This is a genomic window from Romboutsia ilealis (assembly GCF_900015215.1).
Classification (GTDB): domain Bacteria; phylum Bacillota; class Clostridia; order Peptostreptococcales; family Peptostreptococcaceae; genus Romboutsia; species Romboutsia ilealis.
In genome coordinates, this window is record NZ_LN555523.1 from 519,043 (window position 1) to 576,713 (window position 57,671).

General features: G+C 26.8%; 66 protein-coding genes, 1 tRNA gene and 2 pseudogenes (2 of these 69 only partly in view). 62 read left to right on the forward strand and 7 right to left on the reverse strand.

The window, feature by feature from the left end; translation table 11 throughout:
- The 15 genes from CRIB_RS02390 to CRIB_RS02460 all read left to right on the forward strand — a co-directional run.
- Positions 1–206, forward strand: partial view of a YabP/YqfC family sporulation protein gene (locus tag CRIB_RS02390; RefSeq protein ID WP_180702957.1) — the 3' portion only. Its footprint begins 31 nt before the window's first position; only the last 206 of its 237 coding nucleotides appear in the window; the start codon falls outside the window, past its left edge; it ends in the stop codon at positions 204–206.
- A 12-nt stretch (positions 207–218) separates the two neighbouring features.
- The gene (gene yqfD, locus CRIB_RS02395) at positions 219–1,511 is read left to right on the forward strand and encodes a sporulation protein YqfD (protein ID WP_180702958.1); all 1,293 of its coding nucleotides are present in this window, start codon (positions 219–221) and stop codon (positions 1,509–1,511) included.
- A gap of 33 nt (positions 1,512–1,544) precedes the next feature.
- The gene (locus CRIB_RS02400) at positions 1,545–2,546 is read left to right on the forward strand and encodes a PhoH family protein (protein ID WP_180702959.1); all 1,002 of its coding nucleotides are present in this window, start codon (positions 1,545–1,547) and stop codon (positions 2,544–2,546) included.
- 23 nt (positions 2,547–2,569) lie between these two features.
- Positions 2,570–3,028: an rRNA maturation RNase YbeY gene (ybeY, locus tag CRIB_RS02405; protein ID WP_180702960.1), complete on the forward strand. Its 459-nt coding sequence runs from the start codon at positions 2,570–2,572 to the stop codon at positions 3,026–3,028.
- Positions 3,029–3,033: 5 nt separating this feature from the next.
- A complete protein-coding gene (locus CRIB_RS02410; RefSeq protein ID WP_180702961.1) occupies positions 3,034–3,750 on the forward strand; it encodes a diacylglycerol kinase in 717 nt (238 codons plus the stop codon).
- A gap of 719 nt (positions 3,751–4,469) precedes the next feature.
- The gene (gene era, locus CRIB_RS02415; protein WP_180702962.1) at positions 4,470–5,360 is read left to right on the forward strand and encodes a GTPase Era; all 891 of its coding nucleotides are present in this window, start codon (positions 4,470–4,472) and stop codon (positions 5,358–5,360) included.
- An 11-nt stretch (positions 5,361–5,371) separates the two neighbouring features.
- The gene (gene mgtE, locus CRIB_RS02420; protein ID WP_180702963.1) at positions 5,372–6,751 is read left to right on the forward strand and encodes a magnesium transporter; all 1,380 of its coding nucleotides are present in this window, start codon (positions 5,372–5,374) and stop codon (positions 6,749–6,751) included.
- A gap of 72 nt (positions 6,752–6,823) precedes the next feature.
- Positions 6,824–6,979: a YqzL family protein gene (locus tag CRIB_RS02425; RefSeq protein ID WP_180702964.1), complete on the forward strand. Its 156-nt coding sequence runs from the start codon at positions 6,824–6,826 to the stop codon at positions 6,977–6,979.
- The gene (gene recO, locus CRIB_RS02430) at positions 6,945–7,718 is read left to right on the forward strand and encodes a DNA repair protein RecO (protein WP_180702965.1); all 774 of its coding nucleotides are present in this window, start codon (positions 6,945–6,947) and stop codon (positions 7,716–7,718) included. The genes CRIB_RS02425 and recO overlap by 35 nt, the downstream gene beginning before the upstream one ends.
- Positions 7,711–8,310, forward strand: a complete 600-nt coding sequence (locus tag CRIB_RS02435) for a DUF4342 domain-containing protein (RefSeq protein ID WP_180702966.1) — start codon at positions 7,711–7,713, stop codon at positions 8,308–8,310. The genes recO and CRIB_RS02435 overlap by 8 nt, the downstream gene beginning before the upstream one ends.
- Positions 8,311–8,439: 129 nt before the next feature.
- On the forward strand, positions 8,440–9,318 hold the full coding sequence (glyQ, locus tag CRIB_RS02440) for a glycine--tRNA ligase subunit alpha (RefSeq protein ID WP_180702967.1): 879 nt from the start codon (positions 8,440–8,442) through the stop codon (positions 9,316–9,318).
- A complete protein-coding gene (glyS, locus tag CRIB_RS02445; protein WP_180702968.1) occupies positions 9,318–11,384 on the forward strand; it encodes a glycine--tRNA ligase subunit beta in 2,067 nt (688 codons plus the stop codon). Before glyQ ends, glyS begins: the two co-directional genes overlap by 1 nt.
- Positions 11,385–11,863: 479 nt before the next feature.
- Complete coding sequence (locus CRIB_RS02450; RefSeq protein ID WP_180702969.1) at positions 11,864–12,502, forward strand: helix-turn-helix transcriptional regulator; 639 nt, start codon at positions 11,864–11,866, stop codon at positions 12,500–12,502.
- A gap of 10 nt (positions 12,503–12,512) precedes the next feature.
- Entirely contained in the window at positions 12,513–13,349 is an 837-nt protein-coding gene (locus CRIB_RS02455) for a pyruvate, water dikinase regulatory protein (RefSeq protein WP_180702970.1), read from the forward strand.
- Positions 13,350–13,712: 363 nt separating this feature from the next.
- Entirely contained in the window at positions 13,713–13,961 is a 249-nt protein-coding gene (locus CRIB_RS02460) for a zinc ribbon domain-containing protein (protein ID WP_180702971.1), read from the forward strand.
- 20 nt (positions 13,962–13,981) lie between these two features.
- Here CRIB_RS02460 and CRIB_RS02465 read toward each other — a convergent pair whose 3' ends face one another.
- Complete coding sequence (locus CRIB_RS02465; RefSeq protein ID WP_180702972.1) at positions 13,982–16,147, reverse strand: DNA topoisomerase; 2,166 nt, start codon at positions 16,145–16,147, stop codon at positions 13,982–13,984.
- Between the two features lie 79 nt (positions 16,148–16,226).
- Positions 16,227–16,853, reverse strand: coding sequence for a hypothetical protein (locus CRIB_RS02470; RefSeq protein WP_180702973.1), 627 nt, complete (start codon positions 16,851–16,853; stop codon positions 16,227–16,229).
- Positions 16,854–17,195: 342 nt separating this feature from the next.
- Here CRIB_RS02470 and CRIB_RS02475 point away from each other — a divergent pair, with 342 nt between their 5' ends.
- Positions 17,196–17,603 carry a hypothetical protein gene (locus CRIB_RS02475; RefSeq protein WP_180702974.1) on the forward strand — a complete coding sequence of 136 codons (408 nt, stop codon included), beginning with the start codon at positions 17,196–17,198 and terminating at the stop codon, positions 17,601–17,603.
- 123 nt (positions 17,604–17,726) lie between these two features.
- Here CRIB_RS02475 and CRIB_RS02480 read toward each other — a convergent pair.
- Positions 17,727–17,969: pseudogene (locus CRIB_RS02480) on the reverse strand (manganese catalase family protein); the annotation flags it as partial.
- 572 nt (positions 17,970–18,541) lie between these two features.
- On the opposite strand from CRIB_RS02480, the gene CRIB_RS02485 reads away from it, so the two are divergent.
- The 7 genes from CRIB_RS02485 (at position 18,542) to CRIB_RS02515 (ending at position 22,019) form a co-directional block, all read left to right on the forward strand.
- Positions 18,542–18,850 carry a hypothetical protein gene (locus CRIB_RS02485; protein WP_180702976.1) on the forward strand — a complete coding sequence of 103 codons (309 nt, stop codon included), beginning with the start codon at positions 18,542–18,544 and terminating at the stop codon, positions 18,848–18,850.
- 25 nt (positions 18,851–18,875) lie between these two features.
- Positions 18,876–19,031: a hypothetical protein gene (locus CRIB_RS02490; RefSeq protein ID WP_180702977.1), complete on the forward strand. Its 156-nt coding sequence runs from the start codon at positions 18,876–18,878 to the stop codon at positions 19,029–19,031.
- Positions 19,006–19,491, forward strand: a complete 486-nt coding sequence (locus CRIB_RS02495) for a hypothetical protein (protein ID WP_180702978.1) — start codon at positions 19,006–19,008, stop codon at positions 19,489–19,491. The genes CRIB_RS02490 and CRIB_RS02495 overlap by 26 nt, the downstream gene beginning before the upstream one ends.
- A gap of 600 nt (positions 19,492–20,091) precedes the next feature.
- Positions 20,092–20,289, forward strand: coding sequence for a helix-turn-helix domain-containing protein (locus CRIB_RS02500; protein WP_180702979.1), 198 nt, complete (start codon positions 20,092–20,094; stop codon positions 20,287–20,289).
- A 101-nt stretch (positions 20,290–20,390) separates the two neighbouring features.
- Positions 20,391–20,624, forward strand: coding sequence for a hypothetical protein (locus CRIB_RS02505; RefSeq protein ID WP_180702980.1), 234 nt, complete (start codon positions 20,391–20,393; stop codon positions 20,622–20,624).
- 122 nt (positions 20,625–20,746) lie between these two features.
- Positions 20,747–20,917 carry a ribbon-helix-helix domain-containing protein gene (locus tag CRIB_RS02510; RefSeq protein WP_180702981.1) on the forward strand — a complete coding sequence of 57 codons (171 nt, stop codon included), beginning with the start codon at positions 20,747–20,749 and terminating at the stop codon, positions 20,915–20,917.
- Between the two features lies 1 nt (position 20,918).
- Positions 20,919–22,019, forward strand: a complete 1,101-nt coding sequence (locus CRIB_RS02515) for a type I restriction endonuclease (RefSeq protein ID WP_180702982.1) — start codon at positions 20,919–20,921, stop codon at positions 22,017–22,019.
- Positions 22,020–22,222: 203 nt separating this feature from the next.
- Here CRIB_RS02515 and CRIB_RS12695 read toward each other — a convergent pair whose 3' ends face one another.
- A complete protein-coding gene (locus CRIB_RS12695; RefSeq protein WP_279386149.1) occupies positions 22,223–22,348 on the reverse strand; it encodes a hypothetical protein in 126 nt (41 codons plus the stop codon).
- Between the two features lie 380 nt (positions 22,349–22,728).
- Between CRIB_RS12695 and CRIB_RS02520 the strand changes: the two genes are divergently transcribed.
- From CRIB_RS02520 to CRIB_RS02675, 32 genes are all read left to right on the forward strand, one after another.
- Positions 22,729–22,872 (forward strand): plasmid mobilization protein, encoded by a 144-nt coding sequence (locus CRIB_RS02520; protein WP_180702983.1) that lies wholly within the window; start codon positions 22,729–22,731, stop codon positions 22,870–22,872.
- A 22-nt stretch (positions 22,873–22,894) separates the two neighbouring features.
- The gene (locus tag CRIB_RS02525; RefSeq protein ID WP_180702984.1) at positions 22,895–23,713 is read left to right on the forward strand and encodes a hypothetical protein; all 819 of its coding nucleotides are present in this window, start codon (positions 22,895–22,897) and stop codon (positions 23,711–23,713) included.
- A gap of 21 nt (positions 23,714–23,734) precedes the next feature.
- The gene (locus CRIB_RS02530) at positions 23,735–25,468 is read left to right on the forward strand and encodes a DEAD/DEAH box helicase family protein (RefSeq protein WP_180702985.1); all 1,734 of its coding nucleotides are present in this window, start codon (positions 23,735–23,737) and stop codon (positions 25,466–25,468) included.
- 1,114 nt (positions 25,469–26,582) lie between these two features.
- Positions 26,583–26,657, forward strand: a tRNA-Thr gene (locus tag CRIB_RS02535).
- A gap of 19 nt (positions 26,658–26,676) precedes the next feature.
- Positions 26,677–27,144: an HNH endonuclease gene (locus CRIB_RS02540; RefSeq protein ID WP_180702986.1), complete on the forward strand. Its 468-nt coding sequence runs from the start codon at positions 26,677–26,679 to the stop codon at positions 27,142–27,144.
- A 123-nt stretch (positions 27,145–27,267) separates the two neighbouring features.
- Entirely contained in the window at positions 27,268–27,705 is a 438-nt protein-coding gene (locus CRIB_RS02545) for a hypothetical protein (RefSeq protein WP_180702987.1), read from the forward strand.
- A gap of 76 nt (positions 27,706–27,781) precedes the next feature.
- Entirely contained in the window at positions 27,782–28,618 is an 837-nt protein-coding gene (locus CRIB_RS02550; RefSeq protein WP_180702988.1) for an NUMOD3 domain-containing DNA-binding protein, read from the forward strand.
- 41 nt (positions 28,619–28,659) lie between these two features.
- Complete coding sequence (locus tag CRIB_RS02555) at positions 28,660–30,342, forward strand: terminase large subunit (protein ID WP_180702989.1); 1,683 nt, start codon at positions 28,660–28,662, stop codon at positions 30,340–30,342.
- Positions 30,343–30,440: 98 nt separating this feature from the next.
- The gene (locus CRIB_RS02560; protein WP_180702990.1) at positions 30,441–31,715 is read left to right on the forward strand and encodes a phage portal protein; all 1,275 of its coding nucleotides are present in this window, start codon (positions 30,441–30,443) and stop codon (positions 31,713–31,715) included.
- A 41-nt stretch (positions 31,716–31,756) separates the two neighbouring features.
- Positions 31,757–32,809: a phage major capsid protein gene (locus tag CRIB_RS02565; RefSeq protein WP_180702991.1), complete on the forward strand. Its 1,053-nt coding sequence runs from the start codon at positions 31,757–31,759 to the stop codon at positions 32,807–32,809.
- Between the two features lie 71 nt (positions 32,810–32,880).
- Positions 32,881–33,069, forward strand: coding sequence for a hypothetical protein (locus CRIB_RS02570; protein WP_180702992.1), 189 nt, complete (start codon positions 32,881–32,883; stop codon positions 33,067–33,069).
- Positions 33,062–33,355 (forward strand): head-tail connector protein, encoded by a 294-nt coding sequence (locus CRIB_RS02575; RefSeq protein WP_180702993.1) that lies wholly within the window; start codon positions 33,062–33,064, stop codon positions 33,353–33,355. The genes CRIB_RS02570 and CRIB_RS02575 overlap by 8 nt, the downstream gene beginning before the upstream one ends.
- A gap of 7 nt (positions 33,356–33,362) precedes the next feature.
- A complete protein-coding gene (locus CRIB_RS02580; protein ID WP_180702994.1) occupies positions 33,363–33,680 on the forward strand; it encodes a phage head closure protein in 318 nt (105 codons plus the stop codon).
- Between the two features lie 5 nt (positions 33,681–33,685).
- Positions 33,686–34,066 carry an HK97-gp10 family putative phage morphogenesis protein gene (locus CRIB_RS02585; RefSeq protein ID WP_180702995.1) on the forward strand — a complete coding sequence of 127 codons (381 nt, stop codon included), beginning with the start codon at positions 33,686–33,688 and terminating at the stop codon, positions 34,064–34,066.
- A 1-nt stretch (position 34,067) separates the two neighbouring features.
- Entirely contained in the window at positions 34,068–34,397 is a 330-nt protein-coding gene (locus tag CRIB_RS02590; RefSeq protein WP_180702996.1) for a hypothetical protein, read from the forward strand.
- Between the two features lie 42 nt (positions 34,398–34,439).
- A complete protein-coding gene (locus CRIB_RS02595; protein ID WP_180702997.1) occupies positions 34,440–35,036 on the forward strand; it encodes a major tail protein in 597 nt (198 codons plus the stop codon).
- A gap of 143 nt (positions 35,037–35,179) precedes the next feature.
- The gene (locus CRIB_RS02600) at positions 35,180–35,491 is read left to right on the forward strand and encodes a tail assembly chaperone (RefSeq protein WP_180702998.1); all 312 of its coding nucleotides are present in this window, start codon (positions 35,180–35,182) and stop codon (positions 35,489–35,491) included.
- A 38-nt stretch (positions 35,492–35,529) separates the two neighbouring features.
- On the forward strand, positions 35,530–35,694 hold the full coding sequence (locus tag CRIB_RS02605; RefSeq protein ID WP_180702999.1) for a hypothetical protein: 165 nt from the start codon (positions 35,530–35,532) through the stop codon (positions 35,692–35,694).
- 86 nt (positions 35,695–35,780) lie between these two features.
- A complete protein-coding gene (locus tag CRIB_RS02610; protein WP_180703000.1) occupies positions 35,781–38,597 on the forward strand; it encodes a phage tail tape measure protein in 2,817 nt (938 codons plus the stop codon).
- Positions 38,598–39,152: 555 nt separating this feature from the next.
- Positions 39,153–39,461 (forward strand): hypothetical protein, encoded by a 309-nt coding sequence (locus CRIB_RS02615; RefSeq protein ID WP_180703001.1) that lies wholly within the window; start codon positions 39,153–39,155, stop codon positions 39,459–39,461.
- The gene (locus tag CRIB_RS02620) at positions 39,445–39,801 is read left to right on the forward strand and encodes a hypothetical protein (protein ID WP_180703002.1); all 357 of its coding nucleotides are present in this window, start codon (positions 39,445–39,447) and stop codon (positions 39,799–39,801) included. The genes CRIB_RS02615 and CRIB_RS02620 overlap by 17 nt, the downstream gene beginning before the upstream one ends.
- Before the next feature lie 31 nt (positions 39,802–39,832).
- Complete coding sequence (locus tag CRIB_RS02625; RefSeq protein ID WP_180703003.1) at positions 39,833–40,009, forward strand: hypothetical protein; 177 nt, start codon at positions 39,833–39,835, stop codon at positions 40,007–40,009.
- 15 nt (positions 40,010–40,024) lie between these two features.
- Positions 40,025–40,519, forward strand: a complete 495-nt coding sequence (locus CRIB_RS02630) for a hypothetical protein (protein ID WP_180703004.1) — start codon at positions 40,025–40,027, stop codon at positions 40,517–40,519.
- 306 nt (positions 40,520–40,825) lie between these two features.
- Positions 40,826–41,089: a hypothetical protein gene (locus CRIB_RS02635; RefSeq protein WP_180703005.1), complete on the forward strand. Its 264-nt coding sequence runs from the start codon at positions 40,826–40,828 to the stop codon at positions 41,087–41,089.
- Between the two features lie 116 nt (positions 41,090–41,205).
- Positions 41,206–42,231 carry an IS1595 family transposase gene (locus tag CRIB_RS02640; RefSeq protein ID WP_180703006.1) on the forward strand — a complete coding sequence of 342 codons (1,026 nt, stop codon included), beginning with the start codon at positions 41,206–41,208 and terminating at the stop codon, positions 42,229–42,231.
- Positions 42,232–42,361: 130 nt separating this feature from the next.
- On the forward strand, positions 42,362–42,850 hold the full coding sequence (locus CRIB_RS02645; RefSeq protein ID WP_180703007.1) for a hypothetical protein: 489 nt from the start codon (positions 42,362–42,364) through the stop codon (positions 42,848–42,850).
- A 200-nt stretch (positions 42,851–43,050) separates the two neighbouring features.
- The gene (locus CRIB_RS02650; protein WP_180703008.1) at positions 43,051–43,686 is read left to right on the forward strand and encodes a hypothetical protein; all 636 of its coding nucleotides are present in this window, start codon (positions 43,051–43,053) and stop codon (positions 43,684–43,686) included.
- Between the two features lie 66 nt (positions 43,687–43,752).
- Positions 43,753–44,646, forward strand: a complete 894-nt coding sequence (locus CRIB_RS02655; protein WP_180703009.1) for a ParM/StbA family protein — start codon at positions 43,753–43,755, stop codon at positions 44,644–44,646.
- A 2-nt stretch (positions 44,647–44,648) separates the two neighbouring features.
- On the forward strand, positions 44,649–44,978 hold the full coding sequence (locus CRIB_RS02660; RefSeq protein ID WP_180703010.1) for a hypothetical protein: 330 nt from the start codon (positions 44,649–44,651) through the stop codon (positions 44,976–44,978).
- Positions 44,979–45,449: 471 nt separating this feature from the next.
- Positions 45,450–48,533 carry an RNA dependent RNA polymerase gene (locus CRIB_RS02665; RefSeq protein ID WP_180703011.1) on the forward strand — a complete coding sequence of 1,028 codons (3,084 nt, stop codon included), beginning with the start codon at positions 45,450–45,452 and terminating at the stop codon, positions 48,531–48,533.
- Positions 48,534–48,780: 247 nt separating this feature from the next.
- Positions 48,781–48,942, forward strand: coding sequence for a hypothetical protein (locus tag CRIB_RS02670; RefSeq protein WP_180703012.1), 162 nt, complete (start codon positions 48,781–48,783; stop codon positions 48,940–48,942).
- Positions 48,917–50,359 carry a recombinase family protein gene (locus tag CRIB_RS02675; RefSeq protein ID WP_180703013.1) on the forward strand — a complete coding sequence of 481 codons (1,443 nt, stop codon included), beginning with the start codon at positions 48,917–48,919 and terminating at the stop codon, positions 50,357–50,359. Before CRIB_RS02670 ends, CRIB_RS02675 begins: the two co-directional genes overlap by 26 nt.
- A 65-nt stretch (positions 50,360–50,424) precedes the next feature.
- Here CRIB_RS02675 and CRIB_RS02680 read toward each other — a convergent pair.
- From CRIB_RS02680 to CRIB_RS02690, 3 genes and pseudogenes are all read right to left on the reverse strand, one after another.
- Positions 50,425–50,754: pseudogene (locus tag CRIB_RS02680) on the reverse strand (manganese catalase family protein); the annotation flags it as partial.
- Between the two features lie 30 nt (positions 50,755–50,784).
- Positions 50,785–51,051 carry a spore coat protein CotJB gene (locus tag CRIB_RS02685; protein WP_180703014.1) on the reverse strand — a complete coding sequence of 89 codons (267 nt, stop codon included), beginning with the start codon at positions 51,049–51,051 and terminating at the stop codon, positions 50,785–50,787.
- The gene (locus tag CRIB_RS02690; RefSeq protein WP_180703015.1) at positions 51,051–51,260 is read right to left on the reverse strand and encodes a spore coat associated protein CotJA; all 210 of its coding nucleotides are present in this window, start codon (positions 51,258–51,260) and stop codon (positions 51,051–51,053) included. The genes CRIB_RS02685 and CRIB_RS02690 overlap by 1 nt, the downstream gene beginning before the upstream one ends.
- Before the next feature lie 217 nt (positions 51,261–51,477).
- On the opposite strand from CRIB_RS02690, the gene CRIB_RS02695 reads away from it, so the two are divergent.
- The 7 genes from CRIB_RS02695 to CRIB_RS02725 all read left to right on the forward strand — a co-directional run.
- Entirely contained in the window at positions 51,478–52,341 is an 864-nt protein-coding gene (locus CRIB_RS02695; RefSeq protein ID WP_180703016.1) for a tRNA 2-thiocytidine biosynthesis TtcA family protein, read from the forward strand.
- A gap of 117 nt (positions 52,342–52,458) precedes the next feature.
- Positions 52,459–53,484 carry an exonuclease domain-containing protein gene (locus CRIB_RS02700; RefSeq protein ID WP_243633558.1) on the forward strand — a complete coding sequence of 342 codons (1,026 nt, stop codon included), beginning with the start codon at positions 52,459–52,461 and terminating at the stop codon, positions 53,482–53,484.
- A gap of 142 nt (positions 53,485–53,626) precedes the next feature.
- On the forward strand, positions 53,627–54,799 hold the full coding sequence (locus CRIB_RS02705) for an MORN repeat-containing protein (RefSeq protein WP_180703018.1): 1,173 nt from the start codon (positions 53,627–53,629) through the stop codon (positions 54,797–54,799).
- A gap of 30 nt (positions 54,800–54,829) precedes the next feature.
- A complete protein-coding gene (locus tag CRIB_RS02710) occupies positions 54,830–55,777 on the forward strand; it encodes a S8 family peptidase (protein WP_180703019.1) in 948 nt (315 codons plus the stop codon).
- Positions 55,778–55,956: 179 nt separating this feature from the next.
- Positions 55,957–56,643 (forward strand): cell division ATP-binding protein FtsE, encoded by a 687-nt coding sequence (gene ftsE, locus CRIB_RS02715; RefSeq protein WP_180703020.1) that lies wholly within the window; start codon positions 55,957–55,959, stop codon positions 56,641–56,643.
- A complete protein-coding gene (gene ftsX, locus CRIB_RS02720) occupies positions 56,627–57,523 on the forward strand; it encodes a permease-like cell division protein FtsX (RefSeq protein ID WP_180703021.1) in 897 nt (298 codons plus the stop codon). The genes ftsE and ftsX overlap by 17 nt, the downstream gene beginning before the upstream one ends.
- Before the next feature lie 18 nt (positions 57,524–57,541).
- Positions 57,542–57,671: the start of a murein hydrolase activator EnvC family protein gene (locus tag CRIB_RS02725; protein WP_207204146.1), read on the forward strand. Its footprint extends 923 nt past the window's final position; 130 of the gene's 1,053 nt are visible here — the first part of the coding sequence; the start codon lies at positions 57,542–57,544; its stop codon lies off the right edge, out of view.

The following is a 57,671-nucleotide window of genomic DNA, read 5'->3' on the forward strand; positions in this document are numbered from 1 at the left end:
ATCAACCAACTGTAACAACTATAGGGAATACATTTGTAAGTATAGAAAATTATTTATCAATACTAGAGTATGAAAATGATTTAATAAGAGTAAAGACAAAAGCTAAAACAATAAAAATATTAGGAGATAAGCTTTTATTAAAGTACATTACAGAAAATGAAATTGGTATAAAAGGAGTTATATACAGTATTGAGTATGTAGATTAGGGGGATGTACAAGTGATAAGTTATATAAGAGGATACTATGTTATAACTGTAGAGGGTGTTGCAGTAGAGAAATTTTTAAATCATCTAATGAGAAATGGTATAAAAGTATATAATGTAAAGAGAATAAGTAATACAAAGATTGAGTTTAATTTAGACAGAGAAGATATTAAATCATTTAAAAATGTATATAGAGGTAGTAACTTCCAAGTTAAAATAAAACAAAGCACAGGGCTACCATTTGTATTAAGAAGAATATATAAGAATAAAGGAATGTGGATATGTGGATTCATATCTTTATTCTTACTTCTTATGACATCTCAATTCGTAACAGACATATATATACAAGTTCCCGAAGGAATAAAAAAAGAAGAGATTAGAAAAGAGTTATATCAAATAGGATTAAAACCTGGAGTATATAAAAAAAGTATAGATAGAAAAGAGATAAGGGACCATATCATGTTAAAATTTGATGAAGTGGCATATTTATCTATAAATGTTAAGGGAACTAATATATTTGTAACAGTAACTAAAAAAGCAGAAACATTAGAATCTGTAGAAGAGTCAAATTATTGTAATATAATTGCTAAAAAAGATGGTATAATAGAAAGTGTAATAGAAAGAAGTGGAAATTCTGTAATTCAAAAAGGCGATATAGTTAGAAAGGGAGACGTTTTAATAAAGGGCTCTAATAACAAATCAATTCCAGAAGTATGGGCTACTACATTTTATGAAGCTTCTAATAGTGCAAGTTATGAAGAAGTAGTAAAAGAAAAGACGGGAAATACAAAAAATGTATATACTTTAAGTTTTTATGACAATGACTATGCGATAAGAAGAAATATTAAGTACAAAGATTATATTATTGAAAATAAAGAATATAAACTATCTTTAGGAAATTACACATTTCCATTAACAATAAAGGTAAGTACTTTTTATGAAACTGAAGATAAAAAAGTAGAAAAAGATAAAGAACAAGTAATGGCGGAATTAAAAGAAAAAACTTTAAAAGAATTAGATTATACTATTCCAGCATCTGCACGAATAGTAGACTCTAAACATAATTATAAAGTTAATAATAACATGCTAGAATATACGATAACTGTACAAACATCGGAAAATATAGCAGATGTATACTCTCTTAGTAAAGCAGAAGCTGAGAACATGATTAGAGAGCAAAATACTCAAAAAGAAGGCGAAGAAGCAGTACCATCTAATCCGGAAAAAAGACCTATAAATGATATCAGAAATGAATTTGAAGGTACTAACAATGAAGAAGAGGATAATAAGGATAAAAATGAAAATTGATAATTATTATTTTAACTAAGGAGGAATATAAAATTGATAGTACAAAAGAATTTCATAATTAAGGAAGAAACATTTGAAAGAGAGTTATTTGGCAATTTTGATGAAAATATTAAATTAATAGAGGAAGCATTAAAGATTGATGTTATTTTAAGAGAAGGTAATATAGTTTTAATGGGAGAAGAAAAAAATGTTAATAAAGCATTAAAACTTATGACAGAACTGCATCAAAGTGTATCAAATGGTAAAAATCTAGATAAACAAAGTATTTCTTACTCATTATCTTTATTACTTGAAGGGAATGAAGATAAATTAAAGGAATTAGAAGATACAATTGTTTTAACTCAAAAGGGAAAAGCAGTTCAGCCTAAAACTTTAGGTCAAAAAGAATACATAAACTTGATAAAAAATAATGATATAACTTTTGGTGTAGGTCCAGCTGGTACAGGTAAAACATATTTAGCAGTAGCTATGGCGGTAAAAGCATTTAAAAGAGATGAGGTTAGTAGAATAATACTTACAAGACCAGCTGTTGAAGCAGGGGAAAATCTAGGTTTTTTACCAGGTGATTTAAAAGATAAAGTAGATCCTTATTTAAGACCATTATATGATGCGTTATTTGACATGCTAGGTGCAGATAAGTTTAATAAATATCTAGAAAGAGGACTAATAGAGGTAGCACCACTTGCATTTATGAGAGGAAGAACTTTAGATAATGCATTTATTATATTAGATGAAGCTCAAAATACGACTAGAGAGCAAATGAAGATGTTTTTAACTAGATTAGGATTTGGATCTAAGGCAGTAGTAACTGGAGATTTAACTCAAACTGACTTACCTGATAATAAAAGAAGTGGTTTACTTCATGCTAGAGATGTACTAAAAGGTGTAGAAGGTATAGGAAGTATAACTTTAACTGAAAGAGATGTTGTTAGACATGCTTTAGTTCAAAGAATTATAGTAGCTTATGATAAGTATGATAAAAAGCAAGAAGAAATAAAAAATAAGAGACAAGAAAAAAATACTAAGAAAAAATAAACAAAGGAAAAAAGGTGAGACAAATGGAACTTATAATAGATGATAGACAAGATAAACTAAATGTGACTGAAGAATTAATAGAAAAAATAAAAGATATAATAATTGAATGTTTAGATTATGAAGGGTATGATGATGATTATGAAGTAAGCTTATCTTTTGTAGATAATAAAGAAATACATGAGTTAAATAAACAGTTTAGAGGTATAGATAGACCTACAGATGTATTATCATTTCCTATGTTAAGTGATGATTTTGATATAGAATTAGAAGAAGAATCATTAGGTGATATAGTAATATCTTTAGAAAGAGCATTTGAGCAAAGTAAAGAATATAATCATAGCTTTGAGAGAGAAGTTTGTTTTTTAGTTTGTCATAGCACATTCCATCTTTTAGGATATGATCATGACACAGAAGAAAATACAAAACAGATGAGAGAAAAGGAAGAATATATACTAAATAAGCTAAACATAACGAGGGAGTAGGCTTTATGAAAAAAACTAAAACTCGTCAAGGTATAATTAAAGCCTTTAATGCGGCTATAGAAGGTATAATATATACTTTTAAATTTGAAAGGAATATGAAAATACATTACTTCTTAGCTGTAATGGTATTAACAGCAAGTTTATTTTTAGGTTTGGATAGATTTGAAATGATACTATTGGTATTTGCAATAAGTTTAGTTGTAATAGCTGAAATGTTTAATACTGCTATAGAAAAAACCATAGACATGATAACAGATGAGTATCATATTTTAGCTAAAATAGCTAAAGATGTTGCGGCAGGTGGAGTTTTAATAGCGGCTTTAAATTCTGCAGTAGTAGGATATTTGTTATTTTATAATAAGTTAACAGATTTATCTAATTCTGTACTAAATAGTATTAGACAATCTCAAATACATTTAACATTAATTTGTATTATTTTAGTTTTGATAGCAGTAGTAGTTGTAAAAGCTCTTACAGCGACAGGAACACCTTTAAAGGGTGGAATGCCAAGTGGGCATACTGCACTTGCATTTGCTATAGCAACAGCTATAACTTTTTTTGGAGAAAAAGTAGTAGCTTCAACTTTAGCATATTTAATGGCAGTGTTAGTTGCACAAAGTAGGATAGAGGGTAATATACATACCTTTTGGGAAACTGTTGCAGGTGGATTATTAGGAACGTTAATAACGATATTAGTATTCCAGATTCAATTATTAGTGTAATGGTTATATTAATACAAAATATAAATTATTTTATTCTTAATATTTAATGAGATAAAAAAGAAGCCTTCACGACTTCTTTTTTTATGCTATAATGTAAGATACTAAATAAAATAATAATTATATTAATAGATATGTTCTAATTCTATATTATAAAATAATTTTATATTATGGTACTTTTGAATAATACAAAATAATAATTTTATTTAATGAAATATTTTAATTAAAACATACAAAAATATTTACTGATATTTTTTTATAATATAAGTTTATGTGTATAAAATAAATTAATTTATAAAAATAGGCGAAAGTAAACAAGAAATAAAAATGTGTATAAATAATTATTTCAATTATCTAAATATATGATAAAAAACGTCTGCGTTTTATATTTTAAATTTAGTATAGAAATTGTAGTTTTGATTAAATATGATTACAGAATGAATGATATTTATAGTAACTGAATATGATTAGATAAGAGTTTTATTTAAAACTATTTCAAAGTATATCAGGACAATAGATGGAAAAATTTAAATTAAGCTCTACGTATCATTAAAAAATAAGTATATAGATAATGATAGAAGTTTGATTAAATATAAGAATAATCGGATATTCAGAAGATAAAATAATAAAAATAACTATAAGAGATTTAGTTAAATATTATTTATAGAGTATCGAATTCCATAAAAATAAATAACAAAAGATAATGATAGGAGAAATACAACATGTTTAAATCAGGATTTGTTAGTATAGTAGGAAGACCGAATGTAGGAAAATCTACTTTAATGAACAATGTAGTTGGGGAAAAAATAGCTATAATGAGTGACAAACCTCAGACTACAAGAAATACAATACAAGCAGTATATACAGATGAAGAGGCTCAAGTAGTATTTTTAGATACGCCTGGAATACATAAGCCAAAAAATAAATTAGGTGAATTTATGGTTAAGTCTGCAACAGATGCATTTAAAAATGTAGACTTAGTATTATTTGTTGTAGACGAATCTAAAAAAATAGGACCTGGAGACAGAAAAATTATAGATGACTTAAAGAATGTAAAAACTCCAGTTGTTTTAGTTTTAAATAAAATTGATCAATTAAACGAAGAAGAATTATTTGATTTAATGAAAATGTATAATGCTGAAGGTATATTTGAGCAAATAGTACCAATATCAGCATTAAAGGGAAGAAATATAAATGAACTTTTAAAAGTTATAAAAAAACATTTAGAAGAAGGACCTCAATACTTCCCAGATTATATGATAACAGACCAACCGGAAAGAGTCTTAGTATCAGAGCTTATAAGAGAAAAGGTATTACATTATGTACATGATGAAGTACCTCATGGAGTAGCTGTTGAAATAGAAAGAATGAAATCAAGACAAGATAAAGAAATAGTTGATATATCAGCTGTAATATATTGTGAAAGAGATTCACATAAAGGTATAATAATAGGTAAAAATGGTAGAAAATTAAAAGGTATAGGAAAATCAGCTAGAGCTGATATAGAATTACTTTTAGGATCTCAAGCAAATCTTCAATTATGGGTAAAAGTAAAAGAAAATTGGAGAAACTTACAAAATTATGTAAGTAATTTTGGATATACTGAAAAATAAAGGTGAATTATATGGATAGGAAACAGGATGCTTCCAAAGATTTATTAAGTGAAGTAACAATATTAATTGAAAATAACAAAATACTAGAACTTAGAGAATTACTTGAAGAATATCATATAATAGATATATTCGATATAATGGAAAATCTAGAAGAAAATGATAAAATAAAATTATTTGAAGTACTTCCTTTAGATATGGCAGCTTCTATATTAGAAGAAAGCGATGTTGAGTTTTTTAGTAATATATTATCAAAATTAGATACAGAACATAAAAAAAATATATTAGAATTAATGTCTCTTGATGATATGGCAGATATATTAAGTCAGTTAGAGGAAGATGAACGAGAAGATATAATGGAGCTTTTAAGTCAAAAAGATGCAGATGATGTAAAAGAACTATTAATATATGAGGAAGAATCAACTGGCGGAATAATGACAACTGGATATGTACAGATTAATGAATACATGACGGTTAAAGAAGCAATATCTCATATGAGAGAATATGCAGAAGATGCAGAGACTATATATTATGTATATGTAGTTGACAATGAAGAAAGATTAGTAGGAGTCTTATCGCTAAGAGAATTAATAGTTGCTAGAGAGAGTAATATAGTAAAAGACTTAATGAGTGAGAATATAATATCTGTCTTTGTAGATGAAGATAGAGAGGAAGCAGTTAGACTAGTTTCAAAATATAATTTAATAGCAATACCTGTTATAGATAGAGAACACAAATTAAAAGGTATAATTACAGTCGATGATATAATAGATGTAATGGAAGAAGAAGCAACAGAAGACATGTATAAGTTTGCAGGAACTTCAGAACAAGAAAGAGATATAGCACAAAATATAAATAAAACACCAACAGAGCAAATATTTTCATCTGTAAGGGCAAGAATACCATGGTTAATAATTACGTTATTAGCAGGTCTTTTATCAAGTGCGATACTTTCAAATTTAGACTTTATAATGAATCCTAAATATGCATCTTTAGTATTTTTTATACCTGTAGTATTAGGTATGGGAGGCAATATAGGAACTCAGTCATCGGCCCTTGCTGTAATGAGCTTATCTAATAAGGATCTAGATTTTAATAACGTTATAAGAGAAGCCATAGTAGGAATTATTACAGGTATAATATGTAGTTTAATAGTTAGTATTATAGTATTTATATTTATAAAAGATATAAATATAGTATTAGTTGTAACTGTATCGTTATTTATAAATATGATTGTTGGGGCTATGATAGGTGGATTTATGCCTATATTATTTAAAAAATTAGATGCAGACCCATCTATTATATCAGCTCCAGTTATAGCTACAGTGCTTGATATAACTGGAATAACAATATATTTAGTAACGACAACTATAATATTGTCAAAAATTGCCTAATAACTTAATGTATTATTTACCCTCTTCTTACTAAGAATATAACTATAACCGTAAGAAGGGGGTTTTTTAAAAATGAACAATTTATGTTGGGAAGTTTTTAAAAAGACGGGTAGTATAGAAGCATATCTATATTTAAGTGACTGTAAAAACTTGCATGAAGAAACTGATGGATTAAGGGAGATAGATAACACCGATGATAATACTGAACACCCAGGGGATAGTACTTAAAGCAGTAAAGTACAAAGAAAATGATGTTATATTAACTTTATTTACGCGTAAGTTAGGAAAAGTATCTGCAATAGCTAAAGGAGCAAAACGAAATAAAAGTGCATTGCTTTCGTCAGCTCAACTTTTCTCTTATGCAAATTATACATTAAAAAGAAAAGGAAATATGTATATAGTAAATCAAAGTGATACAATAAAAAGTTTTTATGATATCTCATATGATATAGAGGCATTTTCATATGCTACCTATATTACTAAACTTGTAGAAAGTTCTACATGCGAGAATCAAACTAATAATAGATTATTTATACTACTTGCCCAGACTCTATACTTATATACACAAAAAGATACAGATAAAAAGTTTATAACAAGAGCCTTTGAATTAAAATTTTTAGACTATATAGGTTTTAGACCTGTTGTGAACAGATGTAGTAGTTGTGGAAGTAAGGGTATAAAGTCAGCAATTTTCAATATATATGAAGGTGGCTTATTATGTGACTTATGTAGTAAAAATACTGAAGAAAATATAAAATTGGATGTAACAACTATAAAGCTAATGGAATATATATTAAATAACGATATATTAATATGTAGTAAAGCTAAAGTATCTAAGTATATAACTTATGAACTAGAAAAAGTTTTAAAGCGATATTTAAATGTTTATATTGATAATATAAACTTTAAATCGCTATATTTCTTAAAAGATATAGAAAATATAAAGGGAGTTGATAAGGGTGAGTAACGAAATTACAATAGAAAAGATTGATGCAGTAATACAAAGAGTTCCTAGTGCAACATATGCAGAAGCTAAACAAGCACTTATAGACCATAATGGAGATGTTATAGAATCTATAATAGCATTAGAATCTAATAATACAATAGAAAGCAATTTCTCAAAGAAAACTAAACAAGCTAAAAAAGCAGTAGAAGATATACTTTCTAAAGATAGCGAAGATTTTAAAGATATAAAAGAACAAGCAAAAGAACTTCTTAAAAGAAGTAGCGTAATAAGAGTTATAATTGATAGAAATAATAAGGTTATAATGAATATACCTTTAACAGTAGGCGTGGTAGGTGTAGCACTACTTCCTATATATACATTAGTTGGATTATCTGCAGCAGTTATAGGAAAGTGTAGAATAAAGATACAAAATGAAGATGACGGCAGTATAGTTGATTTAGGTGAACTAAATGAAGAAAAACTTAATATGTTAAAGCAAATGATAGTTAACACAGCCAAAGATGTAAAAGATGTTGTAGTAGATAATAAAAAAGATGATAAAGATATAACTGATGAACTTATTAATGAAGATAATGATAATTTAAATAAATAGGATTACCATTTACATTGACAAATTTCGTTTAATTTGATATTCTAAAAGTTAGAAAATAGCTATTAAGGGCCTTTCGTGTAGACGAAAGGCTTTGTTATATTAAGCAAATTTATTAAAGGAGGTATTATTATGAATTTTCAAGATATGATACTTACATTGCAAAATTATTGGTCTAAGCAAGGATGTATAATGATGCAACCTTACGATGTAGAAAAAGGTGCAGGAACAATGAATCCTAATACTTTTTTAAGATCATTAGGACCAGAGCCTTGGAAGGTTTGCTATGTAGAGCCATCTAGAAGACCGGCAGATGGTAGATACGGTGAAAATCCAAATAGATTATATCAACATCATCAATTCCAAGTTATTTTAAAGCCATCTCCAGATAACATACAAGAATTATACTTAGGAAGCTTAAAAGCTATCGGTATAGATCCAAATGAACATGATATAAGATTTGTTGAAGATAACTGGGAATCAACTACAGTTGGAGCTTGGGGACTTGGATGGGAAGTATGGTTAGATGGTATGGAAATAACTCAATTTACATATTTCCAACAAGTTGGTGGAATAGAATGTGAACTTGAAACAGGAGAAATTACATATGGTCTAGAAAGATTAGCAATGTATATTCAAGAAGTTGATAGTGTTTATGATTTAAAATGGAACAATGAAATAACTTATGGAGATGTATTCAAGCATGCTGAATACGAAAACTCTATGTATGCATTTGAAGAATGTGATGCAGATATGTTATTTAATTTATTTGATATATATGAAAAAGAAGGTCTTAAGCTAATGGAAAAAGGTCTAGTAATTCCAGCTTATGATTATGTACTAAAATGTTCTCATGCGTTTAATACTTTAGATGCAAGAGGAGCTATAGGGGTTAGCCAAAGGGCATCTTTTATAGGGAGAGTTAGAAATATGGCAAGAAATGTTGCAGCAGCATTTGTTAAACAAAGGGAAGAAATGGGATTCCCACTTTTAAAGGAAGGTGATAAATAATGAATAACTACCTTTTATTTGAAGTTGGTGTTGAAGAATTACCATCAAGATTTGTAAGCAGCACATTAGATCAAATAAAGAGCAACTTAACTAAGATGTTCAATGAAAATAGAATCGAATTTAGTGATATAAAAACATATGGAACTCCAAGAAGATTAACTTTTATAGTTGAAAATATAAGTGAAAAACAAAGTAATTTAGAAGAAGAAGTTAAAGGTCCTTCAAAGAAAATAGCATTAGATGCAGATGGAAACTTCACAAAGCCGGCACTTGGGTTTATGAAGAGTAAAGGTATAAAAGAAGAAGATGTTGTTTTCAAAACTGTAGGAAAAGATGAGTACATATTTGGAACTATAAGACAAGAAGGTAAGGAAACTAGTGAAGTTTTAAAAACTATATTACCTGAAGCTGTAAAAAATGTAACTTTCCCTAAAGCTATGCGTTGGGGTGGAAAAAATATGAGATTTGCAAGACCGATAAGATGGATGGTTACTTTACTAAATGACAATGTATTAGAAATAGATTTAGAAGGAATAAAATCATCTAATGTTACAAAAGGTCATAGATTCTTAGGAAAAGATGAATTTGAAGTTAATTCATTAGAAGATTACCTAACAAAATTAGAAGAAAACTTCGTAATATTAGACCAAGATAAGAGAAAAGAACTTATAAGAAAGCAATGTATAGAAGTTGCTAACTCTTTAGGTGGAGAAGTTGAATTTGATGAAGACTTATTAGAAGAAGTAACTCATTTAGTTGAATATCCAACAGCATTTTATGGAGAATTCAATGAAGATTATATTAAACTTCCAAAAGAAGTTGTAACAACACCTATGCAACAACATCAAAGATATTTCCCTGTTGTTAAAAATGGTAAACTACTACCTAATTTTATAGCAGTTAGAAATGGAAATGATTATAGAATAGACAAAGTTAAGGCAGGAAACGAAAAAGTTTTAGTTGCTAGGCTTGAAGATGCATTATTCTTCTACAAAGAAGATACTAAAAAAAGTTTAGAAAGCTATATAGAGAAGTTAAAGAGTGTAGTATTCCAAGCTAAACTTGGAACAGTATACGATAAAACTTTAAGAATAGAAAATTTAAGCTCTAATATAATAGATTTATTAAACTTACAACAAGATAAAGATGATGCCAAAAGAGCAGCTAAGCTTTGTAAGGCAGACTTAGTTACAGGTATGGTGTTTGAATTTACAGAGCTTCAAGGGATAATGGGTAGAGAGTACGCTAGAGTAAGTGGCGAAAATGAAGCTGTTTGTGAAGCTATATTTGAACATTATTTACCAAGATTTGCAGGAGATATACTTCCTAAAACTAATGCAGGGATAGCTTTATCTATAGCTGATAAGTTAGACTCTATAGCTGGGTTCTTTGCAATAGGAATACAACCAACTGGTTCTCAAGATCCATATGCTTTAAGACGTCAAGCATTAGGGGTACTTAATATATTAATGGATAGTAAATTAGATATAAACTTAAAGGAATTAGTAGAGTTAGCATTAAATAACTACTCTAATTTAGAATTTAATAAAGAAGAAGTAGTAAATTCTATAATGGAATTCTTCAAAGAAAGAATAAAAAATCTATTTAGAGATTTAGGTATAAGATATGATGTAATAGATGCAATATTAAGCTCAGAAATAAATGATATATCAGATATGTATTTAAGAGCTACTGAACTTAATAACTGGTTAGGTAAAGATGAACTAGTTGAAATGTTAACTGCATTTAACAGAGTTTCTACATTAGCTCAAAAAGCTGTATCTAGTGATGTTAATGAAGAATTATTAAAAGAAGAAGCTGAAATAAACTTATACAAAGAATTTAATAATATAAAGATTAAAGTTAAAGAATTATTAAATGATAAAAAATACAGTGAAGCACTAGATAGTTTTGCATCATTAAGACCATCTATAGATGCTATGTTTGATAGTGTGATGGTAATGGATAAGGACGAAGCTATAAAGAATAATAGATTAGGATTATTAAAGCAGATATATGACACAATGTTAAGTATATGTGATTTATCTAAAATAGTATATAAATAATAAATAGGGGGAGATTGATTCCTCCTATTATTTTTTACGATTAAGGGTATTATAATACTTTGAAAAATGTGGTTAACTTCTGAATGTAAATAATATCGATAAACTATTTTTTAGCGTAAAAAAGATTTTGAATACATACAATATATTAACTAGCATGACAGATTAAAATAAGATTTAGATAACATATATTAAATTTTATTTTATAAAAATATGTAGTGTAATATAAAATATAAAAAAATACATTAAATATAGATTAATATAAAGAATTATATATTATAATATTAAATAAATAAAAAATAATTTAGACCATTATTTGAAATAAATCATATTAATAAATTCTATAAAATAAATAAAATATACTAAATAATATCAATATTATATACTATATCTTTGAAAAAGTTTGCAAGAAGAATATATAAGGTATATTATATATTATGTAGGATATATTTGGTTGAAAAGTATATCATATTTGAAAGAAGGTGACTATTATTCAACTTAATCCTAGACAATTGAAAATAATAGACATAGTAAAAGAAAATGAACCTATAACAGGTGAGAACATAGCTTCTATTTTAAATGTAACTCGTGCTACATTAAGATCGGATTTAGCTATTCTTACAATGACAGGTATATTAGATGCAAGACCAAAGGTTGGATATTTCTACTCAGGCATAACTGGTGCTACTTTAGTAGGAAATAAAATAAAAGATAAAAAAGTAAAAGACATAATGAGTGTGCCTGTAATTATAAAACAAGATACTAATATATACGACTCTATAGTCACAATGTTTTTATCTGATGTAGGAAGTATATTTATAATAGATGATAGTGAAAATTTATGTGGGATAGTATCTAGAAAAGATTTATTAAAAGCTACAATAGGAAGTGCAGATATAAATAAAATGCCAATAGGTATGATAATGACTAGAACTCCTAATGTTATAACTGCAAATAAAGAAGATGATGTAATATTAGCAACTAAAAAGATAATAGAGCATGAAGTTGATTCTATTCCAGTAGTTGAAATAAATAAAGAAGATACAAATCAGATTAAAGTAATAGGTAGACTATCTAAGACTAATATAACGAAATTATTTTTAGAAATAGCTGACAATTAAGGAGGAATAAATGGACAATTTAATTATATATGTCATATCAGACTCAGTTGGAGAAACTGCAGAACAAGTTACTAAAGCTGCTTTATCTCAGTTTAGTATAGAAAATGACTGTGAAGTAAGAAGATTCCCATATGTAGTTGATGAGAAGTTTTTAAAGGAAGTGTTAGAAAGCGGTAAGAATGAAGGAGCGATGATAATATACACTTTAGTTTCTGAAAACTTATTAAATATAGCTAAGACTTTCTGTGATAATGAAGAATTAAGTCATGTAGATTTAATGACGCCTTTACTTAAACAGATATCGAATAAAACTGGTGTTAAACCGAAAAGAGAACCTGGAGTTATAAGAAAGTTAGATGAAAGTTATTTTAAACGAGTTGAAGCTATAGAGTTTGCAGTTAAATATGACGATGGAAAAGATCCAAGGGGGATATTAAAATCAGATATAGTACTTTTAGGGATATCGAGAACCTCTAAAACACCTCTTAGTATGTATTTAGCAAATAAAAATATAAAAGTTGCAAATGTTCCGTTAGTACCTGAAATACCAATACCAAAAGAGGTATTTGAAATAGATCCTAAAAAGATTATAGGTTTAACTAATACACCAGAAAAACTTAACTCTATAAGACAAGAAAGATTAAAAGCATTAGGTTTATCCAGTAATGCAAGTTATGCTAACTTGGAGAGAATACTTCAAGAATTAGATTACTCAGAAAAAATAATGAAAAAAGTTGGATGTCCAGTAATAGATGTTTCTAGTAAAGCTATAGAAGAAACAGCAGGAATAATACTAGACATAATGAAAAAGAATGGTTTAAAGATATATAAAGATAATGATAAATAAAAAAGTTTTATTAATAAACTATAGTGATTTTAAATAATGGAAGCTAAATATATTTGTAATTAATTAGGTATATATAAAGAGCATGGTAAATAGCCATATTCAGTTAAATTTTGTTATCAAATAGGACTTGATAATGTTAGAGTACTAATGGCAAAACTTGCCGTAGCTCAAGTACATATAAAAAGTTTTATATAATAAAAATTAGTAAATATTAAATGAAATATATTTATATTTTAATATAATAATATAAATAAGTAAAAACCTTTCTAAGTATAAATATGTATGAACACTATAACTAGTTAAATGCATAGATTAATAGAAGGGTTTTTATTTAGATAAATTTAATTTCAGGGGGGATACTATATGACTAAATGTCCAAGATGTGGGAAAGATGTATCATCACGACCAGGAACAATCTGCCCAAGATGTGGACTTAGAGTATATGAAGTTAATGAAAAGGTAAGATGTCCAGAACCGAGTTGTAGAGCATTAGTATCTAAAAAACTAGATTATTGTCCTAAGTGTGGGTGTAAATTAAAAGGATATAATTTTTCTGAATTTATAAAAATGGCAAGATCTAAAATAGACGAAACTCTGAATGATAAATTTTAAGGTTGCTAAATTTAGCAACCTTATATTTCTATATCCCAAGCAAAATATCCATTTTCTTTTTTAGAATACGTTAAAGTAGCATCAAATTTGTTACCTTGCTTTGAAGTAAGTGATTTTACTTTAGCAGACCCATTTTTAAGTATGCTTTTTACCATAGTTTTATTAGGTTTTTTCTTATAATACTCTAAAAATTTATCATTTTTCCAAATTCCAAATTTACATTCTTTGTAGTTCTTGCATATAAATCCTTTTTCTATTTCTACAACATCACCTTGGCAGATAGGGCATTTACCTAGTGATTCATTGCTATCTTTATTTTTAGATTTACTACTTTTAGAGGTTGTAGCTGATTCCTTAGAGAATTTTTTAGTTTTTGGATTATATATATAATTTTCTGTACTAATATTTTTTGGTGTATCTCTTTTTATAAGTTCAACACTGTTAAATATAAATGTCATTATGTTATTTAGATATTCTTTCCTTGTAAATTGGCCTTTTTGTATATCACTTAAACTTTTTTCAAGTTTACCAGTATAGTCAACGTCAAATAATTCTTTAACTGGGAATATTTCAACTAAATTTTTACCTAAATCAGTTATAAAGTAAGATTTACCTTTTTTACCAACATATCCAACTTGAGAAATCTTTTTTAAAACGTCAGCACGAGTAGCAGATGTACCTATAGAGTAACCAGATAATACAGTAGTATCGTCATCAGGAACATTTTTACCACAGTTTTTCATAGCTTTAAGTAAAGTATCCTCTGTATATGGTTTGGGTGGTGTAGTTTGTTTAGTTAATGGTTTAATTTCTAAAACTTCAACGATATCATTAACATTTACACTTGGAAGTAAATCATTTTTTTCTTCTTTCTTATATACTTCTAGATACCCCTTAGATTTAAGAACTTTACCCTTAGTTAAAAATATATTTGAATCTACATCAGTTTTAATTTCGGTATTTTCATACTCAGCAGGTGGCATGAAATTAGAGATGAATCTATCTTTTATAGCGTTATAAACGATTTGTTCATCAGGGGTTAATTTAGTAGGTATTATATAAGTAGGTATTATAGCACTATGGCTATCTACTTTAGAAGAGTCGAAAACTCTTTTAGTTTTGGTAAATTTAATTTTATTTTCATATTCAAGGCCTACTTTTAACTTGTCTAAAGTTTGAGAAACTTTAGAAGCTAAACTCTCTTCTAAATATATTGAATCAGTTCTAGGATAAGTTATATATCCACCTTTTCCGCTACCTTCATAAAGTGATTGGCATACATTTAGTACTTTATCAGAGGTAAAGTTTGAATATTTAGAAGTAATATATCCTTGAAGAGAAGTTAAACTGAAAAGTTTAGGTGCATATTCTTTAGAATTAGTAACCTTTTTATCTATAATTTTACCTTCATTAGAATTTATACTATTTATAACCTTGTTGACTTCTTCTATATTATCAAATTTACTTTCTTTTCCTTTGATATATTTTCCTTTATATTCACCATTTTTAGATTTAAAATTACCTTCTATTTCATAATATGTTTTAGGAACAAAGTTTAAAATTTCCATATCTCGGTCATAAACTAATTTAACTGTTGGGAGTATAACACGTCCAATATTTAATAATTTTCCATTACCATATTTTAACGTAGCTACAGAAGTAAAATTTATACCGATTAACCAATCAGTTATAAGTCTAGTATATCCTGCAGCTTGTAAATTTCTCATATCGATATCATCTTTTAAATTATTAATACCACGAGTTATATCTTCAGGAGTCCATTCATTAACTAAAATTCTTTTTACTGGTTTCTTATTTTTAGCTAATAAGAATATTAGAAATGAGATAAGCTCTCCCTCCCTATCATTATCAGTTGCATTTATTACATATTCTATATCATCTCTATGTAAGAGTTTTTTGACAATATCAAATTGTTTCTTTTTAGAACTATCTACTTTAAATTTGAATTTATCTTGGGGGATAAATGGAAAGTTACTTAACTTCCATGAACCTGAATATTTATCTTTATCGTAATCTTTCATATCATATAAACCAACTAAGTGACCAACAGCATATGTAACTATATATCCGTTGCCTTCAAAGTATCCATCATGTCTAGTTTTAGCACCTAAAAATGATGCGATGGTTTTAGCTACAGAGGGTTTTTCTGCTAATATAAGTTTCATAATAAAACCTCCTTTTATACTTACTTATATACTACAATTTTATATGATATCACAAAAAAATAAAAGACTGCAAGGCAGTCTAGAAATTATAATTAAAGTTATTGTTATTATTGGTTAACCTCTTTAAATAATAATCAATAAAGCTATCATTGTAAGGATAATCCATTAAATTAACAAATGATACATGAGTAACATTATTAGGATTAAGTTGATTCATATGATAATTTAAAACTATTCCAGATATTGAACACGATGATATTGGATTAATATATATATTTTGAGTATCTGAAAGAGAAGTAAAGATTTCATATGTTTTATCACTATCAATTAAGTATGAATAACTTACAATAGAATCTAAATTTTCATATTTACTACATAGATTAGCTAAACAGTCTAGTTTATTTAAATTTGGATAAATATCTTTGTATCCACCTAAAATTATATATACATTCTCATGATACAAATCTTTAAAAGAAATCATTAATTTATAAATTTGGTTATTTAATTCCATTGGTAAATATAGATATAAAGGATGGAATTCATCAACTAAAATATTATGGTTTTCTAATAAAGTGTTTAATGAATTGGTGTCAATCCTATAATTACTATTTATATCATTAAAAATTAAATACAAATTACCATATAAGTTAACATTATATATACTTTCTAATTTTAATTTCATCCAAGGTATAGGTAATAAATTCATTATATCCCTCCAAAAATGTAATAATAATGTGTTTAACAAATTATATTCTATAAAAATGCTGTATTTTTTATTCACATGCATGCTTCAAGTCATAAAATAATTATTTCAAAAATTTAAATAGATAATACTTTTTATAGTGTATAAATAAGACTATATATTGAAAATAATAATATAGTAAAATTAATAATTAACTCGTTGTGCTAGTTAAATATGATTATTGAAAACACTAGAGTCTAATAAACTATATTTTTATAGTTCAAAAACTTTATATAGTAATTTCAATATGTTTAGTAAAGTAACTAGCACAACAGATTAATTAAATAAAAGATAAGGAGAAAAGTTATGAATGTGATAACTGATTTCTATCAATTTAAATATAGTAGGGATTCATATTATATAGATTTATTTATAAACACAAAGGCTCTTTTAAATATTGAACAAGCTTTAGATGAGATGTTATCTAGTTTTTATACAACTAAAGATGAACAGTGTGCATATATGAGACTTAAGGAATTATTTAAATCATCTAGAGAATCTACAGATTCTATGTATGCAGAGGTTAGAATGAATAAATGTTATCTAAAATATATTAAGACCCTTTGCTATTATTTTGCGTATAGAGTTGAATATGCACCACTTAAAATATTAAATGAATATTTGCAAGTATTCATGATTGAAGATATGGAGAATATATCAAGTTTTATTAATTTAAATGAAGATATAAAAGTAAGAGTTTTATCTAATATATAAATTATACTGCTGATTATAGGCAGTATTTTTTTGAAAAGATATATTAATATAAATTAAAAATTATATAAAAAAGAGAGCAGATAACTTAAAAATTGTAAGTATACTGCTCTAGTAAAATTAAATTTAGAATACGTGTTTACTTTCGTCAAAATCATAAACATCCATCAAAGCTTCCCCAAATCTTTGATAATGAACGATTTCTCTTTCACCTAAAAATCTTAAAACATTTATTATATCTACATCATCAGTTAAATTTATAAGGTGATAATAAGTTGCTAAAGCCTTTTGTTCAGCCGCCATATCTTCGTGTAAATCAGTAACCGGATTTCCCATAACCGCAATAGGAGCAGTACTAAATGGAACACCATTTGAATCACCTAATAATACTTAAAACCACTAATTAAGAGAAAACTTAATAAGTGGTTTTATTTTACCACAAAAAGGTTTTATAAGGAAGAGTGTTTGACCTAGAGTAATCCGAAAGGCTCGATAGAGTACAGGAGAAACCGACTAAACACTTGGGTGAAAATCCCAATTGCATATATGTATGCCTAGCACCATACAAAAGGGCAAAGAGTAGTAACCTCGGACTACAAAGAAGAACAGGAGTGGGTAGGAAGTCTGATTTGAGGATGATATCAATTTTAATGTGGCTATGGGGTCAGATGTAGTAAGTATTAAGTTACAAACACAAGATATTGTAAAGGCTGTGCTAGTCCAACGTTGTATGGTCGTAACATACCTATCCTAACTGGGATAATCCAAAAGGAAGTCTACTCACTGTTTTTCGTGGGTAGCTATGTCCAATTGGCTAAGCCTTCTAGGATAATCAGTTTAGGTTATTAGAAGTCAATAGGTTTCGGTAAAAATTGAAACTTGGACATAGCTGATATACTTAATAATAAAAGAAATAGATAATATATAGATTGGAGATAGGAATGAAAAGTAAAAAGTCTGGAGTAAGTATGGGTGGTACTATTGAATACACAAGAACAAAAAAGAAACAACAATTTATAAATAAGATAGATAGAGTAAAAAAGAAGAATGCAAAAGTATGTGTTAATTGTGTAGATAACAGGGAAGGTTATTGTGATAGGTTCAAAGGATGGTGTGGTAGAGTGAACTATCACTGCAATGGAGAAACTATATCATATCAAGAAAAGTTACAACAAGATAAAATTAAATATGAATTAAAAAAGAAAAAAGAAAAAGAAAAAAGAAGGTGCAATAAAACTTGTAATAAGTAAATATTTATATTAAGAGGTATATTAAATGGTAAAGTTTAAAATAGAAGATATGAAAATTAATATTACATATGGTACAAATAAGGTTGATAAAGATAGATTGTGTAGCATCTTTATAGATATAATAAAAGATTTAGAAAAAGAAGATTTAAAAAACAATGAGAATAAAATATCGACACAATAAAGAAAATAATATGTTATACAATATCTTTTTAAATGTATATGAAATAGATTATAGACCATATAAAATAGATGATATAGATAAATTTATAGTAAAAGATACAATACATCTTATAGATAGAATAATCACAAGTGAATGTAAAAAGATATTAGGCAAGATAGGCATAAAAAAATATACAAATCTAAGAGAAAAAGAAGTTAAAGAATTATTAAAAAAACACCTATCAAATGTAGAACCAGAAATTGTTTTGAATATATATAATGAGCATAAAGTTAAACTAGATATGTTTGGCTATGAAGTATGTGAAGTATTAAATATATCAAAGTGGAAATTTAACAAAATTAAACATACTTTAAAAATATCTGGAACACAGGTTGTAAATATTAATTGTAAACCTAAGATAATAAACAAATATGATAGAAGATTTATATATGAAATATTGATAAACAAAAATAAATTATAGTTTTACACATTAAAATCCAGATGAATATTTTAATTAAATAGATTGATTAGGAGCTGGAGCAATCTATACTTTAAAGAATAATAGGTTAGTAAAAGAATTATACCTTAAGTAAGTTACAACAGCTTAGAAACGAATTTAGACAGGATATAAAGGCATTAAAGAAGGAATATAACCAATTAGTTTTTGATTTAGATAAAAAAATTTAAAAGTGGTTTATGTATAAAAAAAGTAGCTAAATAGGCTACTTTTTTTATACAAAAATACAAAAAAATGTAAAATAAGACTTGCAAAGTTCACGATATCGTGATATAATAATATTTGTAAAGGAGGTGAGAACAATAAAACTGATAAATAAATTAAAAAGACTTAACAACCTTCTAAGACAAATTGTTAAGTCACTACTTTACCTAATAGCAATAAAAGAACTTATTTTATCGCTATTAAAATAAAATTAAATATATTAAAGAGATACCCACATATCTCTTTAATATATATTATCAGTTTTTTATTAAAAATGAAAGAATTATTAAAAACAATTTTTTACACAATAATAATTATTATGTTATTAAAAGTTTTATTTAGTTAAAAGAAGGTGAGAATATGAATAATCCATTTGAAGGATTAATGGCATTTTCAGATGCTAGTAAACGTTGGAAACTAAGTGACAGCACATTAAGAAAAGCTGTAAGCTATGGGAAGTTAGTAGAAGGTATTGATTGTAAAAAGTTTGGTAAGCAATGGATAGTAACTGAAACAGCTATGATAAGAGAATATGGAGAACCAAAAGAAAGTAATTAGATAATAAAAAAGAACCATACCCAATAGATTGGAATACAGTTCCCTAGACAAGAAATAGTATACCATCTATTGGAATGAAAAACAATAGGAGGAAATACAAAATGATATACATAAAAGCAAAAATAAGAAGGTTTAATAGGGATTTTAATAAGGAGGAAAAGTTAGTGATAATACTTGGAAGTATAGTAACTATATTAGCTGTAACTATGGGATTAATTTTCTTGTTGATGATAGCTAAAAAGATATTTGATTTATATATAAATTCAACAGCCCCATATTTCATAAAGGCAATGAATAATATAATAGGATTTTTCTTTGAAGGTTGGACTTTATAAATTTGAAAATTAATATTCAAAACAGGTATAATACCTGTTTTTATTTTATTTAAAGTTAATGAAACTTAATGACATTTTAATAATAAAGTATTATAATTATTCTTATAAGGGAGTTGTTAAATATGACACGAATACGTAAGGAAGTGAGTAGAACTAGATTTAGTACAAATGTAGACAAAAAACTTTTGGAAATCTTAGATGAATTATCAAAAGAAACTAAAATACCTAAGTCTAAACTAGTAGACACAGCTTTAGAAATGTTATTTGAAAAATATCAAATTGGAGGAGAATAAAATGGACTTTATAGATAAAATAAAACAGCATTCACAAAGAATAGAAATGGTAAGAGGTAATTTAGCTACAGAAGAAGCTACTAAAACAGCTTTAATAATGCCATTCTTTAGTTTATTAGGATATGATGTATTCAATCCTATGGAATTTATACCAGAATTTGTAGCTGATGTTGGAACTAAAAAAGGGGAAAAAGTAGATTATGCAATAATGAATGAAGGAAAACCTGTAATACTTATAGAAGCAAAAGGTGTAGATGATGATTTAACAAAACATGATGCACAATTATTTAGATATTTTACAGTAACTGATGCTAAGTTTGCTATATTAACTAATGGTATAGTATATAAATTCTTTACGGATTTAGAAGAACCTAATAAGATGGATGAAAAACCATTCTTAGTGTTAGACTTATTAAACATAAATGATATGCAAGTAGCTGAACTTAAAAAGTTTACTAAAGATAAATTTGATATAGATACTATATTCAATACAGCATCAGAATTAAAATATAGCAATCTTATAAAGGCTCAATTAAATAGTCAATTAAATAATCCTAGTGATGAATTTGTAAGATTTATAATAGGTGATTTCTTTACAGGAGTAAAAACAGCTAATGTAGTTGAAAAGTTTAGACCTATAGTAAAGAAATCTATGCAACAATTTGTAAATGAATTTATGAATGATAAAATAAAAAGTATATTAAATAATGAAGTTGAAGAAGATAAAACTGTAGTTATTGCTCCAGAAGAAGTTGAAAACATAGAAGAAGTTGCTGTACAAGAGAATACAGAAAGTAAGATTGTAACAACAGAAGAAGAACTAGAAGGATTTAATATAGTTAGAAGTATATTATCAGAAGTAGTAGCTCCAGAAGATATACAATTCAAAGATGTTGAAAGATATTTTGGTATATTATATCAAGGAAATATAAGAAAATGGATATGTAGATTATATTTCAATTCATCTAAAAAGAGCATAACAATATCTGATGAAAATAAGAGAGAAGTAAGATATTATATAGAAAATATAAGTGACATATATAAATATAAAAATGAATTATTAAGTTCATTAGATAAGTATTTAGAAAAAGTAGATGCATAATTTGAAAGCAGGTGTAAAATCCTGCTTTTTACAATTTGTTTATAAGGATTTAAAACTTAAGTATAGATGTAGATTGATTATTATATTTTGAAAAAAGTAGATAATTTATATAAAATAGGTTATAATATAGTTAATAATAAACAAAAAAAGAAATTACAATCTAGTGGAATAGAGCGTGATTTCTATGTAATAAACTAACAAAGTTAATTTTTATCTAAATCACTCTTATTGCCTGTAAGAGTGATTTTTATTTTGTCATAAATAAAACAACCTATAATACTCAATATTATAGCATCTGAATTATTCAATAAAAATGTTAAAATTTCCATACATCCACCTCCTTTCCTCGGACTATAGGAAAGAAGTCTTATCTTAGTACAGAAACCATCACTCTTAGATTGTAATTTCTTCAAGCTAAATTATACCATATATTAATTATTAAATCATTTGTTTTGTTTATAAAATTAATTTTTTATTCAAAATATTAGAAAAAAACAATCCATTTAAAGCCACGGAGAGCCTTTTCAAAATTATAGGTAATACTAAATATCCTTTTAAAAATGAGTATTACAAAACAAATCTTAAATATTATTAAAAAATTTTATATATTTTTTTACACTTGTCATTTTTACCGTATATAATCACTTATCAAGTTCTTTAGGAACTAAAAAAAATTTAAAGATTATGTAGCTACAAAGGAGATAAGAAAATGATAAAAAATGAAGTGATTAGAGCTAGAGTGAGCAAACAGGAAAAAGAAAAATATATGAAATTCGCCGAAAGTAAAGGTATGAAAATATCAAATTTAATAAGAACTTTATTAAATAAAGAAATAGAAAAAGAAAATAGATAGATTAAAAAGGAGATTTAATAAGATGAATAAAAGTTTTAAATACAAAAAAGAATGTAAAATATGCAATAAAACATTTGACACTAATACAGCAACATCAAAATATTGTTCTGATGAATGTAGGGCAATAGCTAATAAAAATAGAACTTATAAACTTATTTGTGAAGAATGTGGAGAAGAATTTGATGGTAAAAATAAAACTAATAAATTCTGTAGTGATGAATGTAGAAGAAAAAATATAAAGGAAAGATATGAGGTAGTTTGTAGTGAATGTGGAGTTGTATATAAAGCACCTATTGATTTAAAACATTATCCTTGTAAGGAATGTAGAGAAATTATAGAAAACTCTAAAGTAGAAAAAATATGCAGAATGTGTGGAGAAATATTTAAAACAAATGAAAATATAGAAGTTTGTAGTGGTTTATGTGAGTACAATTACAAAAGAGAAAATAAGTATAAATATAATATTAACATAGAGGAAGTTAAATCTATAGATAAACAAATAAAAGAGCTTTTATTAAGCTATTCTGGAGTAAGATTGAATAAAAAAGAGCAAACAGAAATATATAAACAAATAAAAGAAATATCGAATTTACCTATTCATAAATCAATTTATAAGTGTCTAAAAAGATATAATATATCTCATACTTACTTTGATACAGTTGATGGATGGTCACCTTTATTGATAAATACATCAGATGAACAAGATATTGAAAAACAAATATTAATAGAAGTAAAAAAAGAATTATTACAACAAACTATAAATAAATATGAAATAACTAAACGTGAATTTGAAATGAAAATAGAAAACATAAAACAAATTATAAAAAAATTAGAAAATTAATAAAAAGGAGATTGAATAAAAATGACAGCAAGATATTTATCAGAAAAATTTAGTAAAGAACAAGTAGAAGAGTTATTTACTACTAAAGGTAAAATACAAATGATTACAGCCCCTACAGGAGCAGGTAAGACTTATTTTGTGCAAACTAATGTAATTAAAATAGCTAAAGGTGAATTTAAACCTTTTGGAGCATCACAAAAGAAAGCATTACTATTAGCTAATAGAAGTGCTTTAATAACTCAAATCAAAGAAGATTTAAAGAATAATTTGGATGCTACATACTTTGAAAGTATAAATGAAGAAGAGTATGTAAGTAAATATATAGATATACTTTCATATCAATCATTAGCTAAAAAGATTTTAGAAGATATAACATTCTTAGAAAAATATAATCTAATAATAGCTGATGAATGTCATTATTTTTTAAATGATTATTGGAATAATACAACTCAATTAACCTTAAATGAGCTTATAAATCATTCTGTAGATAATACAATATTATTCTTTAGTGCTACTACAGAAGAATTGAAACATTTTATGGATATTATAAAAGATATAGAATTTGATGGAAGAGAACTTTACAATGAAGTTTTAAGTGTAGAAGAAAGTATGGATTTAGGATTTAATGATAGATTAGATATAGTTGTAACTAATGATGAATTAGAAAATGTTATGCAACAAATACCAGCTGATGAAAAATTTATAATATTTGTAAATGAGTTTATGACTAAAAATAAGATAGAGGATTTAGTTAAGACTATGAGTACAGATAAAAGAGCTATTGGTTTTATGTATTCTAAATGGGAACAACAAGGGAGAGGTTTTAAAGTTGATGAAGAAATGGCTAAAAAGTATGATTTAACTATAAATAATGAAAGTTTCTATGATGATTATATATTAGGAATAATAGCAAATAATGCTATGGATAATGGTGTTAATCTTAAGATGGAAGATTTAAAGCACATAGTCTTATTAAATCAATATGATTTTACACAAATAAAACAATTCATAGGTAGAAAAAGACATAATCCAAATAATCCAGAAGATAGAACTAATGTATATATAATATCTCATAATAAAGCAGAGTTAGAGAAAATAAAAGTTAACTGTGATAAAACAATGGGATATGTAAAGGACTATGAAACACTAACTAAAGAAGAGTTTATGGACAAGTATATGGTAGATATAACTTTAAATAGTGTATGTATTCCTAAGTATGAAAATTCATATTTAGAAGGATTAAAAATGTTAGATAGAACAAAATATAATGTGGAAAGAAACAATGATTTTCCTTTTATGATAACATTTTGTTTTGATGGAAATGTAGAAATACATCCTAATTATTGTCAAATAGAAAAAGTGGCTTGTAAGTTAAACATAATAAATGGTGTATTAGGGCAATTACAATATTGTACAATGGCTAAATTTTATGAAGTTAACCTAAGAAAATATTATAAAAATGTATCAATAAAAGAAGTTAATAAAAGTAAATCACAGAAAAAATATTCAGCATTAGAAGAGATACCAGAATATCTTGATAACTTAAAAGGTGTAAGCATAAATAAAGAACAATATAAAAAATTAAGAGAAGAATTTAAAATTAAATGGGATGTTAAGCATGAAAAGAAATTTACAGTTTTAGGTGATAAAGCTTTCAATGAATATATAAGTCAGTTTGGTTATTGTATTATGAAAGGTAAAGGTAAAAAAGTAGGTAATACAATACCAACTATATATATTATAGCTAAAAATTAATAGAGCAAAAAAGGTAGTTTTTTATATAATATTAATATACTTTAATCTAAAAACTACCGAAAAAACTCTTAAAAATAAACAATAAAAAATATACGACACCAGCTTGTCTGGTGGCGACACGTTGCATTTGCGATAGCAAATCAATGTGTAAAGAAATTAATACTAGTTTTAAATGCTAGTATTTTTTTTGATTTAATATAAATAATAGTTGAGCTTAAATACTCACTTGCTGGTTGCACCAGCTCGTTCGTTTGGTTTGTGGAAGAAATAAGTCAAGTGTAATCATTCAGAGCTTATTATTCTGACATATGAAGTGAGTTATGGTATCTCATTAAAAAACCACTCCTTTATGCTGGCTTAAGACAGGCTTATTGTGGGTTCAATTCCTACAGCTGGCAAATAAATATAAGACTTAAGATATTTCTCTTTTGTTTCTTAAGTCTTTCATTATAGATTGAATTATTCAATCTTCCTTTTATTTTTGAAAAGTGATGGCTCACTCTAAAAGCTACTTGTTTTAATCAAAAATCATTGAATTTATTCTTCATTGGATGTGCTATATAAAGTGGAGAATGTGTATGGTAGGACACTATAAAACCTACCTTCTTAAATATGTTCGTGTGAGTAGGTCATTTTTAATCTGGTTCAATCCCAGACACGAGCTATTAAACTATTTGTTCAAATCGTAAAACTAGCAAAAATTTTAGAGGGACTTAGTGTTTAAGTTAAAAATTTCCAATATATTAATTGTCTTGGTGGTATGTTGGGCAAGCAGGTTGAAATATACCTGCTTTTACGTTTTATGATAAATTATTCCGAGGTGAGAATATGGAATATGGCATTTTTAAAGACAAACTAAAAAAAGAATTATGTAAATATAATATTAATTTAAATAGTAAAATAATGGCTATAATATTCAAAGTACTCAATGAATTGAATATTATAGACTGAATATAAAAATTTTTTTAAGAAAGGCTGACTTATAAAGGAAAGTCGGACTAATCTGTTGCGTGAGATTTTAGAGTATTAATCTAGTCAACTTGAGAAGTTGACATTGTTAAATTGTTTACTAATCAAAAATCAATTCTCTATCTAATTGATAGAGAACCTCCTTGCTGGTTTAGCTCAATGGTAGAGCAATGCACTTGTAATGCATAGGTTATAGGTTCGATTCCTATCACCAGCTCCAATAAATATTATAGAAGGATGTGGTTATTATCCTTTATACACTTTGTAAGGATTGTAATACTAAAGTTCCATATGGTACTACTAGATGCAAAGAATGTGATAGTAAGTTTAATGAGGAACGAAACAAGAGAAACAATAGGAATAGATATGTAAGAGATAAGGCTAATGAAGATGCTATAAGAATGTTTTATGTATCTACAGATTGGAGAAATAAAAGGCAAGAGATTATAAAACTATATGATAATCATTGTGCAATATGTAGAGCTTTAGGAAGATATACAGAAGGTTTAGATGTACATCATATAGTTTCATTGCTTAAAGACTTTGATAAGAGATTAGAAGATAATAATCTAATATTAGTTTGTGTTGATTGTCATAGAGAGTTACACAGAGATAATATTGATAATGAAATTAAATTAAATAAATATATAAAACAAAAGATTAATAGTGATAAGTTCACAAAGAAATTATTAGGTATTGAAAAATAATTTTCAAAAATGGCTGGAGGACTAGTAATTTCCATTTTCCTTGAGAACCATCATTCCCAATGGAGAGGTCACGTTTACACACAATGTTAGTTTTCCAAACTTTTTAGAAGTAGGTGAATAAATATGAAAAATATGTATTCTCAAAGAACTAAAGAAAACTATGAAACTACACAACAATTACAAGAGTTAAACGGAAAAACTCTTACATTAGATACACCACATTTGAAAATACAGGATGATGTATGGCTGAATAAATTTGATTTCTATGTTGATTTATTAACCATATCTGATTTGCTTTCAGATTTAGATTTAGGTGTATTAGGTAATCTAGTTTCAACAGAAGTTTTATTAGAGAGATTACAAAAAGAATTATTAAATCCAGAATTGGATTTAGTAGAACAAAGTAAAATCATCAATAGTTATCAAAAACTATTGAGTAGTTATAATACCTTATGTTCCACAGTAGGACTAGGAATAAAGAACCGTGGACAAATACTGAAAAATAAAGAACAAAAAGTAGAAGAACAAAATGATGAATTACTAAAATTATTAAGAGATTAATATAAGAAGGTTCTGATGAATAATTATCATCCAGCCTTCTTTTTTGTTATGAAAAATAATAGAAAGAAGGTAAGTTATGAAGAAAAAATATTATGTATATATGCATCTATATCAAGACAAACCTGTTTACATAGGTAAAGGTAGCGTTAACTATAGCAAATGTAAAACTAAAGGTGGATATGATTGCAGAGCAAATAATAAGACAAATAGAAGAAGTCAAGAATACTTAGATTTCATTAAAATGGTTGGTAAGGAAAATATAGAGGTTAAAATAATAGCTAGATTTGATAACGAAGAAGATGCTTTATGGCTGGAAGAAGAATTACATAAGGTTCATAAAGACTTATTTAGTATGGTTACTAGAGGTGAAATGCATCCTTTGTATAATAAACCGAGAAGTGTATCAACTAGACAAAAACTAAGTAAAGCCAATAAAGGTGCTAATAATCCCAGAGCTAGAAAAGTGATTATGTTAGATAAAATAAACAACAAACATATTAGAATATTTGATTGCATAGTAGATGCATTGGAGTATTTAGATTGTACTACCAATAACACATCAAATATAACGAAGTGTTGTACAGGGGAAGGATTAACAGCTTTAGGTTATAAGTGGATGTATCTGGAAGATTATGAAAATAAGACCGAGTTATATTATAAAATAATCAATAATAAATCAGATGTAAAAAGAAGTAATAATCATAATGCCAGAAAAATAATAATGCTGGATAAAAATATAGATGTAGTTATAAAACAGTTCGATTGTATAACGGATGCTATAGATTATTTACAAAAAGGAAATACAACAAATCTAAGTGCTTGTTGTAGAGGTAAGCAAAAAACAGCATTTGGTTATAGATGGATGTATGCTGATGATTATTTAAAACTAAATAAATTTAAAGAGATAGCTTAAGACAAGTTATCTCATATTACTATGAGAAAGAAGGTGTTTATATGAATATTAGTGCATATGCAAAAGCATATAAATATGCACAGGATGTAGTATCTGGTAAAGTTGTAGCTGGTAAATACATTATAAAACAATGTAAACACTTCTTAGATATGGTAAATAACAAAGATAGTGAATATTACAAAACGTATTTTGTAGATATGAAGGTAGTAAAAAAGATAGATGGAATAGTTCAATTATCAAATTTTGCTACAGGGGAATTTGCAGGTAAGTCTTGTTATAAGCACATAGCAGGTTACCAATGGTTTATATTAATAAACCTATATGCAATATTCCATAGAGATAAACCATATAAAAGAAGATATGAAAAGGCTTGTGTATTTATAGCTAGAAAAAATGCTAAAACGTGGTTAGTTTCAATGTTTATGTTATTAGCATTGATATTTGAACCAGATTATGCACAATTAGTAGCTGGAGCTAATACAAGAGACCAAGCAAGTATATTATTTGATGAAATAAAGAAAACATTAGAAGTATCACCTTTATTGTTGAAACATTTTACAGTACGAAAAGATAAAATAATATGTAAAATGAACAATAATATATTATTTCCAATAGCAGGTGAAGCAAGAAATACAGATGGAAAATTAGTATCTGTAGGTTGTGTAGATGAATATGGTAGTGCTAGAGATAGTTCTATATATGATAGTTTACAAACTTCTATGCTATCTACTATAAACAGATTATTATTTACAATTTCAACAGGATATCCATATCCAAATAATCCAATGAAAGACCAGATTGAATATGGGAAGAAAGTTTTAGATGAAATAATAATAGATGATAGATTTTTCTTAATGTGCTATGAATTGGATGAAGATGATGATTGGATAGATGAAACAGTTTGGATTAAATCCAATCCTTTACAGGCTACATCTGAATTAGGTATGGAGTTCTTAAGAGGTGAGTGTAAAATGGCACTTGAAATGAGTAGTAAACAAACATCTTTTAGAACAAAAAATCTTAATCAATGGTTGCAATCAGCTGGAGAAGATAAATATATGGACTTTGATTTATGGAAAAAGTGTAGAGTTGATAAGATTGATTTCAAAGGTAAAGAAGTTATAGTTGGTATAGATGCATCTTTAACAACCGATTTAACAGCAATAAGTATTATGTTTAAAGAAAATAACAAGTACTACATAAAATCAATAGGATTTCTACCAGAAGAAAGTTTGAAAAATCGTAGGGAAAAATTCGATTATAGACTTTCAGCTGAAATGGGTGAATGTCATATAACAGATGGATATATAGTAGATTATAACTATCTTGAAGAGTATATAAGAAATATACCTTCTATATATGGATGTACTATAAAAGAAATATGTTATGACAGCTACAATATGACACAAACAGCTCAAAGGTTAGCTGATACATTTGATGTAGTAGAGATAAAGCAGAATTATTACAATTTATCACATCCAACAAAGACATTTAGAGAACAAGTATATCTGAAAAATGTATACTATGAGAAATCAAGTTTATTTGATTGGTGTATGAGTAACTGTAGCACAGTTAAAGATAAATCAGAAAATGAAATGATAACTAAGAAAAATAAAAATAATATGAGGATAGACTTGGTTGCAAGTACAATATTTGCTTTCAAACAAGCATATGCACTTGAAGAAAAACCAAAATTTAATATTGACGATATATTTATGATTTAATATCAAAAAATTCGAGCCTTTAAATTGGATTTTAAAGGTGTTTAAAAATACTTATAAGGTATTTATACCTTTAAAAATACGATAGAAAGGAGAACACTATGGGAATATTTGATAAATTCACAAGAAGTGAAACTGTTCCAATGGATAGTGAAAATATAAATACAGGAAATGTATTAAATATAGAATTTAATGGATTTTCAAAAAGTAATAGAGATATAGCTTTAAAACTAAGTGCATTATATTCTGGAACTAATTTAATATCAGAAACTATTGCTAGTTTACCAATCTATAAATATAAGATTGAAAAAGATGGTTCTAAGGTAAGAGTTAATGAGAAAATAAACTATTTATTAAATAGGTCGTGTAATGGATTTATAACTTCATTCGATTTAAAGGATACAATTATAAAATCAGCTATATTAGAAGGCAATGGTTTTGCACTAATAGTTAGAAATGATAATTTTGAAATAGAAAAACTAATTCCTTTAAAGAAATCAGAAGTTGAACTAAGACAAATAAATGGTACAGATGAATATATGTACAAGATAACTAAGGAAAATTATCAAGGTGAATATCAATATTTTGAGGTTATAAACTTAGCTTTAAATAGTGAAGATGGTGTAAATGGAAAAGGTATTTTAGAGCTAGGAAAAGAAGTCATAGGTCTAGGGAATGCGCAATCAAAATTTATTGGTGCTACTCTTACTAATGGTTCTTATATGAAAGGTTTATTAACTACACCTAACAACTTATCTCCAGAGCAAAGAGAAAATTTATCACAAAAGATTAAAAGTTTCTTTAGTGGTGGAAATTCTGGGAGAGTGCTAGTACTACCAGATGATTTAAAATACCAGAATATAAGTTTATCACCAGCTGATGTAGAACTATTGAAGATGCAAGAGTTTAATATATCAGAAATAGCAAGATTATTAAAGATTTCACCACATATGATTGGTGGAGCAGAAAAGTCTGGTAACTATGGTAATCTTGAACAATCAAATCTACAGTTCTTACAATATACATTATTACCTTATATTAGAAGGATTGAAGAAATATGTAATATGCAGTTACTTACAGAAGAAGAAAAAGAAAGTGGAAATTATTTCTACGAGTTTAATATAAGTAACCTATTGAGAACTAATAGAAAAGATGAAATTGAGTATTACACTAGAGCATTAGATGCAGGTGTATATTCTATAAATGAAGTTAGGAATAAACTAAATGAAAATAGAGTTGAAGGTTTAGATGTACATACATTATCTAAATTCAATTCAATAGTTCGTGATGGTCAAGTAATAAATACTATTATGAACCAAACTATTAATGAAAAAACAAATGAATATGAAGAAAAGAACACTAGTGAAGAAAACTAGTGTATTTTTGTGTGCAATTTTACAGAAAGGAACTTTGAAAAATGAAAGCACTTATAGAAAAAAGAGCCAAATTAATGGCTGAATTAGATGCTATGGAAGTAGAGCTAGAAACAAGAACAGCTGAACAAGCTGATGTAGAAAAAATGCAAACAAAAATAGCAAAAGTAAAAGAAATAGATGCTCAAATAGAGCTACAAAAAGAAACTAGAAATTTAAAAAATACAAAAGAAATGAAAGTAGAGGAAACAAATATGGAAACTAGAGCAATGTTATTAGAAGGAAAAGAAGTAGAATTAAGGGATATGACTAAATCAAATGTAAAAGGTGAACAAGTTCAAAATGGTACATTAGTTACAGATAGAGCAAAAGAATTAGGATTAAAAGATTTTGCTAGAATAGAAAAATTCAATGGTAATTCAATAGTACCTGTACAAAAATCTAAAATGGGTAAACTTGTTAAGGCATCTGAATTAACTGAAATATCTAAGAAAGATGTTTTAGTTGAACAAGTAGACTTAAGACCAGAAAAATATGCTTTATTAACAGTTGTATCAGAAGAATTAATGAATGATGCATCATATGATGTTGAGGGATTAATAAGAGAAGAAGGAAATCAAGCTATAGATGAAACTGTAGAAAGTATGATAGCTACAACTTTAAATACAGCAGAAGGTGTTGTAGATGTTAATCAAAAAGCATCTGGAGTTATAGCTTTAGAAGATGTTACTAACTTATACTTTGGATTAAATGCTAAATATAGAAAGAATGCTATATTCGTAGTAAATGATGAACACTTAAAAGGATTAGCAGGATTAGTTGGTACTGATGGGCATCCAATACTAGTTAGAGATTTAGTAAATGGAATGCAATTTAAATTAATGGGTAGACCTGTTGTTGTATGTGAAGATATAACAGATATGATGTTTGTTGATATGGAAAAAGCTGTAGTTTGTGGAATAGGAACAAATGCACAAGTTAAGCGTTCAGATGATGCTTTCTTTACTACAGGTGGAGTTGTATTTAGAACAACTGTAGCTTTAGACTGTAAACCAGCTATAGTTAAAGCAATAGCTAAGTTAAAGTTTGTAGGTTAATATTTCCTAGTTGAAAATAAGTTGTGTCTTTAATGGCACAACTTTAATTTTATTTTAATTGAGGTGATAAGATGAAATATGAAGTTATAACATCACCTTTTTATTGCTTAAAGTTAAGCAGAGCATTCACAAAAGGTTCAATAGTAGAAATAGAAGATACTGTAAGAGCTGGTGAATTGGTAGATGCTGGTTTATTAGCTGTTGTAGCTGAAACTAAAAAGAAATCTACTAGAACTAAGAAGGTGAAGAAAGATGTTTAGTATTAAAGATATAGATTTAGATTTTATGAAAAATTATCTTAGAGTTGAATTAGAATTTGAAGATGATGATAATGAAATAGAAATATTTATGTATGTTGCTAAAGAATATTTAAAACAAGTCTGTGGACTTTCAGAAGATGAATATTTACAAGCAAATACACTAGTTCCTGCTTATTTAATTTTAGTTAGTGAAATGTATGAATACCGAAGTGCTATGGTGCAATCAAATACTAAAGCTAACCCATTGATACAAAGATATATAAATACCAGCAGAAAGTTCTTTTAGGTGAGTTATGTTTAATATAGGCGAGTTAAGAGAAATATTACAAATTCACAAAGAAGTAAAAGTAGCAGATAAGAACACAGGAATGAGTGTAAAAAAACTTCAAAAATTATATCGTTTAAGATGTAAAAAGAAAGTTCAATCATCTAAAGAATATATATTTGCTAATAAAGACATGGAAAGTCAAACTGTAAAGTTTCTAATATTTAGTAGAAGAGATATATATTTAGATAATGTAGTTATTTATAAAAATGAACAATACAATATAAAGCATATAAGTCCATATGGAAATGGATATGTTGAGCTTATATGTGAAATAAGAAGGTAGTTAATATGAGTTTACAATTTGATTTATCAAGTTTAACTAAGAAACTATCAGAGCTTGAAAAGAAAGTTCAAAAAGATGTAGCTAAGAAAGCATTATTAGCTGGAGTAGAGCCAATGGAAGATGCTTTAAAGAGTGCATCACCTGTAGATACAGGAGAATTAAGAGATAATATAAAGAGTGCTAAGAAGATAAAAACTAAAAAAGGTAGAACCACAATAGATGTTGGAGTTACAGGAGATAATCGAAAGATTGTAGAACGTGCTTATTATAATCATTTTGGTTCTAGAGGTAGAGCTGGAACATATTTTATGAATGATGGTTTTAAGAAAGGTTTAAATCCAGCACAAGAAAAAATAATAGAAGTTTTAAAGAAGGAGTTAAGATAAAATGATTAACTCAAAGATAATAACAGCATTAGAGCCTTTAAACATACCTATTTATTGGATGAATTATGATGGTGATGATAGTGAATATATAATATTCCAAACTAATAATCAGAATGATATTAGATTTACTGACGATAATGCTGATGCAGAACAATCAGATATAGGTTTAATATATTGGTTTAATACAACAGATGGAGCATCTAAAATAGATATGTTAAAGGAGCTAATGAAACAAAATAATTTTATAAAAATAAGTGAACGTGATATGTATGATGATGGTTATTATGGTAGAACGTTCAATTTTAGATATGTAAAAGACTTTGAAATATAAGTCTTATTTTTATGTAAAAATAAGAAATGAGGTAATAAAAATATGGCAAAAATAGGTCAAATAGGTTTAAGTGGTTTACACTTAGCTAAAAGAAATGAGTTAACTAATGAAGTAGATACAGACACAACAATATCTGTAGCTGGTTTAGTTACAGCAGAAGTTGAAATAGAAACTGTAAGTGAAAATATATATGCTGATGATGTCGTTGCAGAAGTAATAGCATCTGGTTTCAGTTCTGGAACAGTAACTATGGAACTTTTAGGTTTATCAATGGAAGAGTATGCATTAATTTCTGGACAAGAAATAGTTGATGGAGTTGTAGCAGATAATTCAAATGTATTATCACCTGTGCTAGCAATGACATTTAAGTCACAAAAATCTAATGGTACTTATAGATATGTATCTTTACCGCAAGTTAAAGCTAATATAAAAGGTGAAAGTTTTACTACAAAAGAAGATGGTGTTGAAATAGCTAATGTAGAAATAGAGTTCTCTATAATACCAATGGCTGAAACAGGGATATGGAGGGTTCGAGCAGACCAAGATGCTTGTAAGAATACAGAGTTCTTAAATACATTCCTAACTACATTCCCAGAAAATGTACCAACACCTTTAGAAATGTTAAAAAATAAAAAGTAGTGAAAATAACTAAGATAAAAGGTTCTCTAATTCGACTTAGAGGGCTTTTTATTATGTACATAAGGTATTAGCATACCTATGAAATAAGGAATATTTTATATATTCCTTAGAATTTAAAAATTAAACTTTAAGGAGTATGTAAAATGCAAAAAATAAAAATAAACAATAAAGAATATAAAATATCATTTAACTTTGGAGTTATAAAAGGTGTATGTAAAGAATGTAAATGTACAACACCAGAAATGATAGCAAGATTAGCTGACGGTGATTTAGATGTTATATCTAGTGTTTTATATCATGGTATAAAATTCAATCATCCAGAGTTCGAGCAATCAGAAGTAGATACATTAAATTTACTAGAACTATTTGCTAGTTTTAATGTTGTTGGTCAATTAATGAATGATGCAATGCCACAGGATAATAAGCCAAAAAAAACAGTAACGAAGAAGAAATAGATTTAACTGATGATTGGGATTGGTCATATCTGGAATATTTGTGGTATACGTTATTACACAGAACAGATAATTTTGATAATACAACACCTAAATATTTATTTGAACAGCAAGAGGTATATATGAAGGTAAATGGATTATCAAAAGATGATAAATCTAAAGTAAAAGAAGAAAAGAAATTGGATAAAGTAGAAGATTTCTTTTAATTAAATAGGAGATAAACAAGGAATTTAATTTCCTAGTTTATCTCTTTTTTTTTATTAAAAAATTAAAGAAAGAGGGAAAAGAAATAATGAGTGAAGTTATAAATAATTTGCTTGTAGAACTTTCATTAGATAGCAAAGATTTTGAAAGTGGTTTAAAAGATGTTAATAGAGCAACGAAACAAATGGAAACAGCATTTAATGCAAGTAAGAAAGCATTAGCTTTAAGTGAAAAAGGTATAGAAGATTATACTAAAGCTGTTAATGCTGGAGAAAATGTATTAAAGCAATATGAAAATAAATTAGATGCTTTAAATAAAGCATATGTAGAACAGCAAGATAAACTAAAGAGCTATAAGAAAGAATTTGATGAACTACCATCTAAAATAGCTGATGCTGAAAAGAAATTACAAGATTTAGCACAAACAGTAGGAACAGGTTCTAAAGAATATAAAGATGCAGAGAAAGAACTTCAAAAGTACCAGCAAAAACTAGATGGTATGGACAGAACACTTTCAAGTGCTGTATCTGGTTTAAGAAGTTTTGAAAATCAAATAGCACAGACTGAAAATAAGATGACATCAGCATCTAAAGAAATCGGACAGCTAAAAGATGAATTATCTAAGTTAGATAATGTTGATGTTGATAATTTATCATCTATGTTCGATGATTTGGATATAGGAGATTTCACAGGTCAAATAGATGGTTTAGATAGTGGATTAGATTTATTATCATTAGGAGCTAAAGGAGCAGGTTTAGCACTAGCAGGAATGTTCACAGCATCCATAATAGATGGTACAAAGAGTTTCGATAAGGCTATAACGGATTTAGAAATAAATCTAGGAGTGACAGAAAAACAAGCTGAAAGCCTTCATAAGAAGATAAAAGATTTTTCTGATGGAGGATATGATGTTGGTAGTATATCAGAAGGTGTTGAATTACTAAGTCAAACTATGAGCCTTACTGATGAAGAAATGGAAAAAGTAACTAAAGGTATGTCTATAATGAACGATAGAGGATATGAAACATCTGATATGGTTCGTTTTATGCAAATGGCTTATAATAATTGGGGAATGTCAGCAGAAGATGCATTAGGTATGATTATAAGAGGACAGCAAGAAGGAATGAATATTGCTGGAGATATGATGGACACATTCTTAGAATATACACCAATATTTAGTCAATTCGGTGTAGATGGTAAACAAGCATTTGCATTAATATCACAAGCTATGAAAGATACAGGTATGGATAGTGATAAAGTAGCTGATATGATGAAAGAAGTATTTCTTACTATCACAGATGGTTCTGATGCTAGTAAAGAAGCATTAGCTAGTGTTGGAGTAGATGTAGATGATTTAAAATCAAGAATTGATAGTGGCGAAATTACTATGGTAGATGCTTTTAATGAAGTAAATAAAGCTATACTAAGTGTGGGTGATGAAACAAAAAGAGCACAAGCACTTCAAGATATATATAAAGGAACGGTAGAATATGGAAATCAAACAGTATTAGAAAGCTGGTTAAATGTTAAAGATGGTGCTTTAGATACAGCAGGAGCTATAGATGAAGTAACAGGTGCTTATGAAGGAAGTTATCAAGCATCACAGCAAGATTTTAGTAACAGTTGGAATGAGTTAAAAGAAACTATTGGTAGTGGTGTATTACCTATATTAACTACTGTTATGGACACTTTCAATTTATTATTTTCATCTGTAGGTTTAGGTGTAAGTAATGTAGTATTAAACGTTCAAACTATGGCTAATCAAATAAAAGCATTTTTCCAAGAAATTCAGATAAGTATATTAGAAACATTTGTTAATAATCCAATAGCCGAAAAGTTATTTCCAGGGATGGAAGAAAGACTTGAAACAGCAAAGCAACAACATGAAGAAACTATAAATTACATTCAAGAAAATGAAAGAAAGTTAGCTGAAAATTCTAAATTAAGTAATGAAATTTACAAAGGAAGTAAAGAACAAACTTATAATGATACAAAGAATATAGCAGACCAAAAGACTAAAGAAACAGCTGATATAATAGATAAAAATACAAAAGATGGAGCTAGTAAAGCGAAAGCTAATATGGATGCTATGAAAACTGATGTTGAAAATAGTTTATCTGGATTGGGAAATATAGCATTAACTGAAACAGGTGAAATACCAAAGGCTACTAAAGCTAATTTAGATGCATCAGCATTAGTTATAAAGCAATTTGGTACTGATGCATATTTAGGTGTAAAAACTAGTTTTAGTAAATTAGAAGAAAGTGCTAAACAAAGTATGACTAATTTATATAAAGGTGTAAGCACTTCTATGTCAAAAACTAAGACTAATGTTATGCAAGATGCTACAGGTATGTATAATCAAAGTAAGAAGAGTTTTAGTGCTTTAGAACAATCAGCTAAAAGTTCATTTAGTTCATTATACAATGGTTGTTCAAATTCTATGAAAAAACTGAAAAATAATGTTATAGCAGATTGGAATAGTATCAGAAATACTTTATCAAAAGGCATAACAGGGAAGGTTACTGTAACTAGAGCTACAGTATATCAAACATCTACACAGGCATTAACACAAGCTATGAATGAACGTATGGCTGGTTTAAGTAGAAATAGTGTAGATTTCTATGGAGCAAGATATAAACCATCACAGGTTGTGTCAACAACAGGTGGAGCATCTACAGCTAGTTCAAGAACTAATGATAGAATGTATGAGGAAATAAAAACTCAAAATAAATTATTAACTAAAATGTTAGATGTGCTAATGAGCGAAAGAACTACTGTAGTTGAAAATACAATTAACTTAGATGGTAGAGCTGTAGCAAAAGGAACAGCAAAATATATAAATGAAGAAATAAATACCTCTAAAACTAGAAGTGCAAGACTAGCTGGAGGAGTAGGATTTTAATAAAAAAAGGATAACAATTAAGTTATCCTTTTTTTTACACTTTAACTCTGGCAGGAGAAAAAGTGGTATAGAACTTGAAATAAATATCAAGTTCAAAAAATCCAAATAATTATTATGGAAACCACACTCTACAGCACATAGAATGTAATCTCTTTTATACATATTATTATATCACACTTTATGTAAACTTAAACAAATATTATACAATAAGATATTAAATAAAATATGTTTTTTATATGCTATTTTAAGGCTATAGGAGCTATTATAAGGGCTTTCATAAAGATTATTGATAAAATATATTGCTTAATATAAATATAAAAATTAGAGCTTTAATTATTAATAGGATATTTTTAAAAAGTTGTCAAAATAGGAGTTACATATAGAGGTAAAATACAAGAACTCTTAAATTGATAACTTTTTAAATTATTGAAAATTAATATTCAAAATAGATTTACAGTTTATGTTTATACGTTCCGTTTCGTAACCGTACACCTTCGGTGTACACTTCACTTCACTAGGTTTGTGAGAAGAAAAAATTATGAAAGGAACAATATAATGAATAAGTTAGAATTTAATTTATGGCTGTTAGTTTTACATCCAGATAAATCAATTGAACTCATGAACCACAGCTATGAATATGAATACCACAAAGAAGAGATAACAGAATTACTTTTAAATAAGTATAAATATTATCCCTTAAATTTAGTGCTAGATAAAAGGTATGAAAAAGAATTTAAGTTGATACATTCAACAGAAGATATAAGTAATGCAAATTATCAAACATTAGATATTGGAATTAATTTTATACGATTAAACAATAAATTAATATACAAAGGAGATATTGAAGATGAAAATAATAGATAGAAAAGAAATAGATGCTAAACTAATGACAGGTATACATATATTACAAAGGCAATTTGGATGTAGGATAAAAACTGTATATGCTTATAAAGTTGAACATCAAGATAGTTATATAGGAGCTTTAGTAGGCTATTTTAATAGAAGAATTAATGAAATATATATAAATATATATAAGCAAGTAGCAGGTACTATTATTGATGTAGGAACTGTTTTAGTTTCAGAAGGTAAATATGGAATACAAGTAGATACATTAGAAGGTAAAAAAGAAGAGCTGGATGCTCATAGAGATATAATAGATGAATTAGCATTAGAAATATATAGAAAGGAGCATATAGAGGACTAGAGAAATCTAGTTCTTTTTTATATACAAAAATATGGATTTAGATTTAATATATATTGCAGAAATGCAAGCAAGACATGAAGAAAAAGAAAATAAAAAATATGATGCTGTAGATTACTTTGAAATATATGATGAAACAGATTATAGAAGAAATACAAATAGAATGAATGCTAAATATTATGATAGCTATGAGAGTAGATTTAATTATTAAAGGAGATTGAAGAATATGAAGAAAAGAAAATTAAAAAAAGTAACACCTTATTGCTATAAAAGAGTTTTTGACTTAACTATGTTCCCAAAGGAGCTATTAAAATACTATGGTTTAGAGCCAGCAAAATATTATTATATAGGTTCTAGTAATATTGAACCTAAAGATAGAAACAATAGGTGGAAATCACACGTAGTAGCTGATTATCACATAGATAGAAATGTATTAGATTTTATAAAAAAATATAAAATGTTTCTTGAAGAACAAAGTGATATGTCTACTAAAGAGATAGACAAATTATTATTTGATACTTTAGAAGTGTTTTCTAAACATCAATCAATAGAGAATGCTAGAAAATTTGAAAATGATTTAATAGGTCACTACCAAATGTTACAAGCTATTAATAGTACTATAAGTATAAAAGATAGAGTTTTTATATTAAACAGTAGAGGAAGTAGTGTGAAAATTAAAAATGGTAAAGTTAAATTTAAGAGAAAATTATTCATAGATTAACTGTGGATATATTGTGAATAATTTTACAGAAAAGGAAATATTTCTTAATGGATAATGAAAAAAATCCTAATGGATAATGAAATATTTCCTTAACAATAGAAACTGAAAATTTTCCGTGACATACTATTCTATTATATAACTATTCTACTAGTTACTATTCTAATAAATAACTAAATAAATAAATAAAAAAGTTGGTTGTGTATTTATTTGATTTATTTATTCGGATAAATAAATATTTCATCATAACAAATATTTTGTAGTATGGTATAATTAACACATAACATTTACAGAAGGAGTTAAGTTGAAATGATATGTATACAAGATAAAGTTTTAGATTTAGGTTTAAGAGCACAAGAATTACATTTATATATGCAAATGATAAAAGTATCAGATGAAACAGGAACAGTTATATTGAAACAACAGGAGTTTAGAGATTTGATAGATGTTCAAGATACTAGAAGTATAGTTGCTTATTTAAGAGCCTTAGAGAGCCACGGATTGGTTTATTATGTAGGTAGAACAGATAGAGTAAATACATATAAACTAAACAATAAGTTTTATTTCAAGTAGGAGATTTTAAAAAAATCTCTTTTTTAATAGGCTATGTTTTAAATCAATGTTGAAAATGGATACTTTTAAATATATAGGTTATAATATAGATATATTAATGTTTCGGAGGTTATAGTATGCCAAGTATAAAGTCTATATTAACAGATATACAAACATTACCATTAGGTCAAATAGAGGAATTATTATCTTACTTAGAAGAATTTCTTGTATTAGGTTCTCAAGTAGGACAAGTATGTGAAGAAGTTAAAGAGTTTAGATTTGCTAAGGGGAAAGTGTGCCCTCATTGTAATTCTGAATCGATATCAAGAAATGGTAAATACAATGGTAAGCAAAGATATATCTGTAAAGATTGTAGAAAGACTTTTACTGATTTTACAAACTCTGCAACATATAGAAGTAAGAAATCTTTAGATAAGTGGTTAAAATACGCTAAATGTATGATTATGGGTCTATCAATAAGAAAATCTGCTAAAATAGTAGGTATAAATATAGCAACAAGTTTCTTCTGGAGACACAAAATACTTGATTGTATAAGCGATTTTTTAGGTACTGGTCATGTTGATGGAGTAATAGAAGCAGATGAAGTATTTTTTGCTGAAAGTTTTAAAGGTACAAGAACTGGTAATATGCCAAGAAAATCTCGTAAAAGAGGTAAAGAGATTAAAAAAAGAGGTATATCTAAGGAGCAGATTTGTGTTGCAACAGCGTTAGATAGACAGGGAAACTTAATAATAGAGCCTTTATGTAAAGGTAGAATGACACATAAAGAACTTGAAAGGCTTTATAAAGGACATATAGGAGAAAATTCTATATTATGTACAGACAGCCATAAGTCATATATTAAATTTGCTACAGATTTTAATTTAGACCATAAACGTATAAAAACAGGTAAACATAAAGAAGGTATTTATCACATCCAGCATATCAACAGTTTACACAGTAACTTAAAGAAATGGATGGGTAGATTTAATGGTGTCGCAAGTAAGTATATATCAAACTATATGCAATGGTTTAAGTGGTTAAGATTATTTGAAACTGATAGAGATTATATTAAAACTAAGAATTTTATTGTACAAAGCAATGTGGCATACTCTTATACTAAGATAAAGGATTTCAAATTAAGAACTCTAGAGTTTATGTAATCGGAAACATATTGGTAAAATATGCTATAATAAAAACAAGTACGCAATTGTTATATATTACAAAATAACTAAAAAATGGTAAAATATAGTTTATTGTGTATTTTCAAATATTAATTTAAGGGAGAGTAAAATGAAGAAAAAATTAATTTTAATATTATCATTTATGATATTTGGATTTGAATTAATAGGATGTAATAAAGATAATGTGGAAACTATAAAAGATACTATTTCAAATAATTATGCTGAGGTAAATGGTGAGGATTTAGAAATACTAGAATGGTCATATAGTGCAAAAGAACCAGATAATCCAGATAAAAATAGTGCTAGTTTCATGGGTGATATAACTATGGGTAGTAAAGATTATATGTCTAAAAAAGCAGTTAATATAAACTTAAAAGAAGGACAATCGCTAAGAATTGAAACAAAGACTTACTATCCTATTACAGTAATGCTAAAAGATAATTCAAATGAAGAATACTTATTTAATAAAACTTCAACACCAGTAGATAGTTCTATATTAGTAGATGAAGTTAAAAAAGACGGGCAATATGAATTAATGGTAGATTTTAATGAGATTGATGAATTTACCTTTAAAGTGTACATAGTTAATAAAAAATAGTAATAATACACAACATTAATATAATGCGAACAAAAGTAGTGGTATACCGATTGATATACCACTACTTTTTTGTTATTGAAATTTATTCTAATATCAACATTGTATTAAAACATAGCCTTTTAATAAAATAAAGTATTGCATTTTTGCAACATTACATTTATAATAATACTTGTAATAAAGATTAAAGGAGTTAGGCAAATATGAAAACAAACATAATGGGATTTGAACAAACAGCAATAATAGATGCTAAATTAAATGGAAATGATGTAATAGTTTTAAGAACTATGGTTGACATGATAGAGAGTGAAAGATTTGCTACTATAGAAATAGAAGGTGAAGTTTTTACTTGGATAAACTACCAGCTATTAGTTGAAGATTTACCAATGATAAGTGATAAAATAGACACTTTTAAAAAGATAGTAACTAAGTTAGTAAATAATGGTTTTTTAGATAGGAAAGTTAAAAAAGCAATAGGAGCTGGAGCTTATACATATTTTAAGAAAACTAAAAAACTAGATGCTATTATATTTAAACCAGAAGTAAAAGAAACTAAGAAAGACATTAAGAAAACATCTAAAGAAAATGTTGATGCACAAGTTCCAGAAGATTTTATACCAGCTGAAACTTCTTTAAGAGCAGAGTTAGAGATATTAGATGAAGTAATGACAGAAAGAATAAGTTTTACAACTAGTGAATTAGCAATAGAGTTTATAAGTAAAAAAGGTATAAGTGGTTTAGTACCTATAGTGAATAGATTATCTAAGAAAAAGGAAAATGGAGATTTTATAAATAATAAATATGTAAGAAATGCATTAAATACAGCAATGAATGCATAAAAAATTTTAAAATAAAGTGTTGCAAAAATGCAACAATACATAAAAATAAAAGGAGATTGGAAAGTTATGAATAAGAAAATATATGTAGATTTAGGCAATAGCAATTACAAAATGTTAGTAGGAGATAAGAAAATAGTAGATTGTAGTAACATCCAAGAAGTAACAGCAGGCACATTTGGAGCTTGGAATATTGATAATAAACATTACATAATAGGAGCTGGAGCTGTGACACGTAAACAGACTAATAAAATAGTTCCAGAAAAAAGAGCTTTATTAAGCAGGGCATTATATAGTGTAGTTGATAATGGAGATAAGATAGACTTAGTAACAGTATTACCTTTAAGTTTATACTTTGATGTAGCAAATAGAGAAAGCTATATAAACCTTCTAAAAGGCAAACACACTATAACAAATAGTGATGGAGCTAAAAAGAGTTTTACTATAGCTAGTGTGGCTGTATATGCAGAAGGATTTAGTTCATTGATAACTGATATGACATTATTACAACAGCCAATATATGTTGTAGATATAGGTGGAACAGATTTAGATATATTTTATGTTAACCGTACACCAGATGCGAATAAACTACAAACTACTGAAAAAGGTACTAATATTTTAACAACTCAATTAGCTAAAGTATTAACTTCAAAATTACTTGAAAGTTATAATGGTTCGCAGGTTGAATTGTTACTAGAAAGATATGAAACACTTCCAAAAGAAATAAAAGATACTATAGATAGCTTTATGGAAGAATATATCAAGGTTAATATACAAATACCTTTAAAAGATTTAGGATATAGAGATTTATTAGCAACACCAATAATTTTCACAGGTGGAGGTTCAAAGCTAATGGCAAAATATATATCTAAAATACCAAATGCTAAGATATTAGACAACTGTATATTTAGTAATATAGAAGGAGCTAGAATACTTGACTTAAGAAAAAATGGAGGTAAATAATAATGCTAATAAAATTAAATATAGAAGGTGAACTATTAGAACTTTTAAAAAAGGATGCAGAGATTAATTGTAGAACAAACCCACAGCAGATTTTGTACTATTTAAGGCAAATATATAGTGGTCAATTATCGGTATCAAACAATACACAAGTGGTACAAATAGAAGTACCTACAGTAAACCAAGAAATACCAATAGTAAATAATGAGGTTCAAGGTGGTAACAATACAGGTTTAGCAATGGATATATCAAGTATAAATTATAGTACCAATATGGTACAACAGCAGGAACTTGAAGGTATACCAGAGATTGATGATGATATATTGAATTTTTAAAACTAATGGCTGGTGAAATATCTAGCCTTTTATATTAGAGAAAATATTGATATATGCTAAAGATATGTTATAATAATAAAGAAGTAAAACTCAACGGAGTTTTGCTAGTGTAAAAATGTTTAAAGATTTGATACAAAGAATTTTACAATGATTGTGTGGTAGCTTTCATTGTAGCTTTAATAATAACGGTGTGGGAGCTGTTAATATTAATGTATATTCATTTTGTTTTAAAATCCAGAATGGAAATTTGTTGTTGTTGTACTAAACTCATTAGTACGGAAAATATAATTAAAATCATAAAAAAGAGAAGGTCGGATACCTTCTCTTTTTTTGTTTATTATTATTTTTACATTTTCTTATTGTTCCGTATATAATTACTTAAATCAAAAATGATAATAAAAATTTTAAATACAATGTAGTCACATCGACTACTAATAGATTAAAACAGGTTAAAAGGAGATTGAATTTAAAATGGAAATATTAAGATTAAAATCAGATGCAATAAGAATAAATAAAACAAGGGAAATATCAAAAGATGTATTTCTAGATAAATACAAAGGTATAGATAAAATAGAACTTGATGAAAGTTTATTTACTTTAGCATTAGCACAATGTGAAGGTGTAAAACCAGAAGAGATATTATTTACAGATGCCATAATAAAGGTAGAATTTGAAGATGATAAAGATATTATAGATAGAATAATTGAAATTAATAATTCAAAATATTGCTTTTATATGGCTACAGCAAGCGACCTTAAGAAATCAAGTGCAATATTTATAAAGGAACAATATTATCCGTTCGGTCAATGGTTAAAAGAGCAAGCAACAGGTGGAGTTGAGCATATACTAAAAGAAAAAGATAAAGTAACTATAATGAAGGAAACAGCATATCAAGGATTTATATTTTCTGGAGCACAGAAAACAAATATAATTCCAAAGGTTGTAATAATAGAAGAGCCAAAATATATTTATAGAGGATTACACACAGTTTTAGAAGGTGTAGAAACAGCTGAAACAATAGATGATATAAACCTAGTAGAAAAAGAAATAGAAACTACCTTAAGTGCATTTGATGGACAAGGTATAATGTCTAAAAGTTTAGCTGATAGAATAGCTAAAGATTTAAATATAGATTATGATTTAACTTGGATAACATTTAGACTTTATGCTGGAACAGGTGGAAAGGGAGTTGCTACTACAGTAGATATACAACAAGAGTTAATAAGAGTTAATAAGGTATATGGAAATACAGAACATTTAAAAATGGTTGATGGTGAACTAATGATACGTGATATATGGAATAGATACCACAAAGTTTCAGATGTGGATATGATATTAAATCAATCACAATGTAAATTAGTAAAACACTTTGATGCTGAATATTTAGACAATGTATTTAATCAAGTTGATGATATATTTAAATGTTTATATGTATGTAAATATAATCCTAAAAAGCTAAGAAGTGATAGAACAAGATTAAACTATCAATTCTTACAGGCTTTAAACTTATCATATGAAGAGTTAATGGAGATAACAAAACACGATAGAGAACATTTAGATGCATCTTTAACTGATATAGATAGTTTACTAATAACTACAAATTTAACAGATATAATAGATGAAGATGATGATGAAGATAAGGAAACTAAAAATAAATTCAATCTAATGTTAGAATTAGTGAAATATGATAGTTCTTTATTAAAAGATTGGTCAGTACAAAAGGAAATTCAAAAATTACTAAAGAGCAGAATAAACAAAGTTAGTTATGGGAAAGTAACATTAAATGATAGTGCTTATAGATTAATAATACAAGATGTTCAAGTATATATGAACTTTATAGCCACTAGAGATATGAACACAGCTAGAAATGAAAGTTGTTTACAAGCTGGAGAATATTATTCAGTAGGTAGACCAGATGGACAAAAAACTGTAATGGGTAGAAATCCACTTTCGAGTTCACAGGAGCTTGTGAAGTTTGAGAATAAAAAGAATAGTTATATAGATAGTTTAGGATATAATTCTGATGATATATTAGTAATGAACACTTATGATGCTACAGCCAGCAGGATGTCTGGAGCAGATTTTGATGGGGATATAGCTTGTTGTATAGTTGATGATATTATATACAATGCTGTAATAGAATTAGATACACCATTATTCTTTAATGAAGATGATGGAAAAACATATCCAATAAAATACACACCAGAGAATATAAAAAGAATGACTAAAGAATGTTCTGGGAACTTTATAGGAGCTTTAGCATTAGCTAATGCTGGAGTTATGAACCTAACAAATGAATATCCATATATGCTACAGGATGGAACTTTATTATCTAACTATGATTTCTTTAGTAAAGTTAAAAATGATTTTAAATTAAATACTAATGAAGAAATAAACCAAAAGATGCAGGAATTGATATATTCTGGAGCTGTAGTAAACACTATGACAACTACTTTATATACACTAGAACAAAAGAAGGAATTTATAAAAAGCAGACATAAAGAATTAAGAAAAATGCAATATTTAATTTTATATGCACAGCAGGTAGCTATTGACACTAGTAAGACAGGTATAGAGATACCAGAAAATATACAAAAGATATTAAAAGAGTTTTCAGAAAAACCGTATTTCTTTAAATATGCCAGAAGTGCAGAAAAAGGATTAACAATAAGAAATAGTGTAATAGACAGATATGCATATGGATGTGCAAGTCATTACTATACACAAAGTTTCAACTTAATGAAGGATGTATGTTTTACGGTAGAAGATGAAGTAAAACAATCTAAAAAGAATGTATTTTTAAAGATGTTTAAAGATGCAAGTGTAGGAGCTAATGAAAATAATGTAGCTGTAATAGTTAATGAACTAAATGATATATTTAATAAGTATAAAGCTATTAGGCAAGGTTTAAGAAATGCTGATAAAGAAACAAATTATTATAGAGAAACACATGAAGATAATAATTATAAGACCGCAACTAGATGTAATGAATTATATAACAAATGCATGAATAATATAGATGGGTATGCTTTAGAAGATTTATATAAAGCTATAACTATAGTAAAACTTAGAAATGATTATGTGTTAAACTTTTTTGCACCAGCTATAGTAGATGTAGTTAAAGCTAATAATCCTAAAGTTAGAACTTTTTATAAAGGTTCACATCCAGATAAAGAAGGAGCTGTAATAATAAAGATAGGAAATAAGACTTATACAAGAACATTTGAATTTATAGATGGTGAAAAATTAGATAATAGTGTCAAATACTTAAGGCTAAAGGAAGTGCAAAAAGAACAAGAAAAAAATAGTAATACATTAGTATTAAGATTTAAAGCCGACACAATTAATTTAAATGATTGTAAAGGATGTACAGCAATCAGAAATAAAGATGGTTATAGTTATACATTATATTTAGAAGATGCTGTAGTAGTAGAAAAAGCATATTTTTATAAAAATGGTGTAGCTGTGACTAAGGCTGAAAAAATAGATTTAATAGATATAAAGTTTAAAAGAGCTTTAAAGAAAAATGATGAATATGTATGTAAAAGTGCATAAAAATTAAATAAAATTACTTTTTTATTTAAAGTTGTAGGTGTTGGAATAACTAAGTTCCAGCACCTATTTTTTATATTTTTTAAATTTTTTTCTTATTTTTTTACTTTTTGTAGCTACTTTGTATATATTTATTTGAATACAAAAATACAGCTGTGGAATGTAAAAGTGAGAACAAGTAAGGACATACACTTAAGCTATAGAGTTTTCATATTTTACATTAAGACTTATAGTAGGAGATTGATTATATATGAAAAAAGTTAAAATAGAAGATATGAAAGTAACTATTAGTTATAGTGAAAATAAAATTGATAAAGACCATTTTTATGGTATATTAACTAATATAATAAAAAGATTAGAACTAGAGAATAAGGAAGTGAGTAAAGGTGAAAAAGAATGTAGTACTACTTAGAGTATCGACCGATATGCAAGACTTTGATGCCCAAAAAAATGGTATAGATAGATATGTCAAAGAAAATAATATAGTAGTTCATAAAACCATTGAAGAAAAAGGTGTATCTGGATATAAAACAAAATTAGAGGATAGAGAAGGATTACAAGAATTAATACAAATGGCTTTAAATGATGAACTAAATAGCATAATAGTATTTAATCAAGATAGATTAGGTAGAAGGTTAGAAATACTTTCATTTATGACTATTATGAATGAACAAAATGTAAAAGTTTATTCAGTTACAGAAGGTATTCTAAATGAAGATAATGATACATCAGAATTAATTCAAGCGATTAAATTTTGGACAGCAAATTATGAAAGTAAAAAAACTAGTCTAAGAGTTAAAAATGGCAAAAGAGCAACTATAGAGAAAAATGCTTATAGTGGTGGAGTAGCAAACTTTGGATATAAAGTAGTTGATAGAAAACTTGTAATAGATGAAGAAGAAAGTGAAGTAGTTAAGTTTATATATGAAAACTATATTGACTATGGATGTAAAAGAACACTTGAATTACTAGAAGAGAAAAATATATTAAAACGTGGTGAAAAATGGACTAAACCTAAAGTGTTTAGTATATTGAAAAATAATATATATAGAGGTAAAAAACAATATCAAGATGAATTATTAGATTTTCCAGAACTTCAAATAATAAGTGATGCAATGTTTCAAAAGGCACAAGAACGTGCAAAAAGCAGAAATACAAGAGGTACAAGAAGGTATACAAATAGAACCGATATATTATTTGAAGGTTTATTATTCCATAAATGTGAAGATGGCTTAGAGAGAAAGTTAAATATAGATTATGTAAATACTACTGCTGGTAGAGTTCATACTTATAGATGCAAACATTGTAAAGAAATAAGGGCACAAATAACTAAGAATTTTAATAGTGCTAAAATAGAGCCAATATTAATTGAAAATATAAAATCAGTAATGAATAGTATTTCAATTAAAGAATTAGAGCAAAAATACAATGAAGAAATAACGAAGAGCACAAGAACAATAGCAAAAAATATAGATATAATTAATAAACTTATTGATAAAAAGAAAAAAGCAATTGATAGTGCTATGAAGGAGATAGAAAAAATATTTATGGGTGAAAGTAACATAGATATAAATATACCCAGCAATATGATAAAGAAAATTGAAGGCGAAATTAAAGAGCTAGAAGAACAATTAAAAGTTCACCAGAAAGAGTTGCAGGATTTAGGAAATACAACATCAAATGCTATGTATCTGTTAGATAGATATAAAAATTTTGAATATCTATTTGATAATTCAACAAATGAAGAAAGAAAAGTTATATTACAAGATTTAGTTAATAAAATAGTGATTAATAAAGATGAAATTAATATACAACTGAATATATACTAATGATATTGACATTACAGATTAAATGTGATAACATAAATTTATCTTAATTGTGGGTTTATGTTATCATTCGCATCTGAAGGATATATTCCAAATCCGTTTTGAGCATAACTTGATCCAAGACCAGCTGCTCTTAACTCAGCAGGTGTAGCATCTGCAGTTAATTGATAAACCATTGTAGATATTATTTCAACGTGAGCTAACTCTTCTGTCCCAATATCAGTTAAAAGTGCACGAGATTTACCTGTAGGCATAGTGTATCTTTGACTTAAATATCTTAAAGCAGCTCCTAATTCACCATTTGGGCCACCAAATTGAGTTATTAGATATTTAGCCATGCCAAGGTCTCCATTTTTTATATTAACAGGATGTTGTAAAGTTTTCTGATAGATCCACATAAATTTAAATCCTCCCCTATATATTTGATACTAATCATTAAATTCTCTATCCCATGGCCATGGTTGGTCTACCCATTGCCAAGGACATCTACTTTGAACATAGCCAAAATTAGTTAAAGGTCCATATTTACTTTCATAAGCACATCTAGCTTGTTCAAATTGTTTACTTAATTTATTATACATGCTTACAGCATTGCTATCGTCTGGATTATTATCTAAATATAGATTTAAATCTAAGCATGCAAAGCATAATTCTTGTACTCTTGCCATAAGTTCACTTCTAGACTCCTGTCTCATTATCTTTTACCCCCAGATCTTTTTTTAGGTGTAGAATATAAATCTTTATTATACATTACAGAATCTAACAGATTTAATTCAGGAAATAATGTTCCGTATTTTAATGCTGTAGAAAGGTTATACATTTTTGTAAATGTTTGATCATTTACATAAGGTCTAGCTAAATCACAACCACAGTTTTGAGATACACCTCTTTTTTTAGACTCCATTAAAATTCCTCCTAGTAAAAAATTAGATAGTAAATATCTAATAGTATAATATTCGTACAAGCAAATTTTGTTACTATAAGTATAGAAAAATATCAAAAATTTGATAAATATTAAAGAAGTAATATAAATAAAAGTATTTAATTTACGTATTACTTGAACTTATAATAGATTTTATGATAAAATAATTTGCATGTTCACATAAGGATGAGGTGATAAAATGAGCGATTTAGCAGGAAAAGGCTGTGAGATTATAGTTCCTTTTGACGAAAGACAGCCATTAAAGGATATAGAAAGAAGTATAATAAAAAAATATAGAAAACATTTATGGTCGAAATTTATAAAAGCTATAAGAGATTATAACTTAGTAGAAGAAGGAGATAAAATAGCAGTTGCAATATCTGGTGGAAAAGATAGTTTACTTATGGCTAAAATGTTCCAAGAGTTAAAAAGACATGGGCAAGTTAACTTTGAAGTTGAATTTATAGCTATGGATCCAGGATATCATAAAGATATAAAACAACTACTTATAGATAACTGTGAATACTTAGATATTCCAATACATCTATTTGATTCTAGAATTTTTGAAATAGCAGATGAAATAGCTAAAGATTATCCTTGCTATATGTGTGCTAGAATGAGAAGAGGGGCACTATATTCAAAAGCAGAAGAGTTAGGATGTAATAAACTTGCACTTGGGCACCACTATGATGATGTTATAGAAACTACTATGTTAAACTTACTATGTGCAGGAAACTTTAAAACAATGCTACCAAAATTAAATTCAACAAATTTTGATGGAATACAAATAATAAGACCACTTTATTATATAAGAGAAGAACATATAGTTAGATTTATACAAAATAGTGGAATATGGCCATTAAACTGTGCATGTATGGTTGCAGCGAAGAAGACTGGAAATAAAAGATATGAAATAAAAGATCTTATTAAAAGTTTAGGTGAAAACTTTAAGGATGTTGAGAAATCTATATTTAAGGCAGCTGAAAATGTTAATATAGATTCTGTATTAGGTTGGCAACAAGATGGAGTTAAACATTCATTCTTAGAAAATTATGAAAAATAAAAATATAAAGTAAGAACACTGATATTTTATCAGTGTTCTTACTTTATATTTTTATTTTAAATTATCAATAAAATTAATTACATAAAATGGTAGAATATATTTATAGATATATAAGGGGTGGTTTATTTGAAGAAAATATATATAGATTTTGAAATGAACATGGCAAGTACAAGAACAAAAAAAGATATGATAGATGCGGATATAATTGCTATAGGAGCAATAAAGTATGATACAGATACTGGTGAAATTGAAAAATTTAAATCCTTAATACAACCAATAACTAATTTAAATATATTTACACATATACAAGAGCTTACAAATATAACCCAAGAGGATATATCAAATGCTCCTTCTTATGAAGAGGTTATGAGAAATTTTAAACAATGGTTAGGAGAGCTTTATCATATAGAAGGAATTTATACATTTGGGAACTTAGATTTAATGTGTTTTAATAATACAGATAAGAAAAGTTCAAATAAACATAATCATCCTAGATTTATAAATAATATAAAAAGCTTGTTTGTAGATATAAAAGATAAATATATACATTATGGAATAAGATGCATAAACTATGTATCGCTTAAAAATTTATTAGATTGTGCTAATGTTAAATTTTATGGAGAAGCACATGATCCTTTATATGATGCATATAACTTATTTATATTAGATAAGACACTAGAAAATAGTGAAGAAACGAGAAATATATTAACAATAAAGGATATTATAAGGCCACCATTTACAATTATAAATGAAAATTTAGAATGTACATTTGAAGAGTATAAGATAAATTTATACAAAAATAATAGTGATGAAGTACATAAGGCTATATCTATAGAAGTATTAAAAACTATTCGTATATATATAGAATCTATAAAACATATTGATATATATAATATAGATATATTAAGAGATATAAATAGAAAATTAGAAGTTATTAATAATCTAAAAGATATAAAAGTAGGATATTTTTTCTTACTAGAAAATCTTTATTTTGATATGAAAGATTTATTTGATGATTTGATGTTATACAAGGTTACACCTATAGAATATAAGGAAGAAATTGAAACTATAATGACATTATTTAATGAAGAGTTACTATATGAAGGTATAGATTTTGGATATGTTTTAGAAGAAAGCTGTTGATAAAATATTTTATTGATAGCTTTTTATTATTAAAAATATTAATTTTAAATTTTATACATGGAGATTTTTATAAGTATAATAAATCGACTTATAAAATATAAATTAATATATCTTAATTTAATAAAGGAGATTTATATTCAATATGGACGAGATGAAGGCGTATTTTTTTACTATATTTAAAGTGTTTATATTATTATCTTCTATATTTATAATATTTACAGTTATAAAGTACTCAAGATATAAAAGGAAAAATAACAATTTAGGTATGAGAGGAAGTAGCACAATACTTAAAAGGGGTGAAAATGAAAATAAAAATAAATCATATGAAGTAGTAGATAAATATTTGACTAATGAGAAAGTTTATAAATATGATAATGGAGATTTGTATAAAGGCGAATTTATAAATGGTAAAAGACAAGGTTTTGGTATCTGCATATTTTCAAATAAAGAAAGATACGAAGGTATATGGAAAAATGATTTAATGCACAGTATAGGTAAATATACTTATAATAATGGATGTACATATAGTGGAGATTTTAAAAACGGAGTAGTTGAAGGGATAGGCACTTATACATATAAAAATAATGATATATATAAAGGCCACTTTATTAACAATAAAAAAGAAGGTAAGGGAGTATTATATTATAAAGATGGAAGCAAGTATATAGGTATGTGGAAAGATAATTTAAAATCTGGAGATGGTAAATTAATAAAAGCTAATGGAGATAAATATATAGGTGAATTTTTTAATGATAAAATTAACGGAAAGGGTGAATATATTTATTCAAATGGAGATAAATATATAGGTGAATTTAAAGACAATGTATTTCATGGGCATGGGTGCTATATAAATGCTAATGGTGATACATATGAAGGTGAATATAGGTATGGATTAAAAAAAGGATATGGAATATTAAAGTCTATAGGAACAACTGTATATGAAGGTGAGTTTAAAGATGATTTATTTGAAGGTAGAGGAAGGTTTATATATAAAAATGAAGGAAAATATGAGGGGGATTTTAAAAATGGTAAGCGACATGGCATAGGTACATATGTATGTAGTCTATATAAATATATTGGCGAATGGAAAAATGATAAAAAAGGAAAAATAGGAACTTATTATTTAAATTCTAAAGTAGTAATTGATACAGTAATTGAAGGAAATATACTAAATGGTGTATATAAAGCTAATGATGAAGAAAAGTACATAAATAATATAGATTTAAATAGTATAGAAGAAAGGGAGTTATTAGAAAATATTGAAAAGTATTTAAATGACAATATTAATCACCATAATCACTTTAAAAATATATAATTTAATATACAATATTTTGGAGTGATATGAATGAAAATAGAAAATATAGATTTAGATGTAAAGCTAATGCCTTTTACAATAAACAAAGAGTTTAGAGGTATAGGAACAAAATCTGTTTATGGCGTAGAAATGATAAAAGCAAAAAGTCTATGGCAAGAGTCAGATAAAGGTGCTGGAGTTAAAATTGCAGTGATAGATTCTGGATGTGATATAAATCATGAAAGCCTAAAAAATAATATAATAGGTGTAAGAAATTTTACAGATGAAGATAAAAAAAATCCTAATATAGTGATTGATAGAGTTGGACATGGAACCCATGTAATAGGTACTATATGTGCAAATGGAAGCAATATAATAGGTGTGGCTCCGGATGCGCAAATTTATGTTTTAAAGGCGATAAATAGAACAGGAACAGGAAAGTTAAGTTGGGTAATAAATGCTATAAAATATGCGATAGAACAAAAGGTAGATATAATATCTATGTCACTTGGATTATCAGAAAATAGTCCTAAATTAGAAAAAGTAATAAAAGAAGCTGTTAACAGCAATATATTAGTGGTATGTGCAGCAGGTAATGAAGGTGATGGAAATGCTGATAGTTTTGAATACTCATATCCAGCAGCTTATGTAGACGTAATATCTGTTGGTGCTGTTGATAAGAAAGGTGTACCTGCTAAATTTTCTAATTCTAATACATCTATAGATGTAGTTGCACCTGGAGTTGATATACTTTCGACATATCCTAATAATCAGTTTGCTGTTATGAGTGGAACTAGTATGGCAACTCCTCACGTGACAGGAAGTTTAGCTTTATTAAAAAATTGGTCTAAAAATGAGTTTAAAAGAAATTTAACACAAGAAGAATTGTATGCACAATTAATAAAACATACAAGGGTATTAGATTATTCCAGAACTGTGCAGGGAAATGGATTGGTATATTTAAAAGACGAAAAAAATATAAAAAAAATTAAATATTAAGTAAAAAGCTATTTCAAGTAAAGTTTATTTTACTACGAAATAGCTTTTTATTATTAACTAGAATTAGTATTAGAGAAAAATAAATAATAAAATATTACAAAATAGTTACAAAAACGACAATTATAATATATAATATATATAGATTTAGTATAAAAAATAGAATATATGGAGTGAGACGATTGATTAAATTTACTAACGTAGAAAAAATATATTCTGATAGAAACAAATCACTTCACGATATAAATTTAGGTATAAGTCAAGGAGAATTTATATTTTTAGTTGGACATTCTGGTGCGGGAAAATCCACAATATTAAAAATTTTAACAAGAGAAGAAAAAGTTTCATCAGGAAGGATATCAGTATTAGGACAAGATTTAAGTAAGATTAAACATAGAAAAATTCATAGTTATAGACGGAATTTAGGAATAATATTTCAAGATTTTAGAATCTTAAGAGAAAAAACTGTATATGAAAATGTTGAGATTGCAATGAGAGCTGTTGGAGCTAAGTCAAAAGATATAAAACCACGTGTAATGGAAGTCTTATCTAAGGTGAAAATAGCAGATAAATACAATAAATACCCAGATGAATTATCTGGTGGAGAATTACAAAGGGTAGCTATAGCAAGAGCTATAGTAAATAGACCGTCTATAATCATAGCAGACGAATGTACTGGAAACTTAGATAGAGAAAATTCTATAGGGATATTAAATATATTAAATGATATAAATAAAGAGGGTGTTACTGTTATAATGGCAACACATGATAATGAACTTATAAATTTATTCCCTAAAAGAGTTATACAGTTAGAAAATGGAAAAATAATAAAAGACACAAAGAGGGAAATGTATGAAGTTATTGTCTAATTTTTTATATAGCGTAAAGCAAGGTATAAAAGGAGTTTTTAAAAATAAAACGATGAGTTTTATATCTATAATTTCTGTTAGTGCATCTTTAATAATATTAGGAATAATAACTAGTATTGTACTAAATGCAAATCAATTTATAACGATGGCAGAATATGAAATAAATGAAATAAGAGTATCTATTAAAGATAACTTAGATAAATCTAGCATTGATAATATTAAGTATGATTTAAATAATATAAAAGGAATAAAAAGTGTAGAGTTTAAAGATAAAGAAACTATGCTAAATGATATGAAAAGTAGTTGGGGTAGTGATTCATATTTATTAGAAGGGTTAGAAAATCCTTTAGATGATTGTTATATAGTTACCCTAGAAAATTCACAAGATATAAAAGCAATATCAAGTGAAATATCTACCATAAATAATATTAAAAATGTGGAATATCATCAAGATATAGTAGATAATTTTATAAAAATATCAGATTCTATTAAAAACTTTGGTAGTGTACTTATTATATTTTTAATATTAATCTGCTTAGTTATAATATCAAATACAATAAAGACTAGAGTATATAGCAAGAAAGAAGAAATTGAAGTAATTAAGTATGTAGGTGGAAGTGATAATTTTATAAGAATGCCATTTATAGTTGAAGGTTTCACTATAGGAATAATAGGATCAACTATAGCTTTAGTTATATGCATATATATGTATAAATACATAATAGAGAATATTAATAAGACCATTGGTTTTATAAGTAATAATATGATGATTTCAGTTTCAAATATAGCAATATTTTTAACTACTACTTTATTTATAACAGGAATTACTATCGGAGTTGTAGGTAGTGTTATATCAGTAAAAAGACATTTGAAAGTATAAGATTTAGGGGGAGAATTAGTGAGGAAAATAATAACTACGATAATATTATGTAGTATGATATTTAGTACAAGCTTTATATATGGCGAAAATGAACAATTAGATTTAGAAAAGAAATTAAATGAAAATAGAGATAGTCAACAAAGACTAG

Coding starts and splice junctions, on each gene's coding strand:
- ybeY (WP_180702960.1), top strand. CDS start 2,570: ATGGAACTTATAATAGATGATAGACAAGATAAACTAAATGTGACTGAA.
- CRIB_RS02410 (WP_180702961.1), top strand. CDS start 3,034: ATGAAAAAAACTAAAACTCGTCAAGGTATAATTAAAGCCTTTAATGCG.
- era (WP_180702962.1), top strand. CDS start 4,470: ATGTTTAAATCAGGATTTGTTAGTATAGTAGGAAGACCGAATGTAGGA.
- mgtE (WP_180702963.1), top strand. CDS start 5,372: ATGGATAGGAAACAGGATGCTTCCAAAGATTTATTAAGTGAAGTAACA.
- CRIB_RS02425 (WP_180702964.1), top strand. CDS start 6,824: ATGAACAATTTATGTTGGGAAGTTTTTAAAAAGACGGGTAGTATAGAA.
- recO (WP_180702965.1), top strand. CDS start 6,945: ATGATAATACTGAACACCCAGGGGATAGTACTTAAAGCAGTAAAGTAC.
- glyQ (WP_180702967.1), top strand. CDS start 8,440: ATGAATTTTCAAGATATGATACTTACATTGCAAAATTATTGGTCTAAG.
- glyS (WP_180702968.1), top strand. CDS start 9,318: ATGAATAACTACCTTTTATTTGAAGTTGGTGTTGAAGAATTACCATCA.
- CRIB_RS02455 (WP_180702970.1), top strand. CDS start 12,513: ATGGACAATTTAATTATATATGTCATATCAGACTCAGTTGGAGAAACT.
- CRIB_RS02460 (WP_180702971.1), top strand. CDS start 13,713: ATGACTAAATGTCCAAGATGTGGGAAAGATGTATCATCACGACCAGGA.
- CRIB_RS02465 (WP_180702972.1), bottom strand. CDS start 16,147: ATGAAACTTATATTAGCAGAAAAACCCTCTGTAGCTAAAACCATCGCA.
- CRIB_RS02470 (WP_180702973.1), bottom strand. CDS start 16,853: ATGAATTTATTACCTATACCTTGGATGAAATTAAAATTAGAAAGTATA.
- CRIB_RS02475 (WP_180702974.1), top strand. CDS start 17,196: ATGAATGTGATAACTGATTTCTATCAATTTAAATATAGTAGGGATTCA.
- CRIB_RS02485 (WP_180702976.1), top strand. CDS start 18,542: ATGAAAAGTAAAAAGTCTGGAGTAAGTATGGGTGGTACTATTGAATAC.
- CRIB_RS02490 (WP_180702977.1), top strand. CDS start 18,876: ATGGTAAAGTTTAAAATAGAAGATATGAAAATTAATATTACATATGGT.
- CRIB_RS02495 (WP_180702978.1), top strand. CDS start 19,006: ATGAGAATAAAATATCGACACAATAAAGAAAATAATATGTTATACAAT.
- CRIB_RS02500 (WP_180702979.1), top strand. CDS start 20,092: ATGAATAATCCATTTGAAGGATTAATGGCATTTTCAGATGCTAGTAAA.
- CRIB_RS02505 (WP_180702980.1), top strand. CDS start 20,391: ATGATATACATAAAAGCAAAAATAAGAAGGTTTAATAGGGATTTTAAT.
- CRIB_RS02510 (WP_180702981.1), top strand. CDS start 20,747: ATGACACGAATACGTAAGGAAGTGAGTAGAACTAGATTTAGTACAAAT.
- CRIB_RS02515 (WP_180702982.1), top strand. CDS start 20,919: ATGGACTTTATAGATAAAATAAAACAGCATTCACAAAGAATAGAAATG.
- CRIB_RS12695 (WP_279386149.1), bottom strand. CDS start 22,348: ATGGAAATTTTAACATTTTTATTGAATAATTCAGATGCTATAATATTG.
- CRIB_RS02520 (WP_180702983.1), top strand. CDS start 22,729: ATGATAAAAAATGAAGTGATTAGAGCTAGAGTGAGCAAACAGGAAAAA.
- CRIB_RS02525 (WP_180702984.1), top strand. CDS start 22,895: ATGAATAAAAGTTTTAAATACAAAAAAGAATGTAAAATATGCAATAAA.
- CRIB_RS02530 (WP_180702985.1), top strand. CDS start 23,735: ATGACAGCAAGATATTTATCAGAAAAATTTAGTAAAGAACAAGTAGAA.
- CRIB_RS02545 (WP_180702987.1), top strand. CDS start 27,268: ATGAAAAATATGTATTCTCAAAGAACTAAAGAAAACTATGAAACTACA.
- CRIB_RS02550 (WP_180702988.1), top strand. CDS start 27,782: ATGAAGAAAAAATATTATGTATATATGCATCTATATCAAGACAAACCT.
- CRIB_RS02555 (WP_180702989.1), top strand. CDS start 28,660: ATGAATATTAGTGCATATGCAAAAGCATATAAATATGCACAGGATGTA.
- CRIB_RS02560 (WP_180702990.1), top strand. CDS start 30,441: ATGGGAATATTTGATAAATTCACAAGAAGTGAAACTGTTCCAATGGAT.
- CRIB_RS02565 (WP_180702991.1), top strand. CDS start 31,757: ATGAAAGCACTTATAGAAAAAAGAGCCAAATTAATGGCTGAATTAGAT.
- CRIB_RS02570 (WP_180702992.1), top strand. CDS start 32,881: ATGAAATATGAAGTTATAACATCACCTTTTTATTGCTTAAAGTTAAGC.
- CRIB_RS02575 (WP_180702993.1), top strand. CDS start 33,062: ATGTTTAGTATTAAAGATATAGATTTAGATTTTATGAAAAATTATCTT.
- CRIB_RS02580 (WP_180702994.1), top strand. CDS start 33,363: ATGTTTAATATAGGCGAGTTAAGAGAAATATTACAAATTCACAAAGAA.
- CRIB_RS02585 (WP_180702995.1), top strand. CDS start 33,686: ATGAGTTTACAATTTGATTTATCAAGTTTAACTAAGAAACTATCAGAG.
- CRIB_RS02590 (WP_180702996.1), top strand. CDS start 34,068: ATGATTAACTCAAAGATAATAACAGCATTAGAGCCTTTAAACATACCT.
- CRIB_RS02595 (WP_180702997.1), top strand. CDS start 34,440: ATGGCAAAAATAGGTCAAATAGGTTTAAGTGGTTTACACTTAGCTAAA.
- CRIB_RS02600 (WP_180702998.1), top strand. CDS start 35,180: ATGCAAAAAATAAAAATAAACAATAAAGAATATAAAATATCATTTAAC.
- CRIB_RS02610 (WP_180703000.1), top strand. CDS start 35,781: ATGAGTGAAGTTATAAATAATTTGCTTGTAGAACTTTCATTAGATAGC.
- CRIB_RS02615 (WP_180703001.1), top strand. CDS start 39,153: ATGAATAAGTTAGAATTTAATTTATGGCTGTTAGTTTTACATCCAGAT.
- CRIB_RS02620 (WP_180703002.1), top strand. CDS start 39,445: ATGAAAATAATAGATAGAAAAGAAATAGATGCTAAACTAATGACAGGT.
- CRIB_RS02625 (WP_180703003.1), top strand. CDS start 39,833: ATGGATTTAGATTTAATATATATTGCAGAAATGCAAGCAAGACATGAA.
- CRIB_RS02630 (WP_180703004.1), top strand. CDS start 40,025: ATGAAGAAAAGAAAATTAAAAAAAGTAACACCTTATTGCTATAAAAGA.
- CRIB_RS02635 (WP_180703005.1), top strand. CDS start 40,826: ATGATATGTATACAAGATAAAGTTTTAGATTTAGGTTTAAGAGCACAA.
- CRIB_RS02640 (WP_180703006.1), top strand. CDS start 41,206: ATGCCAAGTATAAAGTCTATATTAACAGATATACAAACATTACCATTA.
- CRIB_RS02645 (WP_180703007.1), top strand. CDS start 42,362: ATGAAGAAAAAATTAATTTTAATATTATCATTTATGATATTTGGATTT.
- CRIB_RS02650 (WP_180703008.1), top strand. CDS start 43,051: ATGAAAACAAACATAATGGGATTTGAACAAACAGCAATAATAGATGCT.
- CRIB_RS02655 (WP_180703009.1), top strand. CDS start 43,753: ATGAATAAGAAAATATATGTAGATTTAGGCAATAGCAATTACAAAATG.
- CRIB_RS02660 (WP_180703010.1), top strand. CDS start 44,649: ATGCTAATAAAATTAAATATAGAAGGTGAACTATTAGAACTTTTAAAA.
- CRIB_RS02665 (WP_180703011.1), top strand. CDS start 45,450: ATGGAAATATTAAGATTAAAATCAGATGCAATAAGAATAAATAAAACA.
- CRIB_RS02670 (WP_180703012.1), top strand. CDS start 48,781: ATGAAAAAAGTTAAAATAGAAGATATGAAAGTAACTATTAGTTATAGT.
- CRIB_RS02685 (WP_180703014.1), bottom strand. CDS start 51,051: ATGAGACAGGAGTCTAGAAGTGAACTTATGGCAAGAGTACAAGAATTA.
- CRIB_RS02690 (WP_180703015.1), bottom strand. CDS start 51,260: ATGGAGTCTAAAAAAAGAGGTGTATCTCAAAACTGTGGTTGTGATTTA.
- CRIB_RS02695 (WP_180703016.1), top strand. CDS start 51,478: ATGAGCGATTTAGCAGGAAAAGGCTGTGAGATTATAGTTCCTTTTGAC.
- CRIB_RS02705 (WP_180703018.1), top strand. CDS start 53,627: ATGGACGAGATGAAGGCGTATTTTTTTACTATATTTAAAGTGTTTATA.
- CRIB_RS02710 (WP_180703019.1), top strand. CDS start 54,830: ATGAAAATAGAAAATATAGATTTAGATGTAAAGCTAATGCCTTTTACA.
- ftsX (WP_180703021.1), top strand. CDS start 56,627: ATGAAGTTATTGTCTAATTTTTTATATAGCGTAAAGCAAGGTATAAAA.